This window comes from Paracoccus onchidii (assembly GCF_028294535.1).
Taxonomy (GTDB): Bacteria; Pseudomonadota; Alphaproteobacteria; order Rhodobacterales; family Rhodobacteraceae; genus Paracoccus; species Paracoccus onchidii.
The window spans coordinates 1-57,671 of sequence record NZ_JAQBIE010000008.1 but is presented as its reverse complement, the minus strand read 5'-3'; the positions used below and the strand labels follow the sequence as shown (position 1 = coordinate 57,671).

General features: G+C 60.5%; 48 protein-coding genes (1 of these 48 running past the window's edge). 20 read left to right on the top strand and 28 right to left on the bottom strand.

Features of this window, described 5'->3' with window-relative positions:
• The 5 genes from PAF17_RS07260 to PAF17_RS07240 form a co-directional block, all read left to right on the top strand.
• A protein-coding gene (locus tag PAF17_RS07260; RefSeq protein WP_271888435.1) for a 4-hydroxyproline epimerase crosses the window boundary here: on the top strand, positions 1 to 304 show its 3' end. 698 nt of this gene lie to the left of the window's left edge; 304 of the gene's 1,002 nt are visible here — the last part of the coding sequence; the start codon falls outside the window, past its left edge; it ends in the stop codon at positions 302 to 304.
• Between the two features lie 26 nt (positions 305 to 330).
• Positions 331 to 1,989, top strand: a complete 1,659-nt coding sequence (gene lhpI / locus PAF17_RS07255; RefSeq protein ID WP_334223660.1) for a cis-3-hydroxy-L-proline dehydratase — start codon at positions 331 to 333, stop codon at positions 1,987 to 1,989.
• Positions 1,990 to 2,025: 36 nt separating this feature from the next.
• Positions 2,026 to 3,054, top strand: coding sequence for a trans-3-hydroxy-L-proline dehydratase (locus PAF17_RS07250; protein WP_271888433.1), 1,029 nt, complete (start codon positions 2,026 to 2,028; stop codon positions 3,052 to 3,054).
• A gap of 73 nt (positions 3,055 to 3,127) precedes the next feature.
• Positions 3,128 to 3,832, top strand: a complete 705-nt coding sequence (locus tag PAF17_RS07245) for a GntR family transcriptional regulator (RefSeq protein WP_271888432.1) — start codon at positions 3,128 to 3,130, stop codon at positions 3,830 to 3,832.
• Between the two features lie 147 nt (positions 3,833 to 3,979).
• A complete protein-coding gene (locus tag PAF17_RS07240) occupies positions 3,980 to 4,942 on the top strand; it encodes a dihydrodipicolinate synthase family protein (protein ID WP_271888431.1) in 963 nt (320 codons plus the stop codon).
• Between the two features lie 92 nt (positions 4,943 to 5,034).
• On the opposite strand, the gene PAF17_RS07235 is transcribed toward PAF17_RS07240, so the two are convergent.
• Positions 5,035 to 5,526 (bottom strand): nuclear transport factor 2 family protein, encoded by a 492-nt coding sequence (locus tag PAF17_RS07235; protein WP_271888430.1) that lies wholly within the window; start codon positions 5,524 to 5,526, stop codon positions 5,035 to 5,037.
• Positions 5,527 to 5,615: 89 nt separating this feature from the next.
• Between PAF17_RS07235 and PAF17_RS07230 the strand changes: the two genes are divergently transcribed.
• Entirely contained in the window at positions 5,616 to 6,521 is a 906-nt protein-coding gene (locus tag PAF17_RS07230; protein WP_271888429.1) for a LysR family transcriptional regulator, read from the top strand.
• A 20-nt stretch (positions 6,522 to 6,541) separates the two neighbouring features.
• Here the strand turns inward: PAF17_RS07230 and speB are convergent, their stop codons facing one another.
• Complete coding sequence (gene speB, locus PAF17_RS07225) at positions 6,542 to 7,489, bottom strand: agmatinase (protein ID WP_271888428.1); 948 nt, start codon at positions 7,487 to 7,489, stop codon at positions 6,542 to 6,544.
• 45 nt (positions 7,490 to 7,534) lie between these two features.
• Entirely contained in the window at positions 7,535 to 7,900 is a 366-nt protein-coding gene (locus PAF17_RS07220) for a cupin domain-containing protein (protein WP_271888427.1), read from the bottom strand.
• Positions 7,901 to 8,056: 156 nt separating this feature from the next.
• On the opposite strand from PAF17_RS07220, the gene PAF17_RS07215 reads away from it, so the two are divergent.
• The gene (locus PAF17_RS07215; RefSeq protein ID WP_271888426.1) at positions 8,057 to 9,013 is read left to right on the top strand and encodes a LysR family transcriptional regulator; all 957 of its coding nucleotides are present in this window, start codon (positions 8,057 to 8,059) and stop codon (positions 9,011 to 9,013) included.
• Here PAF17_RS07215 and PAF17_RS07210 read toward each other — a convergent pair.
• Positions 8,965 to 10,362 (bottom strand): NAD(P)/FAD-dependent oxidoreductase, encoded by a 1,398-nt coding sequence (locus tag PAF17_RS07210; protein ID WP_271888425.1) that lies wholly within the window; start codon positions 10,360 to 10,362, stop codon positions 8,965 to 8,967. The genes PAF17_RS07215 and PAF17_RS07210 overlap by 49 nt on opposite strands.
• 216 nt (positions 10,363 to 10,578) lie before the next feature.
• Here PAF17_RS07210 and PAF17_RS07205 point away from each other — a divergent pair, with 216 nt between their 5' ends.
• Together PAF17_RS07205 and PAF17_RS07200 are read left to right on the top strand one after the other, a co-directional pair.
• Positions 10,579 to 12,030 carry an aldehyde dehydrogenase family protein gene (locus tag PAF17_RS07205; protein ID WP_271888424.1) on the top strand — a complete coding sequence of 484 codons (1,452 nt, stop codon included), beginning with the start codon at positions 10,579 to 10,581 and terminating at the stop codon, positions 12,028 to 12,030.
• A 292-nt stretch (positions 12,031 to 12,322) separates the two neighbouring features.
• Positions 12,323 to 13,957, top strand: coding sequence for a sodium:solute symporter family protein (locus PAF17_RS07200; protein ID WP_271888423.1), 1,635 nt, complete (start codon positions 12,323 to 12,325; stop codon positions 13,955 to 13,957).
• Between the two features lie 82 nt (positions 13,958 to 14,039).
• On the opposite strand, the gene PAF17_RS07195 is transcribed toward PAF17_RS07200, so the two are convergent.
• The 4 genes from PAF17_RS07195 to PAF17_RS07180 all read right to left on the bottom strand — a co-directional run bounded on the left by PAF17_RS07195 (position 14,040) and on the right by PAF17_RS07180 (position 18,081).
• Positions 14,040 to 15,149 carry a glycerol dehydrogenase gene (locus PAF17_RS07195; RefSeq protein ID WP_271888422.1) on the bottom strand — a complete coding sequence of 370 codons (1,110 nt, stop codon included), beginning with the start codon at positions 15,147 to 15,149 and terminating at the stop codon, positions 14,040 to 14,042.
• 79 nt (positions 15,150 to 15,228) lie between these two features.
• A complete protein-coding gene (gene dctP / locus PAF17_RS07190; protein ID WP_271888421.1) occupies positions 15,229 to 16,257 on the bottom strand; it encodes a TRAP transporter substrate-binding protein DctP in 1,029 nt (342 codons plus the stop codon).
• Positions 16,258 to 16,284: 27 nt separating this feature from the next.
• Positions 16,285 to 17,568, bottom strand: coding sequence for a TRAP transporter large permease (locus PAF17_RS07185; RefSeq protein WP_271888420.1), 1,284 nt, complete (start codon positions 17,566 to 17,568; stop codon positions 16,285 to 16,287).
• 3 nt (positions 17,569 to 17,571) lie between these two features.
• A complete protein-coding gene (locus tag PAF17_RS07180) occupies positions 17,572 to 18,081 on the bottom strand; it encodes a TRAP transporter small permease (RefSeq protein ID WP_271888419.1) in 510 nt (169 codons plus the stop codon).
• A 178-nt stretch (positions 18,082 to 18,259) separates the two neighbouring features.
• Between PAF17_RS07180 and PAF17_RS07175 the strand changes: the two genes are divergently transcribed.
• Together PAF17_RS07175 and PAF17_RS07170 are read left to right on the top strand one after the other, a co-directional pair.
• Positions 18,260 to 19,150 carry a PfkB family carbohydrate kinase gene (locus tag PAF17_RS07175; RefSeq protein ID WP_271888418.1) on the top strand — a complete coding sequence of 297 codons (891 nt, stop codon included), beginning with the start codon at positions 18,260 to 18,262 and terminating at the stop codon, positions 19,148 to 19,150.
• Positions 19,150 to 20,190 carry a tagatose 1,6-diphosphate aldolase gene (locus PAF17_RS07170; RefSeq protein ID WP_271888417.1) on the top strand — a complete coding sequence of 347 codons (1,041 nt, stop codon included), beginning with the start codon at positions 19,150 to 19,152 and terminating at the stop codon, positions 20,188 to 20,190. Before PAF17_RS07175 ends, PAF17_RS07170 begins: the two co-directional genes overlap by 1 nt.
• A gap of 71 nt (positions 20,191 to 20,261) precedes the next feature.
• Here the strand turns inward: PAF17_RS07170 and PAF17_RS07165 are convergent, their stop codons facing one another.
• A complete protein-coding gene (locus PAF17_RS07165; protein ID WP_271888416.1) occupies positions 20,262 to 20,999 on the bottom strand; it encodes a GntR family transcriptional regulator in 738 nt (245 codons plus the stop codon).
• 272 nt (positions 21,000 to 21,271) lie between these two features.
• Here PAF17_RS07165 and PAF17_RS07160 point away from each other — a divergent pair, with 272 nt between their 5' ends.
• Together PAF17_RS07160 and PAF17_RS07155 are read left to right on the top strand one after the other, a co-directional pair.
• Positions 21,272 to 23,113, top strand: a complete 1,842-nt coding sequence (locus tag PAF17_RS07160; protein WP_271888415.1) for a coiled-coil domain-containing protein — start codon at positions 21,272 to 21,274, stop codon at positions 23,111 to 23,113.
• A gap of 30 nt (positions 23,114 to 23,143) precedes the next feature.
• On the top strand, positions 23,144 to 24,181 hold the full coding sequence (locus PAF17_RS07155) for a TAXI family TRAP transporter solute-binding subunit (protein WP_271888414.1): 1,038 nt from the start codon (positions 23,144 to 23,146) through the stop codon (positions 24,179 to 24,181).
• On the opposite strand, the gene PAF17_RS07150 is transcribed toward PAF17_RS07155, so the two are convergent.
• The 12 genes from PAF17_RS07150 to PAF17_RS07095 all read right to left on the bottom strand — a co-directional run bounded on the left by PAF17_RS07150 (position 24,182) and on the right by PAF17_RS07095 (position 39,284).
• A complete protein-coding gene (locus PAF17_RS07150; protein WP_271888413.1) occupies positions 24,182 to 25,972 on the bottom strand; it encodes a hypothetical protein in 1,791 nt (596 codons plus the stop codon).
• Between the two features lie 170 nt (positions 25,973 to 26,142).
• The gene (locus tag PAF17_RS07145) at positions 26,143 to 27,351 is read right to left on the bottom strand and encodes a mandelate racemase/muconate lactonizing enzyme family protein (protein WP_271888412.1); all 1,209 of its coding nucleotides are present in this window, start codon (positions 27,349 to 27,351) and stop codon (positions 26,143 to 26,145) included.
• A gap of 185 nt (positions 27,352 to 27,536) precedes the next feature.
• Positions 27,537 to 28,574, bottom strand: coding sequence for an L-threonine 3-dehydrogenase (tdh, locus tag PAF17_RS07140; RefSeq protein ID WP_408636390.1), 1,038 nt, complete (start codon positions 28,572 to 28,574; stop codon positions 27,537 to 27,539).
• An 8-nt stretch (positions 28,575 to 28,582) separates the two neighbouring features.
• The gene (locus tag PAF17_RS07135; RefSeq protein ID WP_271888410.1) at positions 28,583 to 29,767 is read right to left on the bottom strand and encodes a glycine C-acetyltransferase; all 1,185 of its coding nucleotides are present in this window, start codon (positions 29,765 to 29,767) and stop codon (positions 28,583 to 28,585) included.
• A gap of 230 nt (positions 29,768 to 29,997) precedes the next feature.
• Complete coding sequence (locus tag PAF17_RS07130; RefSeq protein WP_271888409.1) at positions 29,998 to 30,753, bottom strand: ABC transporter ATP-binding protein; 756 nt, start codon at positions 30,751 to 30,753, stop codon at positions 29,998 to 30,000.
• Entirely contained in the window at positions 30,753 to 31,529 is a 777-nt protein-coding gene (locus tag PAF17_RS07125; RefSeq protein ID WP_271888408.1) for an ABC transporter permease, read from the bottom strand. The genes PAF17_RS07130 and PAF17_RS07125 overlap by 1 nt, the downstream gene beginning before the upstream one ends.
• A 5-nt stretch (positions 31,530 to 31,534) precedes the next feature.
• Positions 31,535 to 32,569: an ABC transporter substrate-binding protein gene (locus PAF17_RS07120; RefSeq protein WP_271888407.1), complete on the bottom strand. Its 1,035-nt coding sequence runs from the start codon at positions 32,567 to 32,569 to the stop codon at positions 31,535 to 31,537.
• Positions 32,570 to 32,758: 189 nt separating this feature from the next.
• Positions 32,759 to 33,742: a sugar-binding transcriptional regulator gene (locus PAF17_RS07115; protein ID WP_271888406.1), complete on the bottom strand. Its 984-nt coding sequence runs from the start codon at positions 33,740 to 33,742 to the stop codon at positions 32,759 to 32,761.
• Position 33,743: 1 nt separating this feature from the next.
• Positions 33,744 to 34,409, bottom strand: a complete 666-nt coding sequence (locus PAF17_RS07110) for a class II aldolase/adducin family protein (protein ID WP_271888405.1) — start codon at positions 34,407 to 34,409, stop codon at positions 33,744 to 33,746.
• Entirely contained in the window at positions 34,402 to 35,463 is a 1,062-nt protein-coding gene (locus PAF17_RS07105; RefSeq protein WP_271888404.1) for a zinc-binding dehydrogenase, read from the bottom strand. The genes PAF17_RS07110 and PAF17_RS07105 overlap by 8 nt, the downstream gene beginning before the upstream one ends.
• Before the next feature lie 20 nt (positions 35,464 to 35,483).
• Positions 35,484 to 36,971 carry an FGGY-family carbohydrate kinase gene (locus PAF17_RS07100; protein WP_271888403.1) on the bottom strand — a complete coding sequence of 496 codons (1,488 nt, stop codon included), beginning with the start codon at positions 36,969 to 36,971 and terminating at the stop codon, positions 35,484 to 35,486.
• Positions 36,972 to 39,284: a molybdopterin-dependent oxidoreductase gene (locus PAF17_RS07095; RefSeq protein WP_271888402.1), complete on the bottom strand. Its 2,313-nt coding sequence runs from the start codon at positions 39,282 to 39,284 to the stop codon at positions 36,972 to 36,974.
• A 96-nt stretch (positions 39,285 to 39,380) separates the two neighbouring features.
• On the opposite strand from PAF17_RS07095, the gene PAF17_RS07090 reads away from it, so the two are divergent.
• The 3 genes from PAF17_RS07090 to PAF17_RS07080 all read left to right on the top strand — a co-directional run bounded on the left by PAF17_RS07090 (position 39,381) and on the right by PAF17_RS07080 (position 43,013).
• Positions 39,381 to 40,307, top strand: coding sequence for a transketolase (locus tag PAF17_RS07090; RefSeq protein WP_271888401.1), 927 nt, complete (start codon positions 39,381 to 39,383; stop codon positions 40,305 to 40,307).
• A 12-nt stretch (positions 40,308 to 40,319) separates the two neighbouring features.
• Positions 40,320 to 41,324, top strand: coding sequence for a transketolase family protein (locus PAF17_RS07085; RefSeq protein ID WP_090738231.1), 1,005 nt, complete (start codon positions 40,320 to 40,322; stop codon positions 41,322 to 41,324).
• A 153-nt stretch (positions 41,325 to 41,477) separates the two neighbouring features.
• On the top strand, positions 41,478 to 43,013 hold the full coding sequence (locus PAF17_RS07080) for a sulfatase (protein ID WP_271888400.1): 1,536 nt from the start codon (positions 41,478 to 41,480) through the stop codon (positions 43,011 to 43,013).
• 53 nt (positions 43,014 to 43,066) lie between these two features.
• Here PAF17_RS07080 and PAF17_RS07075 read toward each other — a convergent pair whose 3' ends face one another.
• The 4 genes from PAF17_RS07075 to PAF17_RS07060 form a co-directional block, all read right to left on the bottom strand.
• Positions 43,067 to 44,065 carry an NADPH:quinone reductase gene (locus tag PAF17_RS07075; RefSeq protein ID WP_271888399.1) on the bottom strand — a complete coding sequence of 333 codons (999 nt, stop codon included), beginning with the start codon at positions 44,063 to 44,065 and terminating at the stop codon, positions 43,067 to 43,069.
• Positions 44,066 to 44,193: 128 nt separating this feature from the next.
• The gene (locus tag PAF17_RS07070; RefSeq protein WP_271888398.1) at positions 44,194 to 45,429 is read right to left on the bottom strand and encodes a winged helix-turn-helix domain-containing protein; all 1,236 of its coding nucleotides are present in this window, start codon (positions 45,427 to 45,429) and stop codon (positions 44,194 to 44,196) included.
• A gap of 209 nt (positions 45,430 to 45,638) precedes the next feature.
• Entirely contained in the window at positions 45,639 to 46,316 is a 678-nt protein-coding gene (locus PAF17_RS07065; protein WP_271888397.1) for a type 1 glutamine amidotransferase domain-containing protein, read from the bottom strand.
• A 31-nt stretch (positions 46,317 to 46,347) separates the two neighbouring features.
• Positions 46,348 to 47,379 carry an NADP-dependent oxidoreductase gene (locus PAF17_RS07060; protein WP_271888396.1) on the bottom strand — a complete coding sequence of 344 codons (1,032 nt, stop codon included), beginning with the start codon at positions 47,377 to 47,379 and terminating at the stop codon, positions 46,348 to 46,350.
• Positions 47,380 to 47,704: 325 nt separating this feature from the next.
• Between PAF17_RS07060 and PAF17_RS07055 the strand changes: the two genes are divergently transcribed.
• The gene (locus PAF17_RS07055; RefSeq protein WP_271888395.1) at positions 47,705 to 49,231 is read left to right on the top strand and encodes a phospholipase D family protein; all 1,527 of its coding nucleotides are present in this window, start codon (positions 47,705 to 47,707) and stop codon (positions 49,229 to 49,231) included.
• 26 nt (positions 49,232 to 49,257) lie between these two features.
• Here PAF17_RS07055 and PAF17_RS07050 read toward each other — a convergent pair whose 3' ends face one another.
• The 3 genes from PAF17_RS07050 to PAF17_RS07040 are packed head-to-tail and all read right to left on the bottom strand — an operon-like array spanning position 49,258 to position 53,905.
• Positions 49,258 to 50,526, bottom strand: a complete 1,269-nt coding sequence (locus PAF17_RS07050) for a c-type cytochrome (RefSeq protein WP_271888394.1) — start codon at positions 50,524 to 50,526, stop codon at positions 49,258 to 49,260.
• Positions 50,523 to 51,104 carry a (2Fe-2S)-binding protein gene (locus PAF17_RS07045; protein WP_271888393.1) on the bottom strand — a complete coding sequence of 194 codons (582 nt, stop codon included), beginning with the start codon at positions 51,102 to 51,104 and terminating at the stop codon, positions 50,523 to 50,525. The genes PAF17_RS07050 and PAF17_RS07045 overlap by 4 nt, the downstream gene beginning before the upstream one ends.
• Positions 51,104 to 53,905 carry a xanthine dehydrogenase family protein molybdopterin-binding subunit gene (locus PAF17_RS07040; protein ID WP_271888392.1) on the bottom strand — a complete coding sequence of 934 codons (2,802 nt, stop codon included), beginning with the start codon at positions 53,903 to 53,905 and terminating at the stop codon, positions 51,104 to 51,106. Before PAF17_RS07040 ends, PAF17_RS07045 begins: the two co-directional genes overlap by 1 nt.
• 439 nt (positions 53,906 to 54,344) lie before the next feature.
• On the opposite strand from PAF17_RS07040, the gene PAF17_RS07035 reads away from it, so the two are divergent.
• From PAF17_RS07035 to PAF17_RS07025, 3 genes are read left to right on the top strand one after another with little or no spacing between them, the layout of a single operon-like run.
• A complete protein-coding gene (locus tag PAF17_RS07035; protein ID WP_271888391.1) occupies positions 54,345 to 55,313 on the top strand; it encodes a Bug family tripartite tricarboxylate transporter substrate binding protein in 969 nt (322 codons plus the stop codon).
• A 60-nt stretch (positions 55,314 to 55,373) separates the two neighbouring features.
• The gene (locus PAF17_RS07030; protein WP_271888390.1) at positions 55,374 to 55,856 is read left to right on the top strand and encodes a tripartite tricarboxylate transporter TctB family protein; all 483 of its coding nucleotides are present in this window, start codon (positions 55,374 to 55,376) and stop codon (positions 55,854 to 55,856) included.
• A gap of 18 nt (positions 55,857 to 55,874) precedes the next feature.
• Positions 55,875 to 57,353: a tripartite tricarboxylate transporter permease gene (locus PAF17_RS07025; protein WP_271888389.1), complete on the top strand. Its 1,479-nt coding sequence runs from the start codon at positions 55,875 to 55,877 to the stop codon at positions 57,351 to 57,353.
• Positions 57,354 to 57,671: the final 318 nt, after the last annotated feature.

Here is a 57,671-nt window from a genome sequence, read left to right as displayed (position 1 = left end):
GGGGGCACATGCGCGCAACGCGGTCTTCTATGGTGACAAGGCCATCGATCGCAGCCCCTGCGGCACCGGCACCTCGGCACGCATGGCGCAGCTGGCCGCCAAGGGCAGATTGAAGCCGGGCGACGAATTCTGGCATGAATCGATCATCGGCTCGATTTTCAAGGGCAGGATCGAAGCCGCCACCACCGTCGCGGACCGTTCGGCAATCATCCCGTCCGTCGCGGGCTGGGCGCGCATGACAGGTTACAACACCATCTTCATCGATGAACGCGACCCCTTTGCACATGGCTTCGTGGTCAAATGAGCGGCGCGGTCAGGATTCTTCCGGGCGTGGCACAGGGGCCGGTTCTGGCGCTGAGCGAGGGCATCAGTTTCTGGGGCGGCGTCGATCCGTCGACGGCCCGCATCATCGACGCGCATCACCCCGCCTATGGCGCTGATATGACCGGCAAGATCGTGATGATGCCGACCAGCCGCGGATCCTGTTCCGGCTCGGGCGTCATTCTTGAAATGCTGCTGAACGGCAATGGTCCCGCCGCACTGATTTTTTCCGAAGCCGAAGATGTTGCAACGCTTGGGGCGCTGATTGGCGGGCAGATGTTTGGAAAGACCCTGCCCGTGCTGCGGTTTGGGCCGGACAGCTTCGCCCGATGCCGCGGCAGCACCGATCTATCAATCGAACAGGACGTCATCACCGGCGACGGGTTCGAATTGCCCATTTCCGAACTGCCTGCCCCGGACCCGCAGCTGAGCGACACCGATCTGGCGGCGCTGAACGGGGATCATGGCCCGGCCGCCGCCATAGCGATGCGGATCATTCAACGAATTGCGCGACTACAGGGCGCCGAACGCCTGACCGACATCTCGCACGGCCATATCGATGGCTGTATCCTGGCCAATCAGGCCAATCTGATCTTTGCCGAAAAAATGGACCAGTTGGGCGCACGCGTGCGCGTTCCGACCACGATCAATGCCATTTCGGTGGATCGCCGGAACTGGCAGGAACAAGGGGTGCCGCCACTGTTCGGGGATCAGGCCTCTCGCCTGGCCGACGCCTATGTGCGCATGGGATGCAAACCCAGCTTTACCTGCGCCCCCTACCTGCTGGATGATCGTCCGGCTTTGGCGCAGGATATCGCTTGGGCGGAATCGAATGCCGTCATCTATGCCAATTCCGTTCTGGGTGCGCGCACACCCAAACATCCCGACTATCTGGATCTGTGCATTGCCGTTACCGGGCGCGCGCCACTTGCCGGCGTCTATACGGAGGACGCCCGCCGGCCCGCAAGCGTGCTGATCTTCGATCCGCCTGCTGATGCAGATGAATCGATCTGGCCCCTGATCGGCTATGTCGCAGGGCAAAAATCCCCTGACCGGGTTCCGCTGCTATGCGGGTTAGAGCGGCTGAACCCGTCGCGCGATGACCTCAAGGCGCTGTGCGCGGCCTTTGGCACGACTTCGGCCGCGCCGATGTTGCATGTTGCCGGGGTCACACCCGAAGCAGAACTGCCAATTCACGCTGACGCAAGGCACCTGCATGTCGCGAATACCGATCTGGCCAGGGCATGGGGGGATCTGAACCGCGGCGAAGAACAGATCGACCTGATCGGGATCGGTAGCCCGCATTCCTCGGCCGCCGAATGCCGACGGCTGCTGGACCTGCTGGGCGGCAGGGAAACCAGTGTTCCCATCATCATCACGGCAGGTCGCCAGATCATTGCCGAGCTGGAAGAAGACGGCACACTGGCTGCGCTGACCAATGCCGGCGTGCAGGTCTTTCCCGATCTGTGCTGGTGTTCGATCACCGAGCCATTGCTGCCGGTCGATGCCCGCACCCTCATGACCAATTCAGGAAAATTCGCGCATTACGGTCCGGGCCTGTTCAAGCGCGCCTTGCGTTTCGGCAGCCTTGGCGATTGCGCCAGCGCCGCGATACACGGCACCGCATCGTTGCGCCCGCCTGCCTGGCTTGCGCCCGAAAATGCCTGACATCCATTTCCCGCGTGATCGACAAAGGAGGTTCCCTTGCGTAGCAGTCAGACGATCCATGTAATTTCCGCCCATGCGGAGGGCGAGGTTGGCGACGTGATCGTCGGGGGTGTTTTGCCGCCACCGGGGGACAGCATATGGGAACAGTCACGCTGGATCGCCAGGGATGGCAGGCTGCGCAATTTTGTCCTGAACGAACCGCGCGGCGGCGTGTTCCGGCATGTCAACCTGCTGGTCCCGCCAAAACACCCCGAGGCCGACGCCGCCTTCATCATCATGGAGCCAGAGGACACGCCGCCAATGTCGGGGTCGAATTCCATCTGCGTCTCAACCGTGCTTCTGGATGGCGGGCTGATCGCGATGCAGGAACCGGAAACGCATCTGGTGCTAGAGGCGCCGGGGGGCCTGGTCAGGGTGCGGGCCGAATGCCGAGACGGCAAGGCGCAACGCATATTTGTGCAGAACCTGCCCAGCTTTGCCGGATCGCTTGATCAGACACTCGAAGTCGAAGGTATCGGCAGCCTGACTGTTGACACCGCCTTTGGCGGCGACAGTTTCGTGGTCGTTGATCCAAGGGCAATGGGCTTTGCGATGACCCCGGATGAAGCGCATGACATCGCCCGGTTGGGCGTGCGCATCACGAATGCCGCCAATGAACAGATGACTTTCCGTCACCCGACGCTGCCCGACTGGAAGCATTTCAGCTTTTGCCTGTTTGCGGGCGCGGTGCAGCAAGTGGACAGTGGCCTGCAGGTTGCCGCCGCCGTCGCCATTCAACCGGGCAAGGTCGACAGGTCCCCGACGGGCACCGCCCTTTCGGCGCGCATGGCGCTGCTGCATGCGCGCGGACAACTGCGACCCGGCGAACATGTCACGGCCGTGTCGCTGATCGGTTCAACCTTCGGCGGGCGGATCATGGACGTCACGATGGTCGGCGATCATCCGGCCATCATCCCCGAAATCTCGGGGCGCGGCTGGATCACGGGCACACATCAACACATGCTGGACCCCGACGATCCATGGCCACAGGGTTACCGTCTGAGCGACAGCTGGGGCGCACGTTGATCGCGTGTTTCGGATCGGAATTGATCTGCGCCGATTCAGCGCTTAATCAAGCCGCTGATTGGAGACATCGCTTATGACCAAATCCGCTACCACGAGCACACCCGAACGCAAGCGCGGCCAGGGCGTCAAGTTCGTCTATGAAATTCTGCGGGATGACATTCTGAACCTGGCCCTGCCGCCCGGCAGTCCGATCGACGAGATCCAGCTTGCCGAGCGTCTGTCCATGTCACGCACTCCGATCCGCGAGGCGTTGGTCCGTCTGGCTGGCGAAGGGTTGGTGACGACTCTGCCCAATCGTTCGACCGTGGTATCCAACATCGACTTTCTGAACATGCATCAGTTCTTCGATGCACTGACATTGATGTATCGGGTCACGACACGCCTGGCCGCAGAATACCGGTCCGATGCGGATCTCGCAAAGATACGTAAACTGCAAGCCGCTTTCGGGCAGGCAGTCGATGATCAGGACGCGCTGGCGATGATTTCCTGTAATCGGGAATTTCACGCGGCCATCGCAAAGGCCGGGCGCAACCCCTATTACACCGGCCTGTTCTGCCGCCTTCTGGACGAGGGTCGCCGCGTCCTGCGGATCTATTATTCGTCTTTCGATGACCATCTGCCCCGGCGCTATGTCGATGAGCACGACGACATCATTGCCGCCATCGACGCACGCGACATCGAAGAGGCCGATCGTCTGGCGCGCCAACACGCCGATCAGATCGTCTTGCAGATTCAGCGCCTGATCGCCGAAGATCGTCGACAGCCGATTTCCCTGTAGTCATCGCCTAAGCTGCGTCCGTCATGGGCGCGCTTTTCAGGCAAATTTTATGTCGACAAATAAAATACAAACAGTATTATTTTAGTTGACCGATTGCGATTCGGTGGGCAAAACCCGGTCCACCGCCGCCCCTGACAGGAGATTTCCATGACCGCACAGATCTTTTCGGGCACGATCCCCGCACTGATGACACCCTGCAAGCCCGACCGCACGCCAGATTTCGACGCGTTGGTCCGCGAGGGGCAGATGCTGATCGAAGCCGGCATGTCGGCCGTGGTCTATTGCGGGTCGATGGGGGATTGGCCGTTGCTCACCGACGCTGAACGCATGGAAGGCGTCGCGCGTCTGGTCAAGGCGGGCATCCCCGTCATCGTCGGCACCGGCGCCGTAAATACCAAACTGGCCGTTGCCCATGCAAAGCACGCCCAGGAGGTCGGTGCACAGGGATTGATGGTGATCCCCCGCGTGTTGTCACGCGGCCCGTCGCTGACCGCGCAGCGTCATCATTTCAAGGCCATTCTCGCCGCTGCGCCTGACCTGCCTGCGGTGATCTACAACAGCCCCTATTACGGGTTCGCGACCCGCGCCGATCTGTTCTTTGCCCTGCGCGCCGAACATCCCAACCTGATCGGCTTCAAGGAATTTGGTGGCAAGGATGACATGAGCTATGCGGCCGAAACCATCACCAGCGCCGATGACGACGTGACGCTTATGGTGGGTGTCGATACCGGTGTGTATCACGGCTTTGTCAATTGCGGCGCAACCGGTGCCATCACGGGAATCGGCTGCGTGCTGCCAAAGGAAGTGCTGCATCTGGTCAGCCTGTGCAAGGCCGCGGCCGATGGTGACGCCAAGGCACGCGTTCGTGCCAAGGAACTGGAAGAGGCGCTGACGGTCCTTTCAACCTTCGACGAGGGGCCGGACCTGGTTCTTTATTTCAAGCATCTGATGGTGCTGAAAGGACATCCGGAATTCGAACTGCAGTTCAACGAAACCGATGCGCTGACCGAAAGCCAGCGTGGCTTTGCCGAAGCCCAGCTGACCTTGTTCGATCGCTGGTATGCGGCGTGGTCCCAACAGCCGGATGCCGATCACAGCCGCGCGGCCTAGACCGGAAGCGCCCCGAACAAGGACGCGTCGCAGGCGGGCTGCGGCGCGTCAGATCCTGATCCGCCACCGTGTGGGGGCTGATCAGGCCCGGCTTAGCCGTGATAGGCTTGGCTGACGGCAAAGCTGTCTTCGAACCAATGCCACAAGGTCACCTGACCATCGCGGACCTTGGCGCGCAGTGCAAAGGTGAACGGACCGGTTTCCTTGCCGGAATGCGTCAACGTGCCGTTCATCTTTCCAAAGACGGCAACCGTATCGCCCGAGGCGAAGGCATCGGTGTTTTCCCATTCGGTCGTCTGGAAATTGCTGCTGAAGGTGCCCAGAAACTCGAAGATGGCCTCCTTGCCGGTGGCGCCGCCGATCCAGGGCAAGGTTGCATCGCCCTCGTTGTGCCAAACCATGTCATCGGCCATCAGCGCCCCCATCTTGTCCATGTCGCCTGCACCCATGGCCCCCATGAAGGCCATGACGGTGTCCAGACTGCCCTGAGCGGTGTCGTCCATTTCCTGTGCTCCTGCATGTTGTCCAAGAATGATCGCCAGCGAGGTGCCAAGCGAGGTTTTCAAAAGGGTTCTGCGTTTCATGTCCGGCTCCTTGCCATCTGTGCGGCCCGCAACTTCATGGAAGACACCTATCGCCTCGCTTCTGTTCGGGGTATTCAGGGATTCCAGAAATGATCGTTCCGCCAGGCCGAACAATGCTAGAGCATCTCAGACATATGGCGGTATTTGTCCGCGTCGTTGACGAAGGATCTTTCCGCGCTGCGGCCCGCAGCCTGGGCCTGGCCCCGTCGCGGGTCAGCGAAACCGTATCGGATCTGGAAAGTTTCCTGGGAGTGACCCTGCTTTACCGCACCACACGCAAGATCGCATTGACGAATGAGGGCCGGGTTCTGCACAGCCGGGTCGCCGACATGCTGGACAGCACCGAGCGCGCGCTGAACGATCTGAACGCCCTTGCACAGGAACCCGCCGGCACCTTGCGGGTGTCGATGCCTGCTTTCATGTCGTCTTCTCCGCTATCCACGGCCATCGCCGAATTTGTTCGCCAACACCCGCAGGTCTCGATTTCGGTTGCCTTCACGGATCAGCGGATGGACCTGCTGAATGACGGGTTCGATGTGAATATACGGGTGGGCTGGCTGGACGACAGCTCGATGATGTCGCGAAAGCTGGGCAAGATAGACCGGGCATTGGTGGCCGGGACCGGCTATCTTGGCACACGCCCGATCCCGATGCATCCCCCAGAGATCGAGGGCTGGGACTGGATCAGATACAAACACCGCGCCGAAAGCACGACCCTGACGGGACCGGATGGCCGGACCGCGAAATTGACCGGACATGCGAGGCTGGAGGTCGATAGCATCGACGGGCTTTATCACTTTGCCAGCCAGAATCTTGGCATTGCGATCCTGCCCGAACATCTTGCTGCCCGCGGCGAGGCCGCAGGCAGCCTTGTTCGGCTGCTCCCGGAATGGCAGATGGCTCCGCTTGGCTATTTCGCGGTTTGGCCAGACCGATCGCGCCGTGAAAGCCTGACCTTGCTGTTCGTCCGCTTCCTGACGGAATGTCAGGCCTGACTTGCCATGCGCGTGGTGGTTCAGGTGCGGGCTTTGACGCCGGGCAACACGCAGAGCATCTCGAACAGGATATTTGCGGCCAGAACGGCCGTCGCGCCGCTTTGGTCGTAGGGCGGGGACACCTCGACCAGATCGCAGCCTACGATGTTCAGGCCGGACAGCCCGCGGATAAGCTCAATCCCTTGATGCGAGGTCAGCCCCCCCGGTTCGGCGGTGCCCGTCCCCGGCGCATAGGCCGGATCAAAGCTGTCGATGTCGAATGTGACATAGACCGGACCATCACCCATCTGTTCGCGCACCTCGGCCATCAGCGGCGCCAGCGATTTGTACCAGATTTCCTCGGCCTGAACGACGCGCCACCCCTGTTCGCGCGGCCAGTCGAAATCACCCGCCTCATAGCCGGTGGCCCGCAGACCGATCTGGCAGACACGCGAAGGGTCAAGCAAACGATCTTCGTGCGAACGCCTGAACGGCGTGCCATGCGCGATTTTCTCGCCAAACATCAGATCGTTGATATCGGCATGGGCGTCGACATGGACCAGGCCGACAGGTCCGTGTTTCTTGGCGATCGCTTTCAACACCGGATAGCTGAGCGTGTGATCCCCGCCAAGCGTCAGCGGGATCACATCATGGCCAAGAATTTCGTCATAGGCGTTTTCGATGATCTGGATCGACCGCTTCAGATCGAAGGTGTCGATGGCGATATCGCCGATATCCGCGATATTGAGGGAATCGAACGGCGAAACCTTGGTCCACATGTTATAGGGCCGGATCATCGCACTTTCGGCACGGATCTGGCGCGGTCCGAAACGTGTTCCGGACCGGTGAGACGTGCCGATATCCATCGGGATCCCGACGAAACAGGCATCCAGCCCCCGTGCCGTGTCCTGATAGGGCAGACGCATCATCGTGTTCAGCCCGCCAAAGCGCGGCATTTCGTTCCCGCCAAGCGGTTGGTTGAAAGCCATGTCGATCTCCGTTGTTTCGCGTTCGTTCAAGCGGTGAAGGCGGCGTCAGCCCATGTGAATGGCATAATATTTGCGCATGGTTTCCACGACGCGGAAAGTGCCCCTGAAGCCCTTGGGCACGAAATAGCTGTCGCCGGCGGCAAAGGTTTCTTCGTGTCCATGCTCGTCCGTCAGCGTCACCTTGCCCGACAGAACCTGACAGAATTCATCACCCGGATAGGCGTCGAAAACCTCTGCATAGGGTGTGCTTTCCCAGATCCCGACCACGAAGCTTCCATCCTTGGATTCGCTGATGACCGCGCCCATTTCCTGGGGCTTGCCGTCAATCACCGCTTCGGGCGGCACGACCGAGCATGGCTCGAGCGTGATGTCGCCTGCGCCAGTCGGGGTCATTTTCAGAACTTTGGTCATTGGTCTTTGCGCTCCATCGCGATGAGAACCTTGATTGCCCCGTGCGAATCTGCTGCGGGGCGGACGGTCGTGATGGAAACACGATTAAAATTCTTGCCCGATGCGAAAAATCATGAATGCAATGGGGACACAGCACGACAAAAATAGCGGTATGCAATGCTCAATCAGGTTCGGGACGCGGATATTCACCTTCTGAGGGTCTTTGTCGCGGTCGCGGAATCGGGTGGCTTTGCCGCCGCTCAGGATCGCCTGAATGTCGCGGCCTCGACGATCAGCACGCAGATCTCGAATCTGGAAACGCGACTGGGTTTCCGGCTGTGTGAACGCGGCAGGGCCGGATTTTCATTGACGAACCAGGGCGAGATCGTGCTGACCTCGACCTATAAGCTGCTGCGCGATCTGGGCGAATTCGTGAACACGATCGAGGCGACGCAGGATGATCTGGTCGGTTCGGTGCGCATCTATCTGATCGACAATATCCTGTCACATCCCGGATGCCGGTTTTCCACGGCCATGGCACAGCTGCGCCGTCAGAACCCCTATCTGCAACTGGAGGTCCGCCAGATGGCCCCGGGCCGGATCGAGACGGCATTGCTGAAACGCGAGACCGATCTGGCGCTGGGATGGTTCAACGCGCTGACGCCCAGCCTGCGCTATGAACTGCTGTTTCAGGAACGCCACCAGATCTATTGCGGCGCGGACAACCCGTTGTTCCCGCGCGCGCCCCATGACATCGATCCTGCGGAACTGGAACAGGCCGATTGGGTCAAGCGGGCCTATGAACTGCCACAGACGATCCATTTCGCGCATCCGCCCGTCGCCTCGGCGGTGTCGCATTACATGGAAGGTATCGCGCATTTCATTCTGGCGGGCACGCATATCGGTTATCTGCCCGATCACATGGCCGCGCCCTGGGTCGCGCGCGACCTGATGCGGCCAATCCATCCCGAAACTTATTTCTACGAGCTGCCGATGAACCTTGCGACGCGGCAGGAAACGTCGGGCGAAAGACGCGTTCAGGCCGTGCGCGACGCGATTTGCGCCGCGCATTCCCTTGATGCGTTTCAGGACAGCGGAAAGCCCATCGCCTCGACCAGCCGCAGCCAGGCATGACGCCAGCCGCCCTTTTCATCCGCCGTGTCCAGCGCATGCAGGGTGATCTTCGAGCCGATCCAGCGGAACGGTTCGGGCGGGATCTTGTTGGGCATGCTGTTCGCGAAATCCATCTTCAGTTCGGGCAGATCAACCCCGTCCAGCTTGGCCAGGGCCAGCCTTGCGCCGAAACGACTGGTCGAAATCCCAAAGCCCGAATAGCCCCCGACCCAGACCATGTCGCCATCCATATAGTTCTGGAAATGCACGGCCATCCGCGTCGTCATCGCGATCGGCCCCGACCATGCATGCGTGAAGCGCAGATCATCCAGCTGCGGAAAGGTGCGGTTAAAGGCCTCGGCAAGACGTAAATAAGGATCAACGACGCGCTCGCCCGCGGGATCGGTATTGTTGGTGCCGTCATAATAATAGGTCAGCCGCCCGCCAAAGGTGATGCGGTTGTCCTTGGTCATACGCATGTAATTCAGTTGCGTGCGGGTGTCATAGATGCCTTGCCGGTTCGTCCAGCCGATGCGATCCAGCTGTTCCTGCGTCAACGGCTCGGTCGCGATGATCCGGTCGCGTATTCCGGCCACGCGCTTCTTGATGCGCTTGTCGCCCGCCGCGAAGGCATTCGTGCCCAGCATGATCTTGCGCGCCTTGATCGTCCCGTCATGGGTGACGACCTTCAGAACGCCATTCTCGCGCGTGATGTTTTCCATCGGCGTCAGTTCATGCAGGCGAACGCCAATATCCAGCGCCGCACGCTTCAAGCCCCATGCCAGCCGCGCAGGATGAACCGTGCCGCTGAGATCCTTGCTCCAGCAGGCACCGGAAAAGATCGGGGATTTCACCTGGGCCGCCACGCCGTCACGGTCCAGCAACTCGACATTATGGCCATATTTGCGATGCAGCTCGTATTCGTCGCGCAGGCCGGGCAGCGCCTTGTCGCCGATGGCCACGGTCAGCTCTCCGCCCCAGGTGTTATGCGCGTCGATCTGGTGGCGTTCCAACGTCTCCAGAAAGCCGCGCATGTTTTCCTGTCCCAGTCGCTCCAGCTCGGCGATGTCATTCGGGAACAGACGTGCCGCATTGTGCAACCCGTGCATGATCGAGGTCGACACCACTCCGCCGGGCCGGCCCGAAGCACCATAGGCGACCTTGCCCGCCTCGATCAGCATCACGTCACGACCGGGATCGGCCTCTTTCGCCTGAATGGTCGCCCACAGGCCGGTAAAGCCGCCGCCGATGATCAGCAGATCGGTCGATGTGTGACCGATATGCTGTTGTGTCACCTCGGGCGCGGCATCGCTGTCCAGCCAGAACGGGAAGAACGTCACATCGTTCAGGGCGGTCTTTGCAAAGCTCAATTTCAATCTCCCGTCACATCTGTTTGGGGCAGGATGCGGCGACATGCTACAGGCTAAAATAACCGGACAGCGATGCCATACCGTGACTATTCTCGGCGTATCATGCCAGAAAGCCAGATTGCCGCGACATCCATCGACGCAACACGACGGAATTTCATCATTCTTCCTTTCCGCCGGGCCACGCAAGCTGTGCCAAGCCAAACGGGGAAGGGAATCATGGCCGAGGCACTTCTGGAACGCGAGCACACCGTCTTTGTCGGTGGAAAATGGAAAACCGGACGCGGCAGTGAACGTCTGGAAGTCATCGACCCCAGCAGCGGCGGCGTTCTTGCCCGCGTTCAAGCGGGCGGTGCCGAGGATGTCGAAAAGGCTGCACAGGCGGCCGGTCGCGCCTTTGACGGTTGGAAACGCAGCACGGGTGCCGCGCGTGCCCAATATCTGCGCGGCTTCGCGCGCGGGCTGAAATCGCGCAAGAACATTCTTGTCCGCGTCCAGATGCACAATAACGGCAAGCCCCGCCTCGAGGCCGAGATCGACGTCGATGATGCCATTGCCTGCTTCGACTATTACGCGACACTGGCCGAAGGGCTGGATGGACGACAGGACATGCGCGTCGATCACGCAGGCGGCACGCATTTTGGCCTTGTCCGGCATGAACCGGTCGGCCCGGTCGGGATGATCGTACCGTGGAACTTTCCGCTGGTGACAAGCGCGTGGAAAATCGCGCCCGCATTGGCCGCCGGATGCACGGCGGTCATGAAAACCAGTGAAATGACGCCGCTGAATGAACTGGTCTATGGCGACATCGCCACCGAGATCGGCCTGCCCGCAGGGGTGCTGAACATCGTGACAGGCGGCGCGGATGTCGGTGTGGCGCTGACCCGTGCGCCGGAACTCCGCAAGATCAGCTTCACCGGATCGAACATGATCGGTGCCAAGGTCATGGCGGCGGTCTCGGGGCGCTGCCTGCCCGTTTCCCTGGAGCTTGGGGGAAAATCCCCCATCATCGTGACCGCCGATGCCGATATCGATCAGGCCGTGTCCTGCATCATGGGCGGTGTATTCTTCAATGCCGGGCAGATGTGTTCGGCCACCTCGCGGCTGATCGTCGACAAATCCATCGAACCAAGATTGATCGAGGCGCTGGTCGACAAAACCCGCGCCCTGAAGGTCGGATCGCCTTTCGAGGACGGCACCGAAATGGGCCCGCTGACCACCGCGGCGCAATGCCACAAGGTTCTTTGGATGATCGCAGAGGCCAAATCCGACGGGCTCGATTGCCTGACAGGTGGTGGCGCGATCGACCGCGACGGTCATTTCGTCAAGCCGACGATCTTTCGCGACGTTCCTCATGCCCATTCGATCTGGCGCGACGAGATTTTCGGCCCGGTTCTGGCCACCACCACCGTCTCGTCGGACGAAGAGGCCATCGCCGTCGCCAATGATACGGATTACGGCCTCGTCGGGTCGGTCGTCAGCGTCGACTGGTCGCGCGGCAAGGCGATTGCCGACAGGATCGAGGCCGGCCAGATCTGGATCAACACGCCCCAGATTGTCTATCCCGACAGCGCCTGGGGCGGCTTCAAGCAAAGCGGCATCGGCCGCGAGTTGGGACCTTGGGGACTGTCGGGATATCAGGGTGTCAAGCACATCCTGTCCGAGACCTGATCCCTTACCCCGGGCAAGAGACACATGCCGTTACGTTGATCGGGGAAAAGCTGACCGCATGCCGCCAGCCCTTGCCAATCATTCAACCACCAGCCTTGCTGGTGGTTGAATGATTCCAATGCCTTATCTTTGATGCACAGGCCGATTCCGCGCCCCTCCAGAAAACCCCTAGTTTTATCGGCGTAACAATCTGTGACTCCGTAATTCGTCGCGATCGCCCTTTCTGGCATGACCACAAGACAGAAGGGCGCACCAACGGGAAAGCCTGAAAAACACGACAGAGAGAGTAAGCATGGAACAGAGTTACGAATACGGAAGCCTGGTCTTGGGGGGATTGGGCATCTATATGGCGATCCTGCTTTTCGTGGGCTGGTGGGCCTCGAAATGCGTGACCGACGAAGCCGATTTCCTCGTCGCGGGCCGCCGGCTGGGCATGCCTTTGATGGTGGGCGCGCTGGTCGCGACCTGGTTCGGGGCAGGCACCACGATGGGGGCGTCCGGGGCATCGTATCTGCTGGGCGTGCAGGGCGTGATCTTCGATCCGTTCGGTGCCGCGCTATGTCTGGTTCTGTTGGGCCTGTTCTTCGCGCGTGTGGTGCGGCGTTCGAAATTCATGACCCTGGTCGATTTCTTTGAAAGCCGTTACGACGGCCGTGTCGCAGGCCTGTCGGCCTTTGTCATGCTGATCGCGGAAATGGGCTGGATCGGGGCGCTTCTGGTCGGGTTCGGGTCGATCATCACCTTCTTTACCGGCCTGCCACTGGCCTGGGGCATCGGCTTTTCCACGCTGGTTCTGATCGTTTATACTTTCATGGGCGGCATGTATGCCGTGACCCTGACCGATAGCGTCCAGATCGCGATCGTCACCATATCGATGATCGCCATCTTCATCGTGGTGATGAGCCTGCCCGAAGTCGGCGGTTGGGATTATATCTTCGCCAACGATCCCTCGCATAACTGGATGGGCAACAACCAATGGGATTTCCTGCCCACATCCGAAGCTCGTGCCGACGCGGAGCTGGGCAATGCGGGGTTCAACTATTACACCGGTCACATGGGGTGGTTCTATTGGCTGGCCGCCATCATGGCCGTCGGCGTCGGCTCGATTGCCGCGCAGGATGTGAACCAGCGCCTGATGTCGGCCCGATCCGAGAATGTCGGCGTGTCCTCGGCCATCGTGTCGGGCGTGGTCTATGTGATCCTGGGCATGATCCCGGTGATCCTTGGCATTGCCGCGTTCAAGATCTATCCCGACATGGATTTCGACATGGTCCAGAACCAGATGCTTCTGGTCATGGCGGCGGATTACCTGCCCACCGGCCTTGTGATCATCTTCGTCTGTGGTCTGGTCGCGGCGCTGATGTCCTCTGCGGCAGCGGCCACGCTGGCCGGGGCGTCGATCCTGGGCTATAACGGCGTCAAGATGCTGAACCCGAATATCTCGGACGCCGCATCGCTGCGCTGGACCCGCATCTTCGTGCCGATCGTCGCCTGTCTGTCGCTGCTCATCGCGCTGCGTTTTGAAGTGATCTACAATCTGATGGTGGCGGCCTGGACGCTGCTTCTGGTGTCGAATTTCGTACCCTATGCCTGCGGCTTCTTCTGGAAGAAAGCCAATTCGGCGGGGGCGCTTGCCTCGATGGTCGGCGGGTTCCTTGGCTGGATCGCGGGTTATTTCCATTACATCCCGCTGACCTCCGAAGCGAATACCGATATCGTGCCGGGCGTCGAAGGCGTCTATCAGGACTGGGCCAACTGGGATGCGATCTATATCGGCTCGATCTGGGGCGTCATCGCCTCGGTTACCCTGATGGTCGTGGTGTCCCTGGCAACCCGAAAATCGGTGCCGTCAAAGCCACTTCTGGATGCCGATGGCGAACCCCTGAACATGAAAGGCTGGTTTGGCCTGATCCCTTCGCGCCACTGACCGGCCACCAAATCCACGGCACCGCCCTGCCCGATCCGGGCGGGCGGCGCTGCGATCACGTCAGGCCAGGCAAACAAGATCCTCATGCCGGCATCCGGTGCAAGGCCGGATAGCCCTGCCCCCGTTCAATCACGTCATGCAGGGCGCGCAGTACGTCATCTGCATCAACGGGCCGGTTCATATTGTGAACACGGCTGCCGGGGCGGGCGGCAAAATCTGCCACCCGTCGCAAATCAGCCTCGGACGGTTTCGCCAGACCAATCTCGGCGAAGCTGCGGGGAAGCCGCACCTTGCCATAAAAATCCAGCATGTCATCCATGAAGGCATCATCCCTGCCCTCAAGATACAGCTGCGCCAGCAATCCGATCGCGACTTCTTCGCCATGCAGGATGCCCTTGGCGTCGGGCAGCAATGACAACGCCATGCCGATTGCATGTGCCCCCGCGACCCCGCATCCTTCAAAGCCAATCCCGCTCAGCAGGATGTTCGCCTCGGTCACCTTTTCGACCGCCAGGCTATGCCGCTGTGCGACCACATCTGCGACCGCATCCGGACCATGTGCGCGGATGACATCGTAACAATGCCGGGCAAGACAAAGCGCCGCCTCGGTCGGTCGTGCATCAAAGAAGTTCGGCTTGCCAGCGGCAACCACCTGCTCGGCCTCGAATCTGGTGACAAGCGCATCCGCGATCCCGGCGCTGAAGAACCGCACCGGCGCCTGCAGGATCACGTCGCTGTCAACGAAGACCGCCTCGGGATTGGTTGCCATGAACCGCGGCCCGATAAAGCGGCCATCCTGTTCATATGTGATGGCAAGACGGCTGGTCGGGGAATCGTTCGAGGCGATCGTGGGCATGATGATCACCGGCACGGATGTCTGGATCTTTACCGCCTTGGCGGTATCGATGGCCTTGCCGCCGCCAAGACCAATGATGCAATCATGGGATCCGCTGCGCAGCCCGGCAGCCGCGTCATCAATCGCCTGCGGCGAGCATTCCCCGGCAAACTCATCGAATGCCATCGTCAGGCCGGCCGCCTCTATCGAGGCCCGGACGGTATCGCCATATCTTTCGCGAACAAAGGCATCCGCGATGACATAAGGGCGTTGACCGAACGGCTTGACCAATTCACCCAGACGCGCCAGCAGCCCCGCTTCCTGACGGTAAATCAAAGGAAAGCCGATTGCGATCATAACCTGGTCCCTGTTGCCTGAGTGTCGATGCCGGATGCAGGGCAAGAAAGTCCCGCATCCGACCTTGATGATTGAGTGCCTATTCCTGACCTGCTGCGGCTTTGGCCTCTTCAACGGCGGCCAGCATCTTGTTCAGCCATTCATCGCCATATTTCCCGACATACCAATCCTGCATGGCCTGGCGAGCGCCCAGAAAGGTTTCACGGTCGTCCTCGGTCGGTGTATAGATCGCGCCGCCAGCAGCTTCGAATGCCTCATTCGCGGCGGCTTCGGTTTCCGCGTTGAACTTTGTCTGCTCGGACGCGGCATGTTCAAAGCCGTCCAACACTACCTGTTGCAGATCTTCGGGCAGTTCCTGCAACCACTGATCGCTGACGAAATAATAACCGAACAGGAACGTGTGCCGGTCAAGAATGACATTGGTCACCACCTCGTTGAACTTGTTCGACATGATATCGGGCGTGCCGTTCTTCGTGCCATCGACCACTCCGGTGGACAGCGCGGTATACAACTCGCCCCAGGCCACAGGCGTGGGGGCCGCCCCAAGGCTGCGCACGAATTCCTGCTGCAAGGGCGAACTGATCGTGCGGATCTTCATCCCCGACAGATCGTCGGCCGTCTTTACCTCGCTGGTGGTAAAGAACGACCGCCAGCGACCGCCGTCACTGACCGCGACGAGGCGGGTGTTGGGAAGCTTGTCCAGAACTGCCTGCGTCATGTCCTGGGTAAAGCCGCCTTCCATGAACTTATAGGCCACCTCGTCATTTGGCAGGATATATTGCAGGTCCACGACCGCAAGTTCGGGCACGAACGGTGTGACACCACCAATCGAGACATGGGCCACCTCAAGCGCATTGACGTTGACCTGCTCCATGACCTCTTCATAGCTGCCCAACTGGTTGCCCGGATAGATTTCCACCGCAACGCGTCCGTCGGAATGGCCCTCGATATATTCCTTGAGCGAGGTCGACCCGACGTAATCGTCGTTTTCCATCGTCGCGGGTCCGGCATGTGCAATCCGCATGGTGAAATCCTGCGCCAATGCGGCGGCCGATCCACCCAATCCGATCGCCATCGCAAGAATTGAAGCCGTATAGAATCTTGTCATTTCATCCTCCCTTGAAAAACTAACTGCCTAGACCGGAAAACCCAGCCATCGCGGCAAAGCCAGCGAGATGTCGGGGATCATTGTGATCGCCAGAAGAACCACGACATGCACGATGTAGAATGGCAGCATTGCCCGCACGATTGCCCCGACCCGCAGCCCAGACACCGCCGCAGACGCAAACAACACCAATCCGAAAGGTGGCGTTGCCAGCCCGACCGTAAGGTTCAGACACATGATCACCGCGAAATGCACCGGGCTGATATCCATGCCCAGCATGGTCGGCCCAAGAATTGGCCCCACGATCAGAATGGCTGGACCGGCATCAAGAAACATCCCGACGACGAACAGGACCAGGTTGATCAGAAGCAAGAAGATGATCGGGTTCTCGGTCACACCCAGAACAGCCGTTGCCAATGATTGCGGCACACCTGCCATGTTCAATGCCCAACCAAACAGCGAGGCCGACCCGACCATCAACAGAACACTGGCCGAGGCCCTGGACGCCTGCACGAACAAACGCGGCACATCGCGAAATCCAAGTGACCTGATGCAAAGGCTCAGCCCCAGCGCATAGACGACCGCCACGACCGCCGCCTCGGTCGGGGATACGATCCCCAGCAGGATTCCCCCAAGGATGATGACCGGCGTCAGCAGCGGAAAGAACCCCTGCGTGGTGTCGCGAATGATCTCCTGTTTTGACGGCGCCCCTTCCCGCCGCGGAAAGTCATGCTTTCGCGCCAGATAGGCCGTCATCAGCATCAGGCTGACACCCATGAGCAAGCCCGGAATGAACCCGGCGGCGAACAACGCCCCCACCGACACATTCATGATATAGGCATAAACGATCATGATGATGCTGGGCGGAATGACCGGTCCGATGATCGACGAGGCCGCCGTGACCGCAGTGGCGAACCTGCGTGTATATCCGTCTTTCTCCATCGCCGGGATCATCATTGATCCAAGCGCCGTGGTGTCCGCCACGGCCGACCCGCTCAGTCCGGCAAACAAGACGCTGGACAGAATGTTCACATGCGCCAGCCCCCCCCGCATATGCCCGACCAGCAACTTGGAAAGATTCACGAGGCGGCGTGTGATGTCGCCGGCATTCATGATTTCACCAGCCAGTATGAACAGCGGGATCGCAAGAAGCGGAAACTGGTTCACGCCCGCGAAAAACCGCTGCAAACCGATCTGGATCATGTTTTCCCGACCTTCCAGCACAAAGGCCATGATCGGCCCGAAGGACAAGGCGAACACGATCGGCATCCCCAACAGGGCCACAACAATCGTCAGGATCACGAAAACGGGCATGGTTCAGGCCCTCCCGTCATTCGCAGTGCGACGCAGGAACGGCGACAGTGCGGCTTCGAGACAGGATGGAACAATCAGGGCGAACGCCACCGGAACCGCAGCATAGATATATCCCTGACTCAGCCAGTCCATGCTTGGCACGATCCGCGCCATGCCCTGTCTGGCGAAGGCGATCCCATACCAGACCACCAGCAATGACATGGCCAGCACCATCACATGGATGGCGACAAGGATCATCACTTCCAGCCGTGCTGGCAAGGACTGCACCAGCCCCTCCACCGCCAGATGTCCCGGGCGCATGCCGACAACCAGGCCCAGCATCGTCAGCCAGACCAAGCATATCTGCGACAGGTCATCCCCCCATGACAGCGGATTGCCCAGACCATAGCGCATGGTCACCGCCGTGATCATCACGATGACGATCACCCCAAGCAAGGCTGCAATGATCGCCGTGCAGGCGCGTATCAAGAACGTGTTCAAGGCGACAAGCGCCTCAAATGGCCGATGCAACATGATCCCCCCAAGAAAAGAGCTTGATCAGATTCCCAGCCTGACGCTCTTATATAACTTATATAAGAATAAAGTTTTTCGCGCGTCAACGCTTGAGGCTGGTATTCATCTATCTTATACAAGATTCTGACGTGGGCATTCCCTGGCAGGCCAGGAGATCCCGCAGCACGGAGGAACCCCGATGGAAGCGGCCAGATTGGTTTGTGCGGGCATCGTGACCGTCGACATGGCATTCGCGATGAATCAAGAGATCATGCCGGGCCTGAAGAACCGTGCGGCGGCTTCGTTTATCGCTCCGGGTGGCTGTGCCCTGAATGCAGCCCGCGCCGCCGCCCGCCTTGGTGGTCAAGTCAGCCTGATCGGGGTCATTGGTGATGACGTGCTGGGACACTGGATGTGCCAACAGGTCGAAATGGCAGGAATCGAAACGCACCAGTTGATCCGGCGCGATGGTGAAGAAACCGCGCGCTCGGCCGTGCTGCTTACCGGGGATGGCGAAAGAACCATTGTCAACTATCGTCGGGACAGCCTGTATGAATGCGGCATCGTACATCCCGACCTGACCGGAGCGGGAGCGGTTCTTGCCGACACCCGATGGCCACAAGGTGCCAAAGACCTGATTCTGGCAGCGCGAAACGCCGGACTTCCCGCTGTTCTTGATGCCGAAGCTCCTGTCACACATGCCCAGGACGCACTGCGCGCGGCCTCGCATGTGGCATTCTCGGAACAGGGATTGGCAGATTTTGCCGGGGGCGCGGATGCCGCCGCGCTCAGCCGCGCCGCAAGCGAACTTGGCGCCTGGGTCTGTGTCACGCGCGGCCCGCATTCAGTGCTGTGCCATGACGGCATCCATCTTAGCGACGTGCCCACCTTTGGCGTCACGGCGGTGGATACGCTTGGGGCCGGCGATGTCTGGCACGGCGCCTTTGCACTGGCGTTGGCCCGGGGTCAGACCGAGATCGCCGCCGTCCATTTCGCCAACGCGGTCGCCGCGCTGAAAACCACCAGAACCGGCAGTGCCGCGCTGCCTGACCGAACCGAAGTCGAAAAATTTCTTGAGGAGGAAATCTGATGTCGCTGAGTGCCGGAAAATTATGGGGCATGCGCCGGATGGCGGATAGCAACGGTCTGTTCAAAATGACCGCCGTCGATCAGCGGCCGCCGATCAAATCGGCGATTGCAAAGCATCATGGCACGGCGGAAGCGCCCTTTGACGACGTTGCTGGTTTCAAGAAACTGCTGATCGAAACCCTGCAGGACAAATCGACCGCCTTGCTACTTGACCCGCATTTCGCGATTCCGCGTGGCCTGCCGGCGATGTCTCCAACCAAAGGGCTGGTGGTGACATTGGAAGATTCGATCTTCGAAGATTCCGGCATGGGTCGCAAGTCATCGGAAATCGATGATTGGTCGGTTGGCAAGATCAAGCGTATGGGTGGGGACGCGGTCAAGGTGCTTGCATGGTATCGCCCCGATGCCGACCCCGAGATCAACGAGCATCAGAAAGAATTCACCCGCCGCATCGGCGAAGCATGCGCCAGATACGATATTCCATTCCTGTTCGAGCTGCTGGTGTTTCCGCTGGAATCCGATGCGCACCAGACCAAGGATTATGTCGAGATGCAGGGCAAGCGCTCTGACGACGTTTTGAAATCTGTCGAAGAATTCGCCAAACCGGAATACGGGGTGGATGTCTTCAAACTGGAAAGCCCGATCGCAGCCAATGACGTCCCCGGCGTCGGAAATGACGGTTGGCGCCAAGCACAGGAAATATTCGACGAAATGGGACGGCTGGCCGGGCGCCCCTGGGTCATGCTTTCGGCGGGCGCAAGCAAACCTGCATTCCGCAAGATCCTGACGCATGCCTATAAGGCAGGGGCGTCCGGCTATCTTGCGGGGCGCGCGATCTGGCTGGATGCGTTCGGCCATTTCCCCGATTGGGACAAGATGCGCACCGAACTGTCAGGGGAGGCCTGCGCCTATATGGACGATCTGAATATGCTGACGGATGCCGAGGCAACGCCCTGGCACAAGCATACCATTTTCAATGGTCGCGGCGCGGCGTTCACCCCCAATGACGCATCTTTCAGGCATGGCTATCAAGACATCTGAACAAATCGGCCGGCGGCGATAGCAAGCCGCCGGTCAGCGCCGAAAGCAATGGGCCGCGATGATTGTTCCGGTCACGACCGGGCAAGTTCGATCTGATAGGATGCGAAATCCGTGCGATAGAAACTGTCACGCAATTCGACCTTGCGATCCGACAGATCACGCGCGACGCGCACAACCTTCAGCAGCGGCGCACCCGTTTCGACCTCTAGCGCGGCGGCCAGATCATCATCGGCGACTGCCGCGGTGATCGATTCCGATACCGTCATGATCATCAGGCCAAAGCGTTCGTGCAAATAGGGATATAACGATCCGGGCAGTGGCAGATCTTCGACCATGCCATCACAGGTCGCCACGTCAAAGCTCATTCTCTCGACGACGAATGGCGTGCCGCCATTCTGGCGCAGTCGGTTCAGACGGATTACCTGCCGGCAATCCGGTCCCAACACCTCGATTTCGCGTGAGGTTGGATCCCCGGAGGAAATTTCTTCGCGCGCAGGGGTCGGTATCACCATTTCCCCGGATTCGTTTCGCAACCGGAAAAACGCAAACAGCGATTCCTCTTGGGTGGTCTTGCATACCATCGTCCCGCGCCCCGGGCTGCGCATCAACAGCCCGCGCCGTTCCATCGCGACCAGGGCCTTGCGTATCGTCCCCTGACTGACACCGAATTCATCGGCCAGCGCGAATTCATTTGCCAGCTGATAGCCCGCTGGCCAGCGCCCGGTTGCAATCCGGTTGGTCATTTCCACTTCGGCGCGCTTGTACAGGGGCTGAGCCAGCAACCGGGTATTCTTGGCCTCGCCTTCCATTGTCTTGCCCTTATGTTGCGCGCATCACAGCCGATCCCTGGTCAGAGACCATGCCGGCGGTGGTAAATACATATATATTATATCTCTATAATTATCTTCGAAGATAGCCCTGCGCCCAAAAATTACGCCGGGTGCACGACAGCGAACCATCAACAGACAGTTTTGGGCACAGGCTATCGCCGGCCCGCACCGTGAACTGCGCGACGACAGCGTTAACAACGTTGACATGTGAGCGTGATCCCGCATTCTGAACAAGTTGCAGGAGGTAGTTCGTGGCACGGTTCGATTGGTCATCTGCACTTTATGCATCCGTCATTGCATCGGCGGGGCTTTTCGCCTCGGGGCAGGGATATGCGCAAGAAAGCGATCCCCAAAGGGCCAATCTGTTGCGCCAAATCATCGTGGATCTGGAAGACGAGGCCGCGCAACTTGAAAATTCACTGACACAATCCAGAGCACAGCTTCAGGATCTGAACGATCAGCTTGCGCCCGCCCGCGCCCAACTGGATGCTATCAAGGCCGACGTGCAAACGCTGTCCGCAGAACGCGAGCAACTGCAAAGCGCCGCGGCTGAGAATGCCGGTGAACACGCCCAGCTTGGCAGCGATATCGAAGCGGCCCGTCAAACCCTGTCCGAATTAACGCAGTCCATCGACAATAGCCGCGCCGATCTGACCTCATTGGAAAGCCAAAGCCAAGAGCTGCAGGCCAGCATAACCGAGTACGAAACCGGCAAGTCTTCTCTTGAAGCCGAAGCCGCAACACTTGAACAGACCATCGCGCAAAACCGGCAAGAGGTCGACGCCCTGACCCAAGAAATCGCGACCCTGCGCGATCAACGCGACCTCTTGCAACAAGAGGTCACCACGGCCGCTGATTCCGAGAATACGGCATTGGATGAAGCAATTGCTGCCCGCCGCGCGGAACTGGCAACGCTGGACGAGGAACTCGCCACCCGCAAGGATGACATCAACCAGCTGGACCAGCAGAAACAAACCCTGACCGCAGAGCTGCAACAGGCCGAGGACAGCACCCAACAGCAAGCCGAAGCAGACGAGGCATTGCAGGCGCAGCGGGCCGAGCTGGACGACCTGTCGGCACAGGCCGAAAGCCTGCAACAGGACATCGCCACACTGACAAGCCAGCGCGAGGACTTGCAGGCACAGACAGCCCTGGCGGCGGAGAAAGCCGCCAAACAAGCCGAACTGGACCAGCAAATCGCGGCGCAGGAAGAAAATGCCCGGAAACTGGCCACGCAGATCTCGGCCCAAGAGGAACAGCTGGCCGCGCTCGGCGCGGAAATCGGCCAGCTGGACCAGCAGAAACAAACCCTGACCGCAGAGCTGCAACAGGCCGAGGACAGCGCCCAACAGCAGGCCGAAGCAGACGAGGCATTGCAGGCGCAGCGGGCCGAGCTGGATGACCTGTCGGCACAGGCCGAAAGCCTGCAACAGGACATCGCCACACTGACAAGCCAGCGCGAGGACTTGCAGGCACAGGCAGCCCTGGCGGCGGAGAAAGCCGCCGAACAAGCCGAACTGGACCAGCAGATCGCGGCGCAGGAAGAAAACGTCCGGAAACTGGCCACGCAGATCTCGACCCAAGAGGAACAGCTGGCCGCGCTCGGCGCGGAAATCGGCCAGCTGGACCAGCAGAAACAAGCCCTGACCGCAGAGCTGCAACAGGCCGAGGACAACGCCCAACAGCAGGCCGAAGCAAACGAGGCATTGCAGGCGCAGCGGGCCGAGCTGGACGACCTGTCGGCACAGGCCGAAAGCCTGCAACAGGACATCGCCACACTGACAAGCCAGCGAGACGACCTGATCGCGCAAACCCGAACGGCACCTGAAACGCCCGCCCCCGCAGCAGCGCCACCGGCAGCCGCACCGGCACAGCCGGCTGCACCGCCACGCCGCGAAGGCCCGCGCGAAGCATCGGTTGTCGATGAGGCGCTGGATACAATGCCCGGGCACCCCGCCGACCCACAAGCCGCAACCAGGCTGCGCGACGCGCTGATCGATGGCACCTGCCCCGCTGACGCCCTTGGCCTGGTCCAGCAGCCCGTCAACCGCCAATCACTGCTGTCATTGTTATCTCAACTGGGCAGTTGCTAACGCCCGCGCCATTCATCACAGGAGGAACGCATGCGATTGCCCAAGCTTTTTCAGCGTCTTGCACTGGCCGCCGGGCTTGCCGGACTGCCCCTGATCGCTGCTCACGCCCAGGAACCCCAGATCAGCATCATGACGGGGTCCGCGACCGGCACCTATATCCAGTTCGGGCGTGACATGCAGCGTCTGATGGGGCAATGCGGGCATGAAATGGATGTCGTCGAATCCGCCGGCTCGCTTGAGAATTTCCTGGGCGTGCGGCAACGCCCACGCACGCAGTTCGGCATCGTGCAGAATGATGTTCTGGAATACATGCAGACCTTTGCCGCACAGGACCCCGATATTGCACGCACCATCAAAGGCGTACGCATCGCATTCCCGCTCTATGAGGAAGAGGTGCATATCCTTGCCAAGAATGATTTGCAGGATTTCCGCGATCTTGCAGGCAAGCGTGTCGCCATCGGAACGGAAAACAGCGGCACCTTTCTAACCGCCTCGCTGATGCTGTCGCTGGCGGGGCTGGAACCTGCCGAAAAGCTGGCCATCGCCCCCAGGGATGCGCTGCAACAGCTGCTGACAGGGCGCATCGACGCATTTTTCTATGTCGCCGGCGCACCCGCGTCCCTTTACACGGGCAGCGGCGTCGATGGCAGCAAGTTTCATCTGCTGCCGATCACGGATGACACATTGCGCAGCGTCTATACACCTTCGACGCTCGCGGCCGGGACCTATCAGTTCCAAAGCGATCCCGTGGACCTGGTCGCGGTCAAGGCCATCCTGATGACCTATGACTACGACGCCACGCGCAACGCCTATCACAAGCAATCATGCGATGCCGTGTCCGACCTGAGCTCGTTGATCTCCGGCAATCTTGAATCGCTGAAGCAATACGGGCATCCGAAATGGAATGACGTCGATCTCGGCGCCATCCCCTCGGGTTGGGATGTCGGGGCATGCGTGACGCGGGGAACCAGTTCGGACTACCAGATGAACTGCACTGCACCCACAACCACTGATAGCGACGCGAATGAAAGCTATCGCCGCAGCATTTGCGCCGTCATGGGGTGCTGATCAGTTCCGGGCGAGCAATGGGGCGTCGAACCACTCGGTCGCCCCTTGATCGTCGCCACCACCCGTCAGGGTCACAACGCGCCACCGGATGACCTGTTGATCCAGCAGCATTGCGGAAAGGCCGGTTTCCCGCCGTTGCGGCGCGCCGTCATCGCCGGCCGCAACAAATTCCACAGCGAAGCGTGACGGGTTTTCTCCTGCGGCCGCGCGCCAGTGCAACGCCAATCGCCCGTCCGGCAGACTGGCCTGCAACACCGGAACGGGGGCCGCCCCGGATGCCTCGGACGCGGACAGGAACGGCGCAAGCGCCTCGATCCGCCCGGCAGCCCGGTCATTGTTTTCAGCGGCTTGATACCATGCATGGGCGCGATGAGGGTCCATGCTGACGCCATCGCCGATCTCGAACAACTGGCCAAGGAAATATGCTGCGCGATCATTGCCCAACAAGGCTGCGCGTTCATACAGCAGCGCCGCAAAAGCAGGATCAGAAACGGCGGATTCAAGCGCCTGATCCAACAGTTCGCGCGGATCCGGCATCGCAGACAGGCGGATATGGGGCGGTGGCGGAACCTCGGCCACGGCTGGTCGAGGTTCCGCTTGAGGCGTGATGGTGGGGGCCGGCGGCCGTGGCGGTGATGGCGCGACAACAGCACCGCTCGGGTCCATCATGGCAACCGTATCGCGCCGCCCCGATAGCTGGTTCCAGATCAGCCCCCCTGCAAAAGCCGCCAGAACGACCCCCGAAGCCGCGGACCAGACCCAGCCGCGCGACCGGGACGCGCGTGGCGCGACGGCCGGATCGCGGTTTGGCGCTGCACGAATTGATACCGGCGCGGGCGCGCGCATTTCAGGCACTGGCTGACTGTCGATCAGCGCGTCCTCGATATGTTCCCCGGTTTTGGTATGCGGAGCAGGCTCGGACAAAGCGATCATTCCCGCCACGGTTTCGGGCAGCTCACCGCGTTCGCAGGCATCGACGAACTCCGCCGTAATGACCGTTGCGCCAACACGACCTGCCTCGGCAAGGCATAGCCTGGCAAGATCGCCAACCCGACCCGGAACACCGCCGCAATGATGGTGCAACCGGCCCATCGCAGCAGCATTGAAAGGGTTGCGGCCGCCATGACAGGCACAGTCCAGGGTCGCAAAGCGATGCGCGACATAGCCGGCGGTTTCCTGTTCGGTCAGCGTCGCAAAAAGGATCTCGGCATCGACATATTGCTGCAACGCACCGTCTTGCCACTCTTTCAGGTGCGCTTGCAGCTGCGGCAATCCGGACAGCAAAAGCTGGACCGGAGGGTCGGCGGTGGTCAAGCTGGCGCAAACCTGCAGCAACTGCTCAAATGCCCCATCGGGCAATTGGTCGGCATCGTCGACAATCAACAGAGCGGGCGTATGGGCGGGCCGGTTTGCGCCTTCATCCTCGATCGCAAATTCGCGGATCGATTGAATGAGGTCGTCGGCCGCCATCCCCGCGCCAGCGCCATCATCGGGTCCGGGAGCGTCTGTTTCAAACTCTTCCAGCGTGATCGAGGCGATCTTGTGGCTTTCCGACAGGCGCGACCGGATCACGTTCAACAACTGGGTCTTGCCGATCCCTTCGACGCCAAGCAGCAAGGTCACCGGGCTTGCCCCGGTCAAGGCCTGACGCAGACTGGAAAAGGCAGCTTGCTCGGCAGCTGATGGATACAGCAATGACGGGTCCGTCATCGTATCAAAGACCGGGCAAGAATACCCGTCCTGATGCGCAGCGCCGGTCATGCCGACAACGCCAATGGTGTGGCGGCACATGCCCGGCCCCAACCACGGCCCATCCTTGCCCCACAGCCTGAAACGCTGAAAGCCAAACCCCTGAACATCGGCCCATTCCTGCCGCTACACAAATACACGCATATTCAGGTTACTCCTTGCGCTGTCAGCGTCAAGAACGGGTGCCGCGTGAATTCGCCGCTGTGTCCCGTTTACCAATTCGTCACGGAACCATCCGTCCTGCGGAGATGCGGGCATTCGACATGCGTCACAGCCTGGCTGGCGATTGCGTCCTCGTCGATCTCGACGCCCAGCCCGGGGCAATCGGGCAGGACATAGTTCGGCCCGTCCATGCGGACCTGCACCGGAAACAGCTTTTCATCGTGAAAACCGTTGCTTTCGACACTGGACTGACGGGTTTCAAGCCAGCTGAAATTGGGCACGGCGGCGGACATATTGACGCTGGCCGCGGTGCAGACCGGACCAAGCGGGTTGTGCGGCATCAGATCCATGTAGTGGCGTTCGCACCAACCCGCGACCTTCATCGCCTCGGTGAAGCCGCCGATATTGCAGATATCCAATCGCATATATTGGGTCAGGCCCTGCTCGATAAATGGTGCGGCTTGCCATTTCGAAGCAAACTCTTCTCCGACGGCAAACGGCACCGAGGTCATGCTGCGCAGCATGCGATAGGCCTCGGGGCTTTCGCTGCGGATCGGCTCTTCCAGAAAATCAAGGGTGCCAACCGGAAGCCTTGCGCAGAAATTCGCGGCTTCAACCACGGACAGGCGGTGGTGCAGATCCACGCCCAGGCACAGATCCGGGCCGAACTCTTCCCGGATCGCAATCAACTCGGTTGCGGTTTGGGACACGGCCGCCTGCGGATCATAAACCTCGCCTTCGCCAAAAGAGCCGGGATAGGTCCGTACACATTGCCACCCTTCCTTGCGCAGAATGCGGATATCCTCGATCTGCCGGTCGATGCTTGTGCCCATCGTGGTCGCGAATGATCCCACGGTGTCGCGCTGCTTTCCGCCCAGCAATTGATAGACGGGCACGTCGAGACGCTTGCCCAGCAGATCATGCAACGCGATATCCAGTGCCGAAATCGCTGCGGTGATCACACGTCCGCCTTCAAAATACTGGCCGCGATAACATTCCTGCCAGATGCGTCCGATCCGGCGGGAATCCTGCCCGATCAGAAAGCGCGCAAAGTCATTCAACATCGCGATCACCGACGCTTCGCGCGACGACAGGCCCGATTCCCCCCAGCCGAACAATCCGTCTTCGGTCGTCACCTTGACCAGCAGCTGATTACGAATACCAACCCGCACCAACATCGGCTCGATTGCCGCAATGCGCGCCTGCGACCTGTCCAGACCCGTTCCTGCCGCAACCACTTGCTGGGATGTCGTGTCCATATTCGCCCTTCTTGCAGATGTATGATACAATCATAATAATCGACTATATTTGCATATATATCGACGATCAAGGATATTCCACGCATTTCCAACCGCATTTCAGCGCGGAGGCGCGGCCATAGAAATGCAGAACGCCCGCCAATCATCCTGGCGGGCGCTGAAAATACGGACCGAAAATGTCTGGATCAGCCGTCTTCGGCACCCCAGTCCAGCACAACCTTGCCTGCCTCGCCCGCGCGCATGGCGGCAAATCCGGCAGCGAAATCGTCAATCGGCAAACGATGTGTGATAAGCGGGGTCAGATCCAGCCCGGACTGTACCAAGCCAATCATCTTGTACCAGGTTTCGTACATCTCGCGGCCATAAATGCCCTTGAGATGCAGCATCTTGAAAATCACCTTGTTCCAGTCGATCTCGAAACCCGTCGGCGCAATGCCCAGGATGGCGATCTTGCCGCCATTATTCATCACGTCGATCATCTGCCGGAATGCCGGAGCAGCGCCCGACATCTCGAGCCCGACATCGAATCCTTCGGTCATCCCCAGACCAGACATCACATCCACCAGATCGGTGGATCTGGTGTCGATCGCATGTTCCAGCCCCATCTTGCGGGCAAGGGCAAGCCGCGTGGGATTGATATCGGTAATCACCACCTTGCGCGCCCCGGCGCGCTGCGCAACCAGCGCCCCCATGATCCCGATCGGCCCGGCACCGGTCACAAGGACATCCTCGCCCACGCAGTCAAAGCTGAGCGCGGTATGCACCGCATTCCCGAACGGATCGAAGATCGCCGCAATCTCATCGGGAATATCATCGGGGATCACGACGACATTGCTTTCCGGAAGGCACAGATATTGGGCGAATGATCCGGCGCGCTGCACACCAACCCCAAGGGTGTTTCGGCACAAATGCCCCCTGCCCGCCCGACAGTTGCGGCAGGCGCCGCAGGTGATATGCCCTTCCCCCGACACCCGCTGGCCGGGCCGGAAACGCGTCACCGCGCTGCCGGTCTCGACAATCACGCCAGAGAATTCATGCCCCGTCACCAAGGGCACGGGAACAGTCTTGGCCGCCCAGGCATCCCAGTTCCAGATATGAACATCCGTGCCACAGATTGCACTTTTGCGAACGCGGATCAGCACTTCGTTGGGTCCGGGTTCCGGCACGGGCACCTGCTCCATCCACAATCCCGCCTCGGCGCGCGACTTGACCAGGGCCTTCATCATGTTGCTCATGCAAGCACCTTCAATTCGCGGCCCGTTTCGATAAAGGCCGCGATGGCCGCCGACAGATCGGCATCGTCATGCGCCGCCGACATCTGTGTGCGAATACGGGCCTGACCGCGCGGCACCACCGGAAATGAGAACGCGGTGACATAGACACCCTTTTCCATCATCCGTGCCGCGAACGCCGTCGCCAGATGCGCATCACCCAGCATCACGGGGATGATCGGGTGCCCCGCCCCTGCAAGGGTGAACCCCGCCGCTTCCATTTCGGTGCGAAACCGCGCGGCATTGGCATCCAGCCGGTCGCGCAGGCCATCGCCAGCCTCGATCAGATCCAGCGCGGTCAGCGAGGCCCCGGCGATCACAGGGGCCAGCGTGTTTGAGAACAGGTAAGGACGTGATCTCTGCCGAAGCATCTGCACCAATGGCGCGGGACCGGCAACATACCCACCCGAGGCGCCGCCAAGTGCCTTGCCCAAGGTGCCCGTCAACACCTGCACGCGGTCCGACACCCCACACAATGCCGGGGTCCCCCGTCCGCCCGGCCCGGTCAGTCCGACGGCGTGGCTGTCATCGACGACCACCGTGGCGTCATAACGCTCGGCCAGATCGCAAATAGCGCCGAGATCGGCAATCACCCCATCCATTGAAAACACACCATCGGTCACGATGACGCGGTTGCGGGCATCTGCGGCGGCTTTCAGGCAATCTTCCAGCGCAGCCATGTCGTTATTCGCATATCGATGCCGCTGCGCCTTGCACAGACGTACGCCGTCAATGATCGACGCGTGGTTCAGCGCATCCGAGATGATCGCATCCTCCGGCCCAAGAATTGTCTCGAACAGGCCGGTATTGGCGTCAAAACAGGACGAAAACAGGATCGCATCCTCGGTGCCCAGAAACGCAGCGATCCGGGCTTCGAGGGTCCGGTGTTCCTCTTGGGTGCCACAGATGAAACGAACCGAGGCCATACCGTAGCCATAGCGGTCCAATGCGGCATGTCCGGCGGCAATCAGATCGGGGTGATTGGCCAGCCCCAGATAGTTGTTTGCGCAGAAATTCAGGACCCTGCGATCCGGCGCGACCAAGATCTGTCCGTCCTGCATCGAGATGATGACCCGTTCTTCCTTGAACAGCCCGTCATCCCGGATCTGCTTCAACTCGGATGACATACGTTCGATCAGGGTCATATACGCCTCTATTCCTTCGGGACCGGCTCGGACGAGGCCGATCGTCCAACCTCTGGCCGGCCAAGCAATCATTCATCATGTCAAGATCGTGGAAGTAAACGCCACTGTCCAGCGGCTTTGAGATCACATCGGGGTCACAGATGGTGCGGCAGGGTGGCCGGACATGAAAAATGCCGGCCACCACGAGGGCAACCGGCAAATTCACAGCTCAGATGTCGGGAACGGCAGGTCTAGTGGTCCAGCATCTCCCACAAACGCCGCTTGATCTGGATGAATTCATCCGTCAGGCGCATGGCATCCGTGCGCGGACGCGGCAGGCTGACCTCTTCGATATGGTGAACTCGACCCGGACGCGCAGACATCACGACAATCTTGTCGGCAAGGAAAATCGCCTCTTCCAGATCATGGGTGACGAACACGACCGTCTTGCGTGATTGACCCCAGGTTTCCAGAAGGTCGGATTGCATCCGCTCTTTGGTCTGGGCGTCAAGGGCACCGAATGGTTCATCCATCAGCAAGACATCGGGGTCATTTGCATAGACGCGGCCGATATCGACGCGCTTGCGCATTCCGCCCGACAATTCGCGCGGCCAGCGGTTTTCAAAGCCCTTCAGCCCGACGGCCTGCGTCCATTTCGCCTCGATCTCGCGTTGCTCTGCGGCGCTGGCTCCGCGCAGACGGGGACCATAGCTGATATTCTTGGACACGGTCATCCACGGGAACACGGCGTCCTGCTGAAACACCATGCCGCGGCGGCGATCGGTGCCCTGAATGATCTGGTCGTCCAGCTTCATGCTGCCATCGGACGGCGCGAACAGGCCGGCCATCATCTTCAGCAGGGTCGATTTACCGCAACCCGAGGTGCCGACGATGGCGTTGAAGCTGCCGGATTCAAAGGTCAGGTTGATATTGTCCAGCACGGTCAGTTCATTGGGCTGACCCTTGCCGAAGGTATGCGTCAGGTTTTCGATACGGATCTCTGGCATTACTCACGTGTCTCCGACCATTGCATCAGATGCGCCTGAATTTTGCGGAAGATGCGATCCATGATGAAAGCGCAAGCCCCGATGATCATGATGATCATCATCACCTGATCGGTCAGGAAATACCGCCGCCCTTCCTGCAACAGAAAGCCCAGACCGTTTTGCGCCGCAAGCAGTTCGGATGCGACAAGCGTCGTCCAGGCCGCCGCAAGCGCGACCCGATAGCCCGTAATGATAAAGGGCGTCGCCGCCGGAACCGCCACGGTGCGGAACACCTGAAAACGCGTTGCGCCCATCGTGGATGCCGCATCTTCATAGACCGCCGGGACGTTCTTCATCCCCGCGATGACATTGACCACACAGACCATGAAACAGGCGATGGTGATAATCAGCACCCGGCTGAATTCACCGATCCCGAACCAGATGATGATCAGCGGAATATAGGCCAGTGGCGGAATCGGGCGCACGGCCTCGATCAGCGGATCGAACAGATATTCGATATTGCGATACCAGCCGATCAGGCAGCCCAACACCAATGCCAGTGTCGTGCCGATCAGGAACCCCGCGCTGATGCGAAACAGGCTGGCACCCAATGCCGTCAACAAGGACCCCGAGGTCAGGTTGGTCCAGAAAGATGTGATGATGTCGGTGATCGGCGGCAACAAGGCCGGGTTGTTGTCAGGGCGAGAGGTTACCAGCGCATAGATCGCGATAACCGCCGCCACCGACAGACAGCCCAGGATCACCCGTTTCGAGTTAAAGGCAGTATTCTTGTTCATCGCGATCAGAGCTGCTCGATGATTTGGTTGGTGACCATCGTATCCAGATCGGGCACCGCAGAAATCTTGTCATTCTCGGCCAGGAATTCCGATTGGATCAGCAACGATTGCTTGAGCTGGTCCTTGGCGAAGACATCCTTGATTTCGGGAATGTCGAAATAGAAATAGCCGTTCAGCAGGGGCTCGACCTCTTCGGCCGTGACGCCCGCGCGCCCGATCTTCTGCTGCCATGCAACCATGCGGGCAACAACTTCCGCGTTGTCTTCGCGCACCATTGCGACGCCCTTGCTGTGGAAGGCCTCGACGACCTGACGCAGCGCATCCTGTTTGGCATCCAGGGTCTGTTGCGTGGTCATGAAGATATCCATGATGCTAGGGCGGCTTTCGATCGGCATCTTTGCGCCTTCGGCCAGCATCACCGCGCCCGGCATCTTGTCAAAGATCAGCTTGCGCGAGGTGGCCAGCGGCACCGTGGCATCCACGGCCCCCGCGATCATCGCGGCCTGCGCGTCGATCGGCTCCATGTTGATGCGGGTCAGCGGCATGTCCGCCAGACCTTCGGCATTCAGCACCGTGTCCAGGAAGAAATCAAAGTTCGACCCCGACGTCACGGCAATCCGCTTGCCTTCCAGATCGGTCAGGCTGCCAAGACCTTCGCGTCCAACGATCGTATAAAGCCCCGAGGCGTCCCCGCAGACCGAAATCGCGCGCAGATCGGCAACCTTGCGGGCCATCGCCGCCAGCGGCGGCACCGCACCCACCGTGATCGCATCGACGGACCCACCGACCATGGCCTCGATCGCGGGCGGACCCGATGGAAACACGCTGAATTCCATGTCGACGCCGGGCGCGAAGCCCTGATCCTGCACCAGCCAATAGATCCCGAAGGAATAGGCAGGTATGATCCCGACCCGCAGCGTTTCATTTGCGGCATGGGCTTTGCCAATGAAGAAATTCGGGGCGGCAAGCGCTACGCCAGAGGCGGCCGCGCCTTTCAATACCCCTCGGCGCGTCAGCCGGTTTTGTTTATCGGTCGACATGTCTTCCTCCTCTCCTCAGCCCCGTGGGGCCACCTTGGCGTCCTGCGCCATCATTCAGGAATGATACCGCGTCGTTTTTACAGATGTCAAATATTTTGTCATTTATATAAAGCTTGCACATAGGCAGCACAGACATCATCCGCGCAGCGCCGATCACGATGCACCACAGAGATTTCCGGATGACGGGATTCAGTCGGCTTGCAGCAACGCAACCGCAAGGGCTTCGTCAACGCAGAGATGCGTGGCCAGTTTGCCGTTCAGGATAGCCTGCGCGGCGCGCAACCGGTCCTGCCCCGCAATCACGACAAGCTTGCGTTTGGCCGCGCGCAAATGGTCAACTTCGACCGCAACCACGCGTTCGTTGGGGGGCAGGTCGACAGGGTTGCCATTCAGATCGATATAGCGACAACACAAGATCCCGGCGGCCCCCGCGTCGACAGCATCGGCGACCTGATCCTTGGTGGCGATCCCGGCAGCAATCAGATGCGTGTCGGGGTCGGTGTTGCCAATAGAGTAGATGGCGACATCCAGCCGTTGCAAACGCTCGAGCTGTTTTGCAATCGTCGGTTCACTGCGCAGGCTGGCCGCCAGATCGCGCGAAGACAGAACTGCGGGGGCATGCAGGGTGTAACAGCTGGCATTCAGACAATTCGCGATCCGAATCGCACAATCCTCGGATGCGGCGACGCGATCGGACACCATCGAACCGATCATCTGGCACACGGTCACATCCTCGACCGGCTGTCGTGGCATGGCATCGGCGACCGACTTGATCGTTTCACCCCAGGCAACCCCGACCGTATCGCCGGGCCGCACGACATCCAGCACGGCCATCGCCGCAACTCGCGCCAGCTGGGCAAGGCTTTCGCCGCGCGCCGGGGGCTTGTCGCCACCGATCCGGCAGCGCGACACATAAGCATCTTCCAGCCCGTAACGCGCGACAAGCTGCCGCGACAACGCCGAGGCAGCCAGCACCTCGCCATCGACGCGGATTTCAACGATGCCGCGATCACGGCATTCGCGCAACATGTTGACGATCGTGGGACGAGACACCGACAGACGCTTGGCAATCTCGCTCTGGGTCAAGCCTTCGCCATAGTAAAGCAACGCGACATTCGCCAACAAGGCATCCTTGTCGTTGAACGGGTTTGACGGCGCCTCATCCCGGGCCATGTCAGGCACTGACCTTTTTCTTGCCCGACTGCCCATAGTTCTGCTGGAACCAGTTATAGCAGCGGTCGATTTCCTGCTGGGGCAATTCTTCGACCGGACCGCGCGTCATCGCCAGATGCGTCGTCATCGCTGCCTCCTCCAGATACATCGCAAACGAGGTCGCCTCGGTCGCGGAACGCCCCATGGTGAACACACCATGCGCCTTGACCAACGCAGCATATCCGCCATCTGCGGCCTCGACAACGGCCTGTCCCGTATCGACCTCGCCCGGTGTTGCATAGCGCGAACAGGGAACGTCACGGCCCAGCATATGGGTGATCGGCGTCAACACCGCCGGGATCCGTTCGCCGCGCGCAGCAAAACTGGTCGCGTATGGCGAATGGGTATGTGTGATGCCGAAAATATCGGGGCGCGCCTTATAGATATACAGATGCAGCCCGGTATCGACCGAGGGCTTCATTTCGCCCTCGATGACATTTCCGTCCATATCCACGACGACCATGGTTTCCGGCGTCAGGTTCTTGAACTTGACCCCGGACGGCTTGATGACCACCAGCCCCGTTTCACGATCCCGCCCCGAGACATTGCCGCCGGAACCGACAACCAGCCCGTTCAGGGGCAGTTGATGGTTCTGTTCGCAAACTTCCTGCTTCAGTGCTTCAAGCATTCTTCTTCTCCTCGGGGATGCCGTGGGGGTAAACGACGATTTTCAACGACTTTTCCGCCTTGCGCAGCATCTCGAAGGCTTCGGCGCTGTCATCGATGTCAAAACGGTGGGAAATGGCCTCGGCAGCCTTGATGCGTCCTGCCTCCAACAAACGGATATAGCTGTATGTGTCGGTGTGATCCGACGAATAGCGCGAAGTCACGGTGATCTGGTCAAAATAGGCGCGACCGCCATCCCGCACCCAGTCGGTGCCCGGTGCCAGCGGTGCGCCCAGATGCAGCGTTCCGCCAACCTCGACCAGCTCTTCGGCCTGCGCCCAGGCCTGAGGCGATGGCGCGATAACGATGACCGTATCGGCCAGGCGACCGTTGTTCGCGCGGCGCATCGCTTCGACCGGATCTTCGTTCTTGGGGTTGATCGTATGCGTGGCCCCAAACTCGCGGGCCTTGTCCAAACGCCAGTCCGAGAAATCCAGTGCGACAACCTTGCCCGCGCCGAACAGCGGTGCAAGATGCACAAAGCCCTGCCCCATGAAGCCCGCGCCAACCACGGCCACGGTATCGCCGGGCTGAATGTTGCAGACCTTCAGCCCCGACATGACGCAGGACCACGGCTCGATCGTCACGGCGGCCTCGGTCGAGATGCTGTCGGGCAGCTTGTGGGCATCCATGCGAAGATGCTGCGCCGTCACACGATAATATTCGCAGACCCCGCCCGGATCGAGCTTCATCGACGCATAGAACGGATCGCGTGTGAAATGCCCACGGCGCGACAGGTGGCTGTCTACGCGCCCGACATGGTGGTTGATGAACAGGCGGTCACCGACTTTGTAGTCGGTCACATCCGCGCCGACCCTGACCACTTCACCGATCGGCTCATGGCCCAACACCTTGGGTTCGGATTTCTTGTACCAAGCCATCGTCTCGCCACCGCACAGGCCGCAGGCAAGGGTTTTCAACAGGATCTCATCGGCGCCGATCTCGGGCACGGGCCGTTCCTCGATGCGAATATCCTCCAGCGCGTGATAGACGGCGGCTTTCATCATTTCGGTCATGTTCTGAACCTCTTTTCCTGTTATTTCCAAAGCGCCTGACAGGCGTCGGACAATGCGACATATCTTGCGAATGCGGCGTCATAGGCTGACGCGGTTTGTGGGTCGGGATCGTGGCGCAACACCTCTTCGGCGCGCTGTGCCAATGTGCAGGCATCGCCCTTGCCGGCCGCAGCTGCCCCAAGGCAGGCCGCCCCCCACAGACCATGATCCGAGGCCTCGCTGACAAGCACCGGCACCTGCATGACATCGGCGATGATCTGGCACCACATCCGGTTGCGGGCGCCGCCGCCGGTCAGGCGAACCGCCTGATCCGGACGGCCATTTTCCATTTCGAAGCAATGGCGCAGACTGAAGGCGGCCCCTTCCATGACAGCGCGGCCCATATCGGCCTTGGTGCTGGATGACGACAGACCAAAGAACGAGCCCCGCGCCCTGGGCGCAACAAAGGGGGCCCGTTCGCCGTTCAGGTAAGGCAGGAAGGTCACGCCATTCGCACCCGGCGGCACCTTTTCAACCAGCGCATTCAGCCGGGCCGCGATTTCGGCAGCCGAGCCACCCCCCAAGGTCTTGGGGTGCAATCCGCAGAACCAGTCAAAAGCCGCTGCCCCTGTGGTGGGCGCGAGGATGCGGGTCAACAGCCGGCCATTGGCGTGATGGGCCGTCGCGCCGACCGGGTGGTCGGTCTTTTCCACCTTTTCGGTCAGAATGGTGACCACGGCCGTCGTTCCTAGAATCATCATCGTTTCGCCGGGCCTTTCCATGCCCATGCCAACGATCATCGCCGACAGATCCATTGTGCCAACCGATACGGGCAACCCTTCGGGCAGGCCCGTCTCGGCGCTGGCATCGGCAGAGACAGCGCCGAGACGGCTTTCGGCACGACGCGGCGCATTCAGCATGCGCGCCAGCGGCGCCGAGCCCAGAACCTGCAGCGCGTCAAGATCATAACCCCCGGATTCGAAATCGAGAAACGGGATCGACGCATTCGAAAAATCGGTCGCGAGTTCACCGGTCAACCGGAACCCGACCCAATCCGCGCAATAGAATACCCGATCAATCGCGTCGGCCCGGTCGGGTTCTTCCTGACGCAGCCATTGATAGATCGCGCCCGATGTACCCGGCCAGATCGCCGTGTTGCAGGCATGGCTGATGGCCCGCGCATGATTGCTGTCATAAAGCTGTTTTACGTTTTCGGCAGCGCGCGTGTCATTCCACAGGATCGCGCGCCCGACGGGGGTCTTGTCACGACCCAAGGCCCACAACCCATCGCCCTGCGCGGCAATCCCGACGCTGGCGATCCGGCTTGCATCGATATCGGCAATGGCTGCGCAAACAGCCTGGCAGACGCCCAGCCAGACGGTCTCCATATCCTGTTCGGCCCGACCGTGATCGCCCAGGTGAACCTCGCTGGGAACCTCTCCCAGTGCGACCCGCGTCCCGTCACTGCGATAGACCGCCGCCTTGATCGCCGTGGTGCCCGCATCAATCCCCAGCCAGTAATCTTGCACCTATACCTCCTGTTCACTTTCGCGGCGCGTGACGAAGCCGGGGGCGTCCAAGGCCCGCAGCGGCGGCAAAGCCGCGTCCCACGGCGACACGCGCACCAATGCCGTGTGGCTGATATTTCCCTGACTGAGCTGCGAGGCCCCCAGATCGATGGTCAGCATATTCGGGTTGCCATGCACGCAGATCCGCCCTTGCGCGGTATTCTGCAGGTCGGCCCAGGCCCCTGTCGGCAGAACGATGCAATCGCGACGCATATCCGCATCCAGACCAAGACCGGCCAGACAGCCGCCACGTGCATTGTGCAGATGCACGACCTCGCCTTCACGCAAGTTCAGCCGTGCTGCGGTGGCGGGATGCATCCGTGCGACCTCGCGACCTTGCAACTTGGACGCCGCCGCCTCGGATCCGTTGTCCAACTGGCTGTGCAGGCGGGTTGCCGGCTGTTGCGACAGAAGATGCAATTCATCCGGCGCAGCCGCCAGCGTCCACTCGGCCGGTTCCATCCAGCAAGGATGCCCGGGGCAATCCGGCAGCTGCATTCCGGCGATCCGGTCATTGAACAATGTCAACCGCCCGCTTTCGGTGGCCAGGGGATTGGCTTCGGGATCCGAGACAAATTGGTCGAACAAAACCCGCGTCGTGTCTTGATCCGACATTTCGAAACGACCGGTTTCGCGAAACCTCTCGAAATCCGGCAGGGCGAACCCTTCGGTCTGGGCCACGCCCTGACAGCCCGCCCACAGCCAGCGCAACCAGCCTTCATCGCTGCGCCCTTCCGTAAATTCCTGCTCGGCTGCAAAGCGCTGCGCCAACCCCTTGAAGATTGCGTGGTCGTTGCGGGCTTCACCCATGGGTGGCAAGACCTGCGCCATGTAGATCAGGGACGGGTCGCGCCGGTTGATCATGATGTCTTCGCGTTCCAGCGGCATGGTCGTCGGCAACACGATATCGGCGCGTCGCGCCGTCGCGGTCCAGCTGTGATCATGGACAATGACCGTTTCCGGGCGTTGCCATGCCTGTTCAAGCCGCAACAGATCCTGATGGTGGTGAAACGGATTGCCCCCCGCCCAATAGACCAACCGGATATCGGGATATTGCCGCGTTTCACCGTTGTAAGCATAGCTTTTTCCGGGGTTCAGCAGCATATCGGCGATACGCGCGACCGGAATGAAATCATCAACAGGATTGCGCCCCTGGGGCACCGATGGCCAGCTGATGAATCTCTTGGCCCGTCCGGGGGGGGTCGTGGACCCATAGCCAAAGCCAAAGCCCGTGCCCGGCTGCCCGATCTGACCCAGCACAGCCGCCAGCGCCAGCCCGGCCCAAACCGTCTGCTCACCATGATGGGCGCGTTGCAGCCCCCAATTGACCGCCACCATCACCCTGTTGTCAGCCAGCTCTCCGGCCAGCGCCCGAATATCCTCGGCGGCAAGATCGCAGAGCGGCGCGGCCCATTGCGCCGATTTGGGCTGACCATCGGTTTCGCCCATGACATAGGCGCGGAACTGGTCCCAGCCACTTGTGCATCGGTCGAGAAAGGCCTGATCATGGCGATTCCCGGCAACCAGTTCATACACCAACGCCAAGATCAGCGCCGTATCCGACCCGGCGCGCACCGGCAGCCAACGCGCATTCGGCAGATCGGCAAGATCGCTGCGCAGCGGTGACACGCTTATGGTTTTCATGCCATTCGCGGCGGCCTGCGCCATCCAGTCATCTACCTCGTGCCGACTGGTGCCGCCCGCCGCAATCTGCGCGGTCCGCCCCGACACGCCGCCAAAGGCCAGAAACAGCGTGCAATGGCGGGCGATCAGCGGCCAGCTGGTCATACCCTCTTCGATATCCTTGTTGGTCATGCCGGTAATGTGGGGCAGGATCACCTCGCCCGCAGCATGGGAATAGGTATCCCGTGCGGCAACATATCCACCAATCAGATTCAGGAAGCGACGCAGCTGAGACTGGGCGTGGTGAAAGCGCCCGGCGCTGGACCAGCCATAGGACCCGCCGTAGATCGCACCATTGCCATGCTGCTGACGCACGCGATCAAGTTCCCTCGCGGCCAGATCAAGGGCCTCGTCCCAGGAAACCTCGACAAAGACATCATCGTTGCGCGCCGCCCCGCGATCACCGTCCAGCCACCCCTTGCGAATGGCGGGTCGCTGGATTCGGGCGCGCGGGTCGCGCGCCGCCGACAGCCAACCACGACCGATCTGCGAAGGCGCGGGATCATCGGCAAGCGGATCAAGCCTGATGTCCCCATCAACCTCGCGCACCCGATAGGCGCCCCAATGGGCAGCTGTATAGCGGTCTGTCATCACGTCAGCCTTTTCGTTTTGACATTTGTAAAATACATTGTCATATGATAGATGAGATTACAACCAGAATGTCATGCCCAGGAGGAGTGATGCGAGATGCGCAATGAAAGAACGACCGAGGAAGTGGCGCTGGGGATTCGGCGCCGTGTGTTCGAACACTCGATGCGCAACAACGGCGGTTATCTCAGCCAGGCCTGCTCGGCCGGCGAACAACTGGCGTGGCTGTACAACGAGGAACTGAAACTGGGCGCACCGACCCTGCCGATGATCCCCAAGCCCTTCGAAGGCGTGCCGTCGCCGTCGAACCCCGATTACCACACGGGCGCAGGCTATAACGGACCCGCCACCCCGGAATTCGACCGGCTGTTCATTGCCCCCGCGCATTACGCGCTTGTCGCCTATGCAACCCTGATCGAGGTCGACCGGATGGCCCCCGAAGGTCTTGAAATGTTCAACAAGGACGGTTCCAGCGTTGAAATGATCGGCGCCGAGCATTCGCCCGGGATGGAAGTGCATAACGGCACCCTGGGCATCGGCCTGTCCACCGGCGCGGGTCTGGCCTATGGTCGCAAGCGTCGCGGAGAAGCGGGCAGAACCTGGGTGTTCATGTCCGATGGCGAGGTGCAGGAAGGCCAGACTTGGGAAGCCGTGCAGGCCGCCACCCATCACGGCATCGACAATCTTTATGCCATCATGGATGTCAACGACCAGCAATGCGATGGCGCGATGTCCAGCGTCATGGAAGTCGGCGACATCAAGACCAAGTTCCAGAACTTTGGCGCTGCCTGCATCGAGATCGACGGCCATGACCTGACGGCCATGCGCGATGCGGTCAAGGAAAAGCACGATGGCAAACCGCTGATCATTCTGGCGCGCACCAACCCCTTCCATACCATGTCGATCCTGGAAGAGCGTTTCCCGCGCCTTCACTACGTTCGCTTCAAATCCGAGGACGAACGTGCCCGCATGAATGTTTCCATCGCCGCCGATCTGGGCGTCGAGCCCGTCGATTACAGCCACTAAGGAGAACGCATCATGGTGGAAATGGTATCGCGTCCCTATGCAAAGGCCTTTGAATCCTTCGCGGCGGGCAATCCCGACATCCTGTGCCTGTCTGCGGACCTGACCTCGTCCTGCGAGGTCGACGGTTTCCGCGATCGTCACCCCGACCAGTTCATCAGCCTCGGCATGGCCGAACAGAACATGATGAGCTTTGCCGGCGGCCTGGGTCTGGCGGGCTATCGCCCGTTCATCCACACCTTTGGCGTGTTCATGTATCGCCGCCCTTACGATCAGCTGATGGCCTCGATCGCCTATCCGCGACGCAAGGTCCGCCTGATGGGCTTTTTGCCGGGCATCACCACGCCGGGCGGCATGACGCACCAGTCGATCGAGGATATCTCGGTCATGCGCTCGATTCCGAACATGACCATCCTTGAAACCGGTGACGCGACCGAGGTTGAATCGATCTGCGAAGCCGCAGACAGCATCGACGGTCCGGTCTGGTGCCGCGTTCTGCGCGGATCCGTGCCCCGGCTGTTCGACACCCCGATCAAGGTCGGTGAGATGCGCGAATTGTCGTCGGGTGACGATATTCTTGTCGTCACCTCGGGCATCTGCACCGAAGAAGCGATGCGCGCACGTTCGGCGCTGGCCAAGGCCGGCCTGTCGATCCGTCACCTGCACCTGCACACGATCAAGCCTTTCGACAGCAAGGCCTTGCTGGATCACATCGGTTCGGTCAAGCACGGCGTCATCACGCTGGAAAACCATGTGACCGAAGGCGGGATCGGATCGCTGGTCGCGGAAACCATGGCCGATGCGGGCGTGGGCAAGCGGTTGATCCGTCTGGGCCTGAAGGACACCTATGCACATGGCGGCTCTCGCCCCTATCTGATGCGTTATTACGGTCTGGACGCGCTGGCACTGGTGCGCGGCATCGAGGATCTGACCGGTCAGCAATTCGGAATCACGGAAAACGATCTGGACTCGGCCCGCGTCGAGGATGTCCACTCGTTGGTCAAGGCCGAAGCACTTTGATCCATGGCGGTGGCGGCGCACCCGCCACCGTTTTTTCGCCCTTGCGGCGCGACCGCAAAGCGATCACCACATCACGAACAGCAAAGACGTCAAGGGCCGTGCCATGCCGGCCATTGCGCAGATCGACGACCCGCAGCCCGGGGGAGGATACATATGAATATCATCACGATTCTGGTCGACAGCCTGAACAAGGACTGCTTGTCGATCCATAACCCCGATACCGTGTGCCGCACGCCCAATATCACGCGGCTCGCCCAACGCTGCCAGGTCTATGACAACCATTTCGTCGGCAGCCTGCCCTGCATGCCCGCGCGGCGCGAAATCATGGCGGGACGCAAAGAATTTCTGTGGCGTCCCTGGGGCGGGCTGGAAGTGTTCGATCCGCGACTGCCCAAGGAAATCGCCAAAACCGGCATGTCCACCGCGATGGTCACCGATCACTACCATTACTGGGAAGAAGAGGCGAACGGCTATATGCAGGGCTTTCAGTCGCTGCACATGGTGCGCGGCCACGAAGTCGATGGCTGGAAGGTGCCGGATCCGAACAAGGAAGACCCGCAATGGGTCAAGAATGTCGCCAAGTATCGCGCGGCCGAGCATATCCGCCAATACGCGGCGAATGTCGCCGATTTCAAGGGCGAGGAAGATTACTTCGCGCCCCGCGTCCTGCAGGGCGCCTGCGACTGGCTGGACGAGAACGCACAGAAGGGCCCATTCTTCCTGCATGTCGAATGCTTTGACGTGCACGAACCATTCGACGTCCCCGAGCCCTATGCCTCGATGTATACCGACGGCAAGAAAGACGATTTCAACATCTGGCCACCCTATCAGGTCTATGCCGATCTTGAACGCTTCATGAACGAGACCACGCCCGAGGAACTGGATTTCCTGCGCGCCCAATACATGGGCAAGGTTACGATGATGGATACCTGGCTGGGCCGGCTAATGGCCAAGATGGACGCATTGAACCTGTGGGATGACACGATGATCGTCTTCACCACGGATCACGGCCACGATCTGGGTGAACGCCGCGCCTTTGGCAAGCAGTTCCCGCATTACGACAGCCATGCCAATATTCCGATGCTGATCTGGCATCCCAAGAACCCCGGCAATGGCACCCGCGTGGACGGGCTGAGCCAGACCGTCGATCTGTTCGCAACACTGATCGATGCGGCAGGCGGTCAGGTTCCCGATGCCAACCGCCATTCGAAAAGCCTGATGCCAATGGTGATGGGCACCGGGGACAGCCCGCATGAGGCGTTGATCTATGGGACGTTCGGCCAAGGACTTTGCGTGACGGACGGCGATTGGACGCTGTTCCGCGCCCCGGTCGAAGGTCAGCCATTGTTTACCTATTCGACCGCGATCTCGCGTCCGCTTATCGTCGACAACCCCGTTGATGGCCGCGTGGGTCGCCCGCCAGAGCCACCCGCCGAGCAGGGGCTTTTCGATCCTTCGGTGGATTTGCCCCTTTGGAAAACGCCGATCACCATCGATCCGCGGACCTATCAGTCCTTCCTCTATGACCGGAAATCCGACCCGGCGCAGGAAACGAACCTGTGGGACAGCGATGATCAGAACCGTCGCCGCATGATGCAACTGGCCCGCCACATGATGGATGAAGAAGGTTATCCGGTCGAGCAACTGGCCCGCCTTGGCATGACCGACGCCGCGCTGGAAGCAGCCTGACGACCCAAGCTGCGGCAATGGCGCAAATGCCGTTGCCGCAGCGATTTTCGCGATCAGATTTCCAGAATAGCGTTGCCGATCAGACTGTTGCCTTCGATGGCTTCATGCGCCTGCACGGCATCCGACAGCGCAAAGCGCGCGGCGACCCGAGGCTTTAACTTGCCCACCCGCAAGAAATCGTTGATGTCTGAAATTGCGACGTCCTTTTGCGCCTGCGACAGCGAATAGACAAAAACCGGCTGAATCGCGATATTCGACATGGCCAGTGGATAAAAGGGCATCGCCGGCGTCAGGTTGCTGGCGGTGGCATAGGCGCCCACCGTTCCTCCGGAACACATGATGCGCGGCAGCATATCGATATGTGCCGCAAGATCGACATCGACAAGATGATCAATCGACTTGGCACCAAGCGCGGCCACGATCTGATCGGCCAGATCACCCTGGCGATAGTTCAGCACGATTTCCGCACCCGCCTCGGCTGCGATACGGGCCTTTTCGTCCGAACTGACGGTTGCGATCACCCGCGCGCCCGCAGCCGCCGCCATCTGAACAGCCGCATGCCCGACCGCGCCGGCACCACCTGACACCAGCACCGTCTTGTCGCGCAGAGATCCGGCCCAGAACAACGCGCGATGCGCGGTCATGGCCGGCACCCCAAGACAGGCACCAAGATCGAAATCGATACCGTCAGGCAATTCTGCCGCCAGCGCGGCGCGCACGCATACATATTCGGCAGCGGTGCCACGAACCCCTTGCCCGACACCATCCGGCGACCGGTTGACGTTATACAACCAGACAGGTTGCCCGACCCGCGCGGCATCCACGCCAGCGCCGACCGCATCGACAACCCCTGCCCCGTCATTATGGACAACGACCTGATCGGCCACCATCGGTCCCTGCGCCCCGCTGCGCAGCTTGCAATCGGAAGGGTTCACCCCCGAGGCGCGGATCGCCACCCGAACCTCCCCCGGAGCGGGTTCGGGCCGCTCAATGTCCAGCAGGTGCAAATTCTCTGCTGCGGCTCCGCGTGCGGTGTTCACGATGGCTTTCATGTTACGTCCCTCAGATTCCAGTCACATCGCCCCCGGTCAAAAGCCCCGGAAACGGCGCGGTCACGATCCCATGACGCCGCAACAATGAAAAGGGGCCGCGCGGGGCGAAATCCGCTTGCTTTGGGGAATTATTGACCGGCCGCCAAACCACCAGACCGAGGCGACCCGGACGCCATGCTATCCTGCGCGGCTTGGCTGGCATCGGGTGCCCAGGTCAGTTCAGAAACACCCGCCAATCTGGCAAAGCGCGTCAATTCACCGTTCAGTCGATCAAGGCGCGCCGACATCCAGCGAACGCCCGGCTCGGGCCAGAAGTTCAGCACGTTCAAGACCCCGCGCTTGCGGTCCGCCTTGATTTCGATACGGCCGATAAACCGGGTGCCTTCCAGCAAGGGGAAGACATAGTAACCCCAGATCCGTTTGGCTGCAGGCACAAACATCTCGACGCGGTAATCGAAACCAAACAGGCGATCCAGGCGCGCGCGGTCGCGAATTGCGGGATCGAACGGGTTCAACACCCGCACCCGGGATCCGGGCGCTGCAAGACCCGCGATGCGGTCTTCGATATCCGGCGGTGCATAGGCTGGAAACCAATCCCCCCGACGGCTCTGGATCTCGACCATGCGTAGGCCACTGGCGGTCCCGACCCAATTCTGCACCTCGCCGCGCGTGGCCGCGTCCCAGAAACGCTGCAATTCGGTCACGCTGGCAAAGCCCAGCCGATCCAGGGCGATCTGGCACAGCCGATCTATCTGTTCACTCTCGGGGATATCGCGGCTGCGCAGATCCTTGGGGAAAATCCGTTCAGCCAGATCATAATATTTCGTGAAATTCACGCGATGGCAGGTCGCCAACTCGCCCGCATACCACATATAGTCCAAGGCCAGCTTGTGCGGCGGGCGCGCCCACATATGGCTTTTGTCGCGTGGTCTGCTGTCGAAATCATTCGTCGAAAGAGGCCCCTCGGCGGCAATCCGGTCGCGGATCGTCGCTCGTTCGGTTGCGGATGGCAACGATTTGAACCAGCTCGCCCCATCCAGATATTCCCGTTTTCGCCGAAACTGCCTTTGCCAAATAGGCAGGAACTCCATCGGAAGCACCGATGCGTCATGCGTGAAATGTTCAAACAGCGCGCGATCCCGTGACATGGCCTGATCCAGCATCGGTTCGCGATAATTCTGGTTGCGGCTCCACAGGATATGGTGATGCGCCCGCGAAACGATCTGGATGGAATCCAGCTGCACAAAGCCCAGCCGGCGCACGATCTCGGCAACGTCCACAGGCCCGGTCGGCGCACGCGCCAACCCGTGACCATCCAGCCACAGATGCCGTGCTGTCGCGTTGTCGATCCGCAATCGCGTCATGTGCAACGGCGCGGCGACAATGAAAAGGCGTTTCGTTCCGGCATCAATTCTCCGAAGGCGGTCAAGGCGAAACTATACCCACGATCCAGATTGTCAAAGCCCGCCCATCCCCGGCGGTGCCGCTGGCGCGTCGGACCGTACCATCGCGGCACAGGGCTGCCGCGCCCATTTGTCAGGCGCGGCAGCCAAACGGCATCAGCCAAACGGCATCAGCCCAACAGTTTCAGCACTGCCTTGGCGGCCTCTTCCGACGAGGCGGGGTTCTGGCCGGTAACCAGCTTGCCATCGACCAGCACGAATGACGACCAGTCATCGCCCTTTTCATATTGACCACCATTTTCCTGAAGCATGTCTTCCACAAGAAAAGGCACAACTTCGGTCAGCCCAACAGCATCTTCCTCGCTGTTGGAGAACCCTGTCACACGCTTGCCGCGCACCAAAGGCGCGCCATCGCCAGACCGTGTGTGGCGAAAGATGGCCGGGGCATGGCACACTGCACCGACGACGCGATCAGCCTGCGCAAAGGTCTCGATCAGGCGGCGACTGTCGCCATCCTCGGCCAGATCCCACAGCGGCCCATGACCGCCGGGAAAAAAGATCGCGTCAAAGCCATCTGCTGCGACATTGGCCAGGACTTCGGTATTGGCCAGCTCCTGCTGGGCCGCACCGTCATCCTTGAAGCGCCGGGTGGCATCGGTCTGCGCGTCGGGGTCATCGCTTTTGGGATCCAGCGGCGGCTGCCCGCCCTTGGGAGATGCCAACACGATCCGTGCACCCGCATCCTTGAAGGCGTAATACGGTGCTGCGAACTCTTCCAACCAGAACCCGGTCTTGTGACCGGTATCGCCCAGCTGGTCATGCGATGTCAGAACCATCAGAATATTCATCTTGGCTGTCCTTTCCTGTTTCCGAACCGGCTCATTTCGCCAAACGGATCACCCGCTTGCCAAAGGCCTCGCCCTTCAGCAGCCCAACAAAAGCCGCTGGGGCCTGTTCCAGACCGTCGATCATTTCCTCGCGATACTTGATGCGGCCATCCTGCACCCAGCCCGACATCTGCTTTGCGAATTCAGGATAGAGATGCCCGAAATCGTCGAACACGATAAAGCCGCGCATCGTCATCCGCTTTTTCAGGATCGTGCCCATCAACAGCCCCATGCGATCCGGGCCATCCGGAAGCGAAGTGGCGTTATATTGCGAGATCAGTCCACAGACCGGGATCCGCGCATTGGTGTTCAACAAGGGCAGAACCGCGTCGAACACGGCGCCGCCGACATTCTCGAAATAGATGTCGATACCATTGGGAAGGGCGGCACCAAGGGTTTGGGCAAAACCATCCGCCTTGTAATCAATGCAGTCATCGAAACCCAGAACATCGATCACATGGCGACATTTCTCGGCGCCACCGGCAATGCCGACAACCCGGCAGCCGAGGATCTTGCCGATCTGGCCCACCGTGGCCCCCACGGGGCCGCTGGCACCGGCGACAACCAATGTCTCGCCCGCCTTGGGCTGACCGATTTGCGTCAGGCCGGCCCATGCGGTCAGCCCCGGCATCCCCAGCACCCCCAGCGCCCAGGACGGGTTTTCGGGGTTGCGGCCCATATTGATGACCCCGGTGCCATCCGACAGGGCGTAATCCTGCCAACCGCCAAAGGCGACAACCCAGTCCCCTTCGGCAAAACCCTCGACATCCGAGGAAACGACCTGCGCCACGGTGCCGCCGACCATCACCTCGTTCAGTTCAACGGGAGGTGCATAAGAAGGCGCATCGCTCATCCGGCCGCGCATATATGGGTCGAGAGACAGGAAGACGTTCCGCAGCAACATCTGACCCTTGGCCGGAACGGGAATCTCTGCCGTTTCGAGCCGCAGCGTATCGCCATCGGGTTCGCCCTTGGGTCGCTGTGCCAAGACATAGCGCCGGTTGTGGCTGTCTGATTGTTCCATGATTGAATGTCCTTTGGACCCTAGAATTTCCTTGGCCAGTATCTGGCATGTGGCGGCTGCATTTCCCGCCGACAAGGCAACGACAGTCGCGGCAAACAAGATCCCTCATGCGCCGAATTACCGCCGAAGCCAGATCGCCCAGCTATGCAGTCACACGCGAATTGCAATAGGGCGGCAAATGCCCGGATCAAAAATTCCCCTGGCATCAATGCCTTGATATCAGTCAGAATCCAGCCGTTGCACTTGCCGTGCCGCAGCGCGATCATGATACACAGGAACAGGCACCACGCGGGTGCCGAAATCCAGAGAACAAAGGAACTGGCAGATGAAGGCAATGGCTTGTACCGGCATCCTGTTGGCCATGCTGGTCACGGCTTGTGCCCGCCCGGTCGTGGTCGGGGACAAGGTGACGACAACCGCCTTTACCGACACCTCGGCAACGTTCCTGGCCCGCAAGGTCGACAGCCTCTCGCCACCGCGGGACGGCCGGTCGGGCGTGCGCCTGGTCCCCAGCGGCCCCGAGGCGCTGGCCATGCGTCAGGTCCTGAGCGAACAGGCCGAACGCAGCATCGATGCGCAATATTACCTGCTGCATGACGATGTGACCGGACATATCTTCGCCGGCGAGCTGTTGCTGGCGGCGGATCGGGGGGTGCGGGTGCGCCTGTTGCTGGATGACATGTATACATCGGAATACGATCCGATGACGATCGCCTTGACCCGGCACCCCAATATCAATGTCCGCCTGTTCAACCCATTTCGCCGCCATGTGCCGCGCGCCGTGAACAGCCTGTTCGAATTCAGCCGTATCGACCGTCGCATGCACAACAAGTCGATGACCTTTGACAATCAGGTCACCATCGTCGGCGGCCGCAATATCGGCGATGAATATTTCTCGGCGCGCAATGACAGCAATTACGACGATCTGGACATGCTGGCTGTGGGACCGGTCGTCGAACAGGTCTCGGGTATTTTCGATGATTACTGGAACAGCCCACATGCGATCCCGGCGCAATCGATCATCAGGCCCGGACCGGATGCGCCCAGCTATGATCAGGCGCGCGCGCGCCTGATCGCCAGATATGACAGCGCGAATCAAACCGCCTATGCATCGGCGGTGACCCATGATGTGCGCGCCCAGTTGCGTGCCGGCGATCTGGGGCTGACATGGGCGCCCGCCCAGGTGCTGGCCGATCCACCGCACAAGGCCGCCGGCCCAAGCGACCTTGTGCTGGCATCCTATATCGCGCCATTGCTGAGATCGGCACAAAGGGAACTGATCGTCGAATCCGCCTATTTCATGCCCGGTGAACGCGGAACCGCCCTGCTGAAAGGGATCGCGCAAAGCGGCGTCAGGGTCGTGATCCTGACCAATTCACTGGAATCCAACGATGTCGGAATGGTCCACGGGCATTACGCGCGCTATCGCAAGGAACTGCTGCAAGCCGGGGTCGAACTGTGGGAGTTGCGGCCCGACAAGGAACGCCCCGACCGTTCGCTGCTGAAGCTGGGCCAATCGCTTTCGGGGCTGCATGCCAAGGCCTTCTCGATCGACGGAAAGAAGCTTTTTGTCGGCTCTTTCAATTGGGACCCCCGCTCGATCGATATCAACACCGAAATGGGGATCCTGGTCGGCTCGCCCGAATTGACGGAGACGGCATCACGGCAATTCCTGCAATCCCTGCCAGACGCAGCCTACAAGTTGCGCCTCAATGATCGCGGTCAGATCGAGTGGCTGGAACGTCAGGATGACGGACGATGGACCGGATATGGTCAGGAACCCGCCAAATCGGGCTGGCAAAGGTTCATCACCGGGTTTTACGGCTATCTGCCAGTTGGCAAAGAGCTGTGATCACATCTCTCCGCAAAACCGTGTCCCTAATGCGCGCGCGCCAGAGCATCCTGCACCTGCTCGGCGCTGACATCATCTGACTGACCGCCCCAGCGTTGGCGCAGATATGATACCAGGCTGGCCATATCGGCATCGCTCAGCATGTCGGCGAATGCGGGCATGGCCTGCATGCGCTCGCCATGCGCCAGATCGCGTTCGGGAATACCCTCGGCGATCACGCGCACCAGGTTGATCGGATCGTCGAACATCGCCGTCGTGTTCACATCCAGCCGCACCGAGGAATGCGGCTGCCCCTGCCCGTCATCGCCATGACAACCCGCACATAGCCCCGTATACAAATCCTGCCCCCTGGATGACAGCGCGGCCGAGGGTCGCCGTGCGGCAAGATCGGTCACGGGTTGGTCCGGCATCAGATAGCTTGCAATGGCATCCAGATCCTGCTGGGGCAAATGGCTGGTGCTGTGGGACAGCACCGGAAACATCCGGAATGTCATGACCCCTTGCGGCGACAGGCCGCGGTGCAGAAAGCTGTTCAGATCCGAATGGTTCCAGCCACGGCTGACCAGGGCGTCGGCGCGAAGGTCGGGCGCATAAGCTCCTTCGATCACATTCCCCGCCAGATGGTCTGGTGTCAGGGCATAGGCCGCGTTCCGCGGTGTGTGGCATTCGCCGCAATGTCCCAGCACGTCGACCAGATATTCGCCTTGGGCATTCGGCCGCCCTTGCGCGTCGAACGGCGCGGGCTCGGGGCGGAACAGGGCGTTCCAGAATGAAATTGCCGGTCGAATGTTGAACGGGAAAACCATATCGTTCTTGCGGTTCGGCTTGTCGACTGGTTCTTGCTGCATCAGCCATAGCCACAGGGCGTCGGAGTCCTCGCGCGTGATGCGATGATAGCTGGTATAGGGCATCGCCGGATACAGGTTCCGCCCGCCCGGCGCAACGCCCACTGCCACCGCCCGATACAGGTCATCCGGGCTCCAGTCACCGATACCGTATTCCCGGGACGGCGTGATATTCGTGCCATAGATCGACCCCATCGGCGTTACCATCGGCAATCCACCCGACAGATCGGAACCCCCGTCAGGGTCGCTGTGGCATGCGGCACAATCAGACGCCCGGGCTACCCATTCACCGCGCTCGATCAAACGGTCATGCTGATCTGTCGTCAGCGCGGCAAAATCCACCGATGCAGGCGGAATCCGCACCTCTTTTCCGGCCGACCAGAACAACAGGCCCGCACCGATAACAGCCAGCAGCACAAGCGCACCGATTATACGCAACGCCGTGATCATTGCGTGACCTCTTGCCTTGCTACCATATCGAATTGCGGCCCGTCGGTTGTCAGCCCCGGAGTAGACAGGATCACGTCGCGCACCGCCTGATAGTATCGGACATAACCGGTGCAGCGGCAGATATGCCGATCCAATGCCTCCAGTATCGCGGCTTCGACCTGATCCGAAGCAATCGGCTGACGCTGCAACCTTTCAACCAGCACCGTCGCACCATTGACAAAACCCGGCGTGCAATAGCTGCACTGAAACGAGAAATGTTCGAGAAACGCCCTCTGGATCGGCGAAGGAACCGGCCCGCCCTGTTCATCACGGCCTGCGATACCTTCAATCGTGCGCACCGATTTGCCGTTCAGCCAAGCCACACCGGTCACACAAGCCGGCACGGTATAGCTGCCCTTTTCGGCATCGTCGACAATGATCGTGCAGGCACTGCAAACGCCCTGGCCACAGGACAGACGTGTGCCTGTCAGGTTCAGATATTCCTGAAGCAACTCGACCATCATCAAATCATGGGGCAGGTCCATCGGACCCACTTTCTGCCCGTTGATCACCGCTGAAAAGCTGATCCTCTCGGCCATCACAGCACCTCCTTGATCCGTTCGGCCGTCACCGGCATCTGATAGAAACGATGACCGGTCGCGTGGGCGATGGCATTAATACAGGCACCGGCGATGGGTATCATGACCACTTCGGCCATGCCTTTGGGCGGATCGTCATCAGACAGCGCGGGCAGGACATGCCCGGTCTGTGTCCAGACCCCCACCTCCGAAGCCCGCGGAAGGTGATAGCGACTGTAATTCCAGGTGCCGTTGCCCGGCCCTTCGGCCCCTGTCGGCAGTTCTTCATACAGCGCATGGCCAATGCCCATTGCCAACCCGCCCTGCATCTGGCCAGAAACCAGCTCCGGCACGATCTGTGTCCCGCATTCCAGCCAAGTCTTGTGTTGCAGCACCTCGACCTTGCCCGACCCGGTGGACACCGCCAGTTCGATCAGGGACGCACAGGGGGCATAATAGACCGTGCCGGCATTGTTGCGCTGCACAGGCGGATAAAACGCCTTGCTGCGCGGGATGAATGCATAGCCGCCATCGGTCATGGACGCCTTGCGACTGGCCGAGGCACCCTGCCCCCAACGCACCGACAGCGCGTCAATTGGGGCGCGAATCTTCTGGCCATCGATGTCGAAATCGGCCTCGGCCCATGCCCAACGGTTGAACGTATGCACACAGACGCCGGTGATGTGCCCGTCGCGATGCGCGCGCGCCGCAAGCCGTTCCAGCGTCAAGGGCTCCATCGAGCGCGCGACCAGCCTGCCATCGCGCCATTGCGCATCATCGATACTGACCGGTTCGGGGCGCATCTGCCCCCCGGATGCCCCTTCTCCCCATATCGACAAGGCCGCAGGCCACAACCCGATCCGCAACAGCATCTGCGCCGCCTGCTGGGTCGCATGGGTAAAGTAATATGCCGAATTGGATGCCGAACGCGGCGATGTAAACCGAGGCACCCATGTCGGGTCGAGGGCAAGGCGGTCTTCATCCTCTTGCGATGTGGTATATGGCTCGTCCTGTGTGTGCAGCGGCATCTGCGGCCAGTCCTGCACCGAGAACTCCACCTCATCCACCGGACGGCCCAGGAACGGCTCGGCAACCAACATCTGGGATGTGGTCGCCCCGGCGCCGATTTCGGCGGCGACATGGCGCATCTGCAGACGACCCTCGGGGGTGACCTCCAGCTGCACGACCGCTGCCTCGGCGCCGGTGCCGAAATCTTTCTGAACCGCGGCGAACCCCACACCGAAACGCTTGCCCGGATTTTCCTGTTCAAAACGCCGCTTTCGTTCAGCCCTGTCGGTCCAGAGCGGATCCGCGGCAACCAGATCCAGTATCTCGGCGGCCCGAAGATGGCCCGAAGGCACCGCACCTTGCGTGTTCTTCATGCCGCTTTTAATGACGTTGCGTCGGCGCAGATCGACGGGATCGATGTTCATCTCGGTCGCGATCTCGTCCACCAGCATTTCGGTGGTCGCCATGGTCTGCAAGGTGCCATAACCACGCATCGATCCAGAGGTCACGCCGGTCGAGGGGTGGACCTCGACGGACAGATCGCTTTTGGGCAGGTAATAGATCGATTGTGCGGCCGTCACGGCCACGGTGCCCACCGACGGGCTGAAATTCATCACGCCGCCACCATCACCGATCGCATCACAGGTCATGATCTGGAAATGGCCTTCGGAATCCACTGCGAACGCAGTGCGGATCGAAAACGGATGACGCTTCAACGCAAACTGAAAATGCTGCCATCGATCCAGCATCAGCCTGACCGGGCGTCCCTGACCATACAGCGCCGCCAGCGCGACGTAATAGGGAAAGGGTTGGTGTTCCTTCTGGCCATATCCAACCGTATAGCCCGTGACGAAATCCAGATCGTCCAGCGAAAAGTTGCTGTCGGACACCATGTCCATGATGTGATGGGCGGCCGAATAGGGCGATTGTGTGGCGCCCACGACATGCAGTTTCCCATCATCATACCAGCCCAGCCCGTTCTCCATCTCCATCGCGGCAGGATCAACCGACTGGCTGCTGAACTGACCCGAAAACACCCGCCAACCTTCGGGCGGGTTCTCCATCACATCGCGAATTTCGTCGGCATGGCGCATCGCATCACCAAATGCGGGATGTTCCGGGCCGGGCCATTGAACGCCATCGGTGGTCAGGTCCGGCCAGATGACCGTATCCTGCATCGAGGAAAACCGATCCCTGCCGCGCGGGTCATCCCCCCCGACCCGAACATATCGCGCCGCGCCATAAGGTGCGCGGGCGGGTTGATCCGCATGATCCCCAAACCGGAAAATCTCGGTGCGGAACTGCAATTTCTTACGCGCGGCACGGAAACGTTCATAGTCATGCCAGATCCCCAGCGCGACCGGCTGTCCCATCATCGGCGGAACCTGACCTTCGGCCAGAAAGAAATCACCATAAAACGACGCTTCGGGCATCGCCACCTTGTCGGCGGCCACCCGCGCGGCATCGATCAGGACATCTGGCATCAGATCAGGTTCAAGCACCGAAAGATCCAATCCCAGATAGACACGATCAGCGCGGGGAACATGCAGGGTCAGGCCATGGGATTGCGTTTGCGGCCAACCGTCCAGATCGCAGGCGCGGATATCGATGGAAAAGACCTTGCTGCCTGTCACCTTGGCCATGCCGTCACGGCGATAACGCAGCCTTCCGCCCGAAAACCAGCCCGGGTCCTGTCCGACCACGGACGGCATCATGGCCGCCTGAGCCTGTCCCAGGGGGCGCACCGCCGCGGTAATACCAAGGGCAGCCGCCGCAGCCAGAAAACGCCTGCGGGAAATATCAAGGTGCGGCACGGTCCCTCCGTCATTCAGTTTGCGTACTGGACATGGCTCGGGCCGGAATAGGCCCCCAATTTCTGATCTAACGTCATCGCGTTGCGCCGGGTTCCGGCTGCAAGCGAATTTAGTTGCCGCTCTGGGCCTCAGGACCTGACGATGCAAATTCGGAGCAACCATGTTCTGGGAATTCGCCTCGCCTTGTGCGCGCGTATAGCCACAAGGCAACGGTGGAGTTACTGTAGATTCCTGATCAAGACGATTTCCGCCAATCCGCGAACAGGATTCCTGGATGGATACCGGTGACAGCACCTTAGGCGATGCAATACGGGCAACGGACAGCTTGACAGGGACGGTCGTTCCTGCATGATGTTCACGTGAACTATTTTGCGGCGCCGGCAGATTTTGACAGCACGGACCAGACGTCGCGACCAATATGATACCGGGGGGAAATACCATGATCAGACTTGCAACCGGAATGGCCGGAGCATTTGCCGTGGGGCTTTTGTCAGGCGCGCCCGCCATGGCCGAATATCCGGAACGGCCCATCCAGTTCGTCGTGCCGTGGGGGGCCGGCGGCGGCACCGATGCCGTGGCCCGCATCCTTGCCTCGGTCATGCAGGAAGATCTGGGCCAGCCGGTGAATGTCGTCAACCGGACCGGTGGGTCCGGGGTTGTCGGCCATTCCGCCATCGCCAGCGCAGAACCCGATGGCTATACGGTTGGCCTGGGCACGGTCGAAGTGACGATGATGCACTGGCAGGGTCTGACCGATCTGACCTATGATGATTATGACGTGATCGCCCTGGTCAATCAGGATGCCGCCGGGGTCATGGTGCCTTCGGACAGCGACTACACCACAATCGATGATCTGGTTGCGGCCATTTCCGACGCCGAACCCGGCGCGATGTCCGCATCGGGCACCGGTCAGGGCGGGATCTGGCATGTCGCGATGGCTGGTTGGACCATGGCCATGGACAAAGGCGCAGATCAGGTGAAATGGGTTCCCAGCGACGGTTCGGCATCAGCCATCACCGAGATGGTTGCCGGCAGCCTTGATTTCGTCACCGCATCGCTGCCGGAAGGAAGCTCCATGATCGATGCCGGGCGCATCGTACCTCTGGCAAGCATGGGTGACGAACGCAACCCGGCCTATCCCGATGTGCCGACCCTGAAAGAATCCGGCATCGATTGGTCGCTGATGGCGTGGCGCGGCGTGATGGCACCAAAAGGCATGCCCGAAGATGCCCGCGCCCGCCTGTATGCCGCCGTCGAAAAGGCTTTCCAGTCCGATGAGTACCAGAATTTCATGAAAGAGCGCGGTCTGGGCGCCGTATGGCTGAACAGCGAAGACGCCACGGCCTTCATCGCCCAATCCGATGCCGATTTCGGCGAAATCCTGACGGCCGCCGGCCTCGTCAAGTAATGGTCATGCCGGCGGCCCGACGGTCGCCGGCATAAGTGGCGAAATCTCGATGTGGGCAGCATGAAAATCAACAAGCATCTGATCGCGCTTTTGGTGGCTATCGGCGGCGCGGCGCTGATCCTTTCGTCCTACGCCTATCCCGCCCTGCCGGGGCAAAGCTATGGGGCGGGCACCATGCCGTTCCTGATCGGCGTCATGGGAGTTTTGTTGGGGGCTGCGCTGTTCGTGCAGGCCGGTCGGGCATCCTGGAACGGGTTGATCCGTTTCACGCTTGCCGCGGCGGGGCCGCAGGCCTGGGGTGCGGTCGCGACGCTCGTCGCCGTGGTCGCCTATATTCTGCTGGCCAACTGGACGGGTTTCATCGCCATTGCCACGCTTTTGCTGTTCTTGCTGATGCTGCAAGGCAAGGTAGTTTGGACAATGGCCGCGCCCCTGTCGGTCGTGGCTTCATCGTTGATCTATGTCGTGTTCAGCCGGTTCCTTTTGGTGCCGCTGCCTTCCGGCCCGATCGAAGCCCTGCTGTGGCGCAGCATTCTTCATTGATCCGGATCGAGGTTTCCCATGCTCATTGACGCGATTGCCATCGTCCTTCGCCCCGATGTCCTTCTGGCCGTTCTGGGGGCGGGCTTTTTTGGCATGTTCATCGGGGCCATTCCGGGCCTGACGGCCTCGATGGCAACGGCGTTGCTGGTTCCGGTCACGTTCTTCATGGCGCCCGTGCCTGCCGTCGCCTCGATCGTGGCGGCAACCGGCATGGCCATTTTCGCAGGCGATATCGCAGGAACTTTGATGCGCATGCCGGGCACCCCGGCCTCGGCCGCCTATGTCGATGATGCCTATGCGCTGAACCGACAGGGCAAGGCCAACGAGGCCTTGGGCGCCTGCCTGCTGTTCTCAGCGATCGGAGGCATCCTCGGCACTGCGGTTCTTAGCCTTCTGGCCCCGCAACTGGCCGAGGTCGCGCTCAAGTTCTCGTCGTTCGAATATTTCTGGCTGGTCCTGCTGGGCCTGTCCAGCGCGGTATTCGTGTCTTCCAGCCAGCCATTGTTGGGACTTGTGTCGTTGTTCATCGGGCTGAGCGTCGCATTGATCGGCCAGAACAACCCAACCGGCGCGGCACGCTATACATTCGGATCGGTCGAGCTTCTGGCCGGGGTCCAGTTCGTTCCCGCCATGATCGGCATCTTTGCCGTCGCCGAGGTGATCCGGTCCTATACCAAACCTGCAGCTCAGGCACGTCAGGCGCGCGTCACCGGACCGATCTTCAGATCCCAGGTCAAGAACCTGAGACGATACCCCAAACAGGTTCTCAGGGGGGCGTCACTTGGCACGATCATCGGCGCTTTGCCGGGCGCGGGCGCCGATATCGCCGCCTGGGTTTCCTATGCGCTGGCCAAGAAATTCTCACGTCACCCCGAGAAATTCGGAAGCGGACATCCCGAGGGTCTGGTCGAAGCGGGTGCCTCAAACAATGCAGCAGTGTCAGGGGCATGGATTCCGGCCCTGGTGTTCGGCATCCCCGGCGACACGATCACCGCCATCGTCATCGGCGTGATGTTCGTCAAAGGACTGAACCCCGGCCCGATGATCTTTATCCAACAGCCCGAAATGGTCTATGCGATCTTTCTGATTTTCGTCTTGGCGAATGTGCTGATGCTGCCCATCGGCTGGCTGGCCATTCACGCGGCGGGCCTGTTGCTATCCGCACCGACACGCATCCTGATGCCGATCATCCTGCTGTTTTGCATTGTCGGCTCATTCTCCATCAATAACTCCCTGATGGGCGTCGGGATCATGCTGGCATTCGGAATTGCCGGCTACATCATGGAAGAAAACGACATCCCGCTGGCACCGGCCATTCTCGGGCTGGTGCTGGGTCCGATGATCGAAAAGCATTTCGTGACCTCGATGATCAAGGCCGATGGAAACCTTCTTGCGTTTTTCGAACGCCCGATCGCAGCCGCTTTGGGAATACTGACCGTGGCGACCTTTGCCTACCCGCTGCTGCGATCCACTGCGGCACGTCGTGTCAAGGGCTGACGCATCTCGGGCCGTGTCGGGCAAATGACGGCGGCATTTCCCGGCCAAGGCGACCTGCAGCGCGATCCGCTTGCACCTCGCGGGCAGCCCGAAGGTTGGTCAACAACTGGAAACGATCAGCTCCGCCCGGCGGCATCGCAACCAGTTCAGCGCAACGATCACCCATATCTTCAATCGCTTTGCAGGGTATCCCCCTTTCATTCTCCTGTTCCTGTTATGTCTTTTCTTTGTTTATCGAGTTCTTCGCTGTATCTTCGCAATGTGTGTGCTTCGCTCAGTTGTCCGATGACGCGGCGCTCGATGCGGTCGCTGACCACG

Coding starts and splice junctions, on each gene's coding strand:
- PAF17_RS07245 (WP_271888432.1), top strand. CDS start 3,128: ATGACCAAATCCGCTACCACGAGCACACCCGAACGCAAGCGCGGCCAG.
- PAF17_RS07240 (WP_271888431.1), top strand. CDS start 3,980: ATGACCGCACAGATCTTTTCGGGCACGATCCCCGCACTGATGACACCC.
- PAF17_RS07235 (WP_271888430.1), bottom strand. CDS start 5,526: ATGAAACGCAGAACCCTTTTGAAAACCTCGCTTGGCACCTCGCTGGCG.
- PAF17_RS07230 (WP_271888429.1), top strand. CDS start 5,616: ATGATCGTTCCGCCAGGCCGAACAATGCTAGAGCATCTCAGACATATG.
- speB (WP_271888428.1), bottom strand. CDS start 7,489: ATGGCTTTCAACCAACCGCTTGGCGGGAACGAAATGCCGCGCTTTGGC.
- PAF17_RS07220 (WP_271888427.1), bottom strand. CDS start 7,900: ATGACCAAAGTTCTGAAAATGACCCCGACTGGCGCAGGCGACATCACG.
- PAF17_RS07215 (WP_271888426.1), top strand. CDS start 8,057: ATGCTCAATCAGGTTCGGGACGCGGATATTCACCTTCTGAGGGTCTTT.
- PAF17_RS07205 (WP_271888424.1), top strand. CDS start 10,579: ATGGCCGAGGCACTTCTGGAACGCGAGCACACCGTCTTTGTCGGTGGA.
- PAF17_RS07200 (WP_271888423.1), top strand. CDS start 12,323: ATGGAACAGAGTTACGAATACGGAAGCCTGGTCTTGGGGGGATTGGGC.
- PAF17_RS07195 (WP_271888422.1), bottom strand. CDS start 15,149: ATGATCGCAATCGGCTTTCCTTTGATTTACCGTCAGGAAGCGGGGCTG.
- dctP (WP_271888421.1), bottom strand. CDS start 16,257: ATGACAAGATTCTATACGGCTTCAATTCTTGCGATGGCGATCGGATTG.
- PAF17_RS07185 (WP_271888420.1), bottom strand. CDS start 17,568: ATGCCCGTTTTCGTGATCCTGACGATTGTTGTGGCCCTGTTGGGGATG.
- PAF17_RS07180 (WP_271888419.1), bottom strand. CDS start 18,081: ATGTTGCATCGGCCATTTGAGGCGCTTGTCGCCTTGAACACGTTCTTG.
- PAF17_RS07175 (WP_271888418.1), top strand. CDS start 18,260: ATGGAAGCGGCCAGATTGGTTTGTGCGGGCATCGTGACCGTCGACATG.
- PAF17_RS07170 (WP_271888417.1), top strand. CDS start 19,150: ATGTCGCTGAGTGCCGGAAAATTATGGGGCATGCGCCGGATGGCGGAT.
- PAF17_RS07165 (WP_271888416.1), bottom strand. CDS start 20,999: ATGGAAGGCGAGGCCAAGAATACCCGGTTGCTGGCTCAGCCCCTGTAC.
- PAF17_RS07155 (WP_271888414.1), top strand. CDS start 23,144: ATGCGATTGCCCAAGCTTTTTCAGCGTCTTGCACTGGCCGCCGGGCTT.
- PAF17_RS07150 (WP_271888413.1), bottom strand. CDS start 25,972: ATGTGCCGCCACACCATTGGCGTTGTCGGCATGACCGGCGCTGCGCAT.
- PAF17_RS07145 (WP_271888412.1), bottom strand. CDS start 27,351: ATGGACACGACATCCCAGCAAGTGGTTGCGGCAGGAACGGGTCTGGAC.
- tdh (WP_408636390.1), bottom strand. CDS start 28,574: ATGAAGGCCCTGGTCAAGTCGCGCGCCGAGGCGGGATTGTGGATGGAG.
- PAF17_RS07135 (WP_271888410.1), bottom strand. CDS start 29,767: ATGACCCTGATCGAACGTATGTCATCCGAGTTGAAGCAGATCCGGGAT.
- PAF17_RS07130 (WP_271888409.1), bottom strand. CDS start 30,753: ATGCCAGAGATCCGTATCGAAAACCTGACGCATACCTTCGGCAAGGGT.
- PAF17_RS07125 (WP_271888408.1), bottom strand. CDS start 31,529: ATGAACAAGAATACTGCCTTTAACTCGAAACGGGTGATCCTGGGCTGT.
- PAF17_RS07120 (WP_271888407.1), bottom strand. CDS start 32,569: ATGTCGACCGATAAACAAAACCGGCTGACGCGCCGAGGGGTATTGAAA.
- PAF17_RS07115 (WP_271888406.1), bottom strand. CDS start 33,742: ATGGCCCGGGATGAGGCGCCGTCAAACCCGTTCAACGACAAGGATGCC.
- PAF17_RS07110 (WP_271888405.1), bottom strand. CDS start 34,409: ATGCTTGAAGCACTGAAGCAGGAAGTTTGCGAACAGAACCATCAACTG.
- PAF17_RS07105 (WP_271888404.1), bottom strand. CDS start 35,463: ATGACCGAAATGATGAAAGCCGCCGTCTATCACGCGCTGGAGGATATT.
- PAF17_RS07095 (WP_271888402.1), bottom strand. CDS start 39,284: ATGACAGACCGCTATACAGCTGCCCATTGGGGCGCCTATCGGGTGCGC.
- PAF17_RS07090 (WP_271888401.1), top strand. CDS start 39,381: ATGCGCAATGAAAGAACGACCGAGGAAGTGGCGCTGGGGATTCGGCGC.
- PAF17_RS07085 (WP_090738231.1), top strand. CDS start 40,320: ATGGTGGAAATGGTATCGCGTCCCTATGCAAAGGCCTTTGAATCCTTC.
- PAF17_RS07080 (WP_271888400.1), top strand. CDS start 41,478: ATGAATATCATCACGATTCTGGTCGACAGCCTGAACAAGGACTGCTTG.
- PAF17_RS07075 (WP_271888399.1), bottom strand. CDS start 44,065: ATGAAAGCCATCGTGAACACCGCACGCGGAGCCGCAGCAGAGAATTTG.
- PAF17_RS07070 (WP_271888398.1), bottom strand. CDS start 45,429: ATGACGCGATTGCGGATCGACAACGCGACAGCACGGCATCTGTGGCTG.
- PAF17_RS07065 (WP_271888397.1), bottom strand. CDS start 46,316: ATGAATATTCTGATGGTTCTGACATCGCATGACCAGCTGGGCGATACC.
- PAF17_RS07060 (WP_271888396.1), bottom strand. CDS start 47,379: ATGGAACAATCAGACAGCCACAACCGGCGCTATGTCTTGGCACAGCGA.
- PAF17_RS07055 (WP_271888395.1), top strand. CDS start 47,705: ATGAAGGCAATGGCTTGTACCGGCATCCTGTTGGCCATGCTGGTCACG.
- PAF17_RS07050 (WP_271888394.1), bottom strand. CDS start 50,526: ATGATCACGGCGTTGCGTATAATCGGTGCGCTTGTGCTGCTGGCTGTT.
- PAF17_RS07045 (WP_271888393.1), bottom strand. CDS start 51,104: ATGGCCGAGAGGATCAGCTTTTCAGCGGTGATCAACGGGCAGAAAGTG.
- PAF17_RS07035 (WP_271888391.1), top strand. CDS start 54,345: ATGATCAGACTTGCAACCGGAATGGCCGGAGCATTTGCCGTGGGGCTT.
- PAF17_RS07030 (WP_271888390.1), top strand. CDS start 55,374: ATGAAAATCAACAAGCATCTGATCGCGCTTTTGGTGGCTATCGGCGGC.
- PAF17_RS07025 (WP_271888389.1), top strand. CDS start 55,875: ATGCTCATTGACGCGATTGCCATCGTCCTTCGCCCCGATGTCCTTCTG.